Raw genomic sequence first — 40,839 nt, forward strand, 5'->3', positions numbered from 1 at the left:
GCACGGTGACACGGGCATCGGCGGAAATTAAGAGGACCCCGCGCACCCGGCAGAGCCCGTTGACCCTTGCTGCCTTCCGGCCCTGGGGGAGTTCACAGGATGCGCGCCGCGCGGGATCCATCGGCAAGTGTAGAGGAACGAGCGCCTCGGCGGCGAACCCGCCCCCGCAGCACCCCTGGAATCAGGGTGGGACGTGCCCGTTTGGCAAGTTGGGGTCTCCATTCGGTATGCTTCCCCACGGAGGATTCGCCTAGTGGCCTATGGCGCTCGCCTGGAACGCGGGTTGGGTTAACGCCCTCAGGGGTTCAAATCCCCTATCCTCCGCCACGGAACCCCGTGGGGCGCACAGCGTCCCACGGGGTTTCTGCTTTTCCGGTCCCCGTGTTCGCGTACCGGGCCGATCTCGGGCACGATGCGTCTCGTGACCGCGGACGACAATTTCCCGCTCGGCGGCGACGCCGACCACGAGCAGGCTTCGGTCTGGGTGGAGATGCTGGACCGGGAGATCGACGAGGTGTCCGCAGCCATCGAGAAGACCGAACAGAAGGCCCTCGCCGAACACCGGGTGGGGGCCGTGGACCGGGCGCGCCGGTTCGACGCCGAGGTCGAGCGGCTGGGCGCCCAGCTCCGCGAGCTGCACCGCATGCGCCGCAATCTCACCCACCGCTTCAGCTGACCGAGAGATCACGGCGGTGTGTGCTACTCGCAGGCGACGCCGTCCCCGTCACCGTCCATCTTCGGCCGGTAGCCGGGCTCTCCCACATACAGCGGTGCGGCTCCCGCGGCCCGGGCCGCCGCGCAGTTCTTGTAATACACCTCCGCCGGAGCAGGGGCCGGCTCGGCGGGGGCGGGTGCAGGTGCAGGTGCAGGAGCCGGCGAGGGTGCCGGCGCAGGTGCGGGCGCCTGGCGCGTCGTCGTGGTGGGCGCGGGTGCAGCTGCGGGAGCCCCACCTCCGCATTCGGTGAGGACCCGCGCCATCGCGTCGTGCTCGGCCTGCGTCACCCACAGGCCGTAGATCGCCTTGACCTCGATCTGCCGCGCGACATACGTGCAGCGGTACGCGCGGTTCGGCGGCAGCCAGGTGGCGGCGTCGCCGTCGCTCTTCTGCTGGTTGGTCGGCCCGTCCACGGCCTGGAGGTTGCGCGGGTCGTTGGCGAAATCGGCCCGGGTGCCCGCGTCGAGTTGCTGCGCGCCCTTCTGCCACGCGTCCGACAACGCGACGACGTGGTCGATCTGCACCGCGGTCGAGGTGTCCTGCCCGCGGGTGAACGCGATCGTCGTACCGGTGTACAAGTCGTTCAGGGTTCCCGACGCGACGACGCAGTCGCGGGTACCGGGCCGGTAGACGATATCGACGAGGTCGCGTCGCAGGATGTCGTTGCGGGTGTCGCAGCCGTTGCCCCCGAACTCCACCGACACGTCGTCGCTCCACGCCTGGCCGAACAGGTCGCGGCTGTACCCGGTCTTGGGCGCGCGCCCCTTGATCGGCAGGGTCGCCAGCCGGGCCAGGGCCTCCGACGAATCCGCCGACGCTGCCGGGTTCGGTGCGGTCGTCGAGGTGGAGCGCGTCGTGGTGGGGGACGGTGTCGTCGTGGGGGTTTCGGAGCTCGGCACCGGGGACTGTTCGGAAGTCGCCGCCGGAGCGACGGAAGTGTCCTCGGTGGTCGAATCACAACCGGTGAGGGTCAGACCCGCGACCGTCGCGACGACGAGCAGGGACAGCCGGGACGACAAGCGGGGCAAGGACATCGAGGGAACTCCTGAGAACGACGGCGCCGGACGGCTCCCCTTGTCCATCGCGCCCACAACGCCCGGTCGTTACACCGCGTAAGTATCCGCGAGCCGACGTCGTCGGCATCCGGCGGGAACGGTTCCTACTATCGTCTGGTGGTCGGTTACGGCAGGCAATTGCAGGGACTCGCGATCGCGTTGTCCTCTCTCGCAGGGTTCATCGATGCCCTCGGTTTCATCACCCTGGGCGGCGTCTTCGTGTCGTTCATGAGCGGCAACTCCACGCGCTTCGCGGTCGGGACGGCCGACGGTGCGTGGCAGACGGTCACCCTCATCGGCGGTGTGCTCGCGCTGTTCGTGCTCGGAGTGATTCTCGGCAGCGTGGTAGCGGAACTGACCGACCGAGACCGGCGGACCCGCAAGACCGCCGTCCTCGCGACGGTGACCGTGTTGCTGACGATCGCCGCCGCGGCCGTCTTCGTGGACTGGACGCCGGTCGCCGTGATCGCGATGACCTTGGCCATGGGAACGGAGAACTCGGTGTTCCGGCGGCTCGGGGAGACGACCGTCGCCCTGACCTACATGACGGGTGCGCTGGTCAAGATCGGGCAGCGGATCGCGGCGGCGTTCTTCGGTGGTCCGCGCTGGAGCTGGCTGCCCTATCTGGGCCTGTGGGGCGGCCTGGTGACGGGCGCCGTTCTCGGCGCGCTCGCCCACCGGGTGCTGGGGCTGCACGCCCTGTGGATCGCAGCGGCGTTCGCAGCCGCGCTGACGGTGTCGGTCCGTTTCCTCTCAGATCGCGAGCTCACCGACGGGGTGTGATTCCCGCCTCCCCGTACGTTCGTATGGTGGAGAGCTCGGCTACGGTGCTCCCCATGCGCACGCGCCCCTACATCACCACCAGCCCCACCAGGCTTGCTGCGGCCCTGCTCGACGTGGCCGCACGCAACGGTCTCGACGCGGCGAGTGTGCGGGAGGTGGCCAACGAGGCAGGGGTCTCGATCGGGGCGGTGCAGCACCATTTCCCAACCAAGGACGAGATGCTCGCGTACTCGTTCCGCACGCTCTCGGACCGGGTGCTGAACCGGCTGACGAACGTCGATCCCGACATCGATCCGGCGCGCACCCTGTTCTCCGCGCTCAGCCAGCTGCTCCCCCTCGACGAGGAACGTGGCAGCGAGGTGCACGTGATGTCGGCGTTCGCCGTGCGGGCGGTCACCTCCCCCACGCTGAGCGCCATCCGCACCGCCACCCTGTTCACGATCCGCACGGGCATAGCGCGCGTATTGATCCGCGCCGGTACACCCGACCCGGAGACCCGGGCCGCTCTGCTGCTCTCGGCCGCGAACGGGCTCGCACTCGACGCGGCGGCGAGCCCCGAGCTCTACCCGCGCGAGTATCTGACCCACGCTCTGCACGCCCAGGTCCAACTCGTCCTCGACGGCGCCGACGCGCACTGACCCGCGCCCCGGAATCCGGGACGCGGGTCGGTGATTGCAGTCGGACCGTCCTGTCAGTGGGCCGACCAGCCGCCGTCCATCGTGTACGACGCGCCGGTGACCATCCCGGCTTCGTCGGAGGCCAGCCACGACACGAGCGAGGCCACCTCCTCCGGCTCGACCAGCCGGGTCACCGCCTGATCGGTGAGCAACACATCCGAGAGCACGCGATCCTCCGGGATGTCGTGCGCGCGGGCCTGTTCCGAGATCTGCTTCTCCACCAGCGGGGTGCGGACGTAACCCGGATTGACGCAGTTGCTCGTCACGCCACGGGGACCGCCTTCGAGCGCGACGACCTTGGAGAACCCCTCGAGGCCGTGCTTGGCGGTGACGTACCCGGCCTTGAACGCCGACGCCCGCAGCCCATGGACCGACGAGATGTTCACGATCCGGCCGAAGCCCCGCTCGTACATGCCGGGCAGCGCGGCCTTCACGAGCAGGAAGGGCGCCTCGACCATGAGCGTCTGGATGCGGCGGAAGTCGGCGAGGGCGAAGTCCTCCACCGGCCGCACCACCTGGATGCCGGCGTTGTTGACGAGGATGTCGACGTCGAGGCGGAGACCGTCGAGGCCGTCGGTGTCGAGCAGGTCGACACCCCACGCCTCTCCCCCGATCTCGTGGGCGAGCGTCTTCGCGGCGACCTCGTCGACGTCGGCGACGGTCACGCGGACTCCCTGCCGGGCGAGGGCGCGGGCGCAGGCCGCCCCGATCCCGCCGACACCACCGGTCACGAGTGCGGTGCGGGCCCTCATGCCGAGATCCTGGCGTTCTCGGCGGCCTTCTTCTGGGCGACCGTTTCCGCGTCCGCGGCGTCGATGTCGCGCAGCGAGATGCCCTTCGTCTCCCGGGCCACGATCACCGCGACGATCGTGATCAGCGACGAGCCGAGCAGATAGAAGGAGATCGGGACCGACGACTCGAAGCGGCTGAGCAGACTCGCGGCGATGATCGGGGCGAGCGACCCTGCGACGATCGAGGTGACCTGGTAGCCGAGGGAGACGCCCGAGTAGCGCATGCGGGTCGGGAACATCTCCGCCATGATCGCCGGCTGCCCCGCATACATGAACGAGTGGAAGACGAGTCCGATGACGATCGCCGAGATGATCCACGCACTGTTGCCGGTGTCCATCATCGGGAAGGCGAGGAAGCCCCAGGCACCGGCGGTGACGGCACCGATCATGTAGACGGGACGGCGTCCCAGCGTGTCCGACAGTCGTCCGACCATCGGGATGATCACGAAGTGCACGGCGTGCGCGGCGAGCATCCACCACAGGATGTGGCTGGTGTCGGCACCGACGACGATCTTCAGATAGGTGATCGAGAAGGTGACGACGAGGTAGTACATGACGTTCTCGGCGAACCGCAGGCCCATGGCCGTGAACACGCCGCGCGGGTAGCGCTGGAGCACCTCGAAGACGTTGAACGACGTCTCCTTCAGCTTGTCGGCCTCCTGCTGCGCCTCGAGGAAGATCGGGGCGTCGGTGACCTTGGTGCGGATGTAGTAGCCGATCAGCACGATGACGGCCGAGAGCCAGAACGCGACTCGCCAGCCCCACGACAGGAAGGCCGATTCGGGCAACGTGGTGGTGAGGACGAGCAGGACGATCGTCGCGAGGAGATTGCCCATCGGCACACCGGCCTGCGGCCACGACGACCAGAATCCGCGCGAGCGATCGGGGCTGTGTTCGGCGACCAACAGTACCGCGCCGCCCCACTCGCCGCCGACCGCGAAGCCCTGGATGAACCGGAGCGTCACGAGCAGTGCCGGCGCCCAGTACCCGATGGCACCGAAGGTCGGCAGGCAGCCCATCAGGAAGGTCGCGACGCCGACCATGATGATGCTGGTCTGCAGCAGCTGCTTGCGTCCGAACCGGTCACCGAAGTGGCCGAAGACGATCCCACCGAGCGGCCGGGCGACGAAGCCCACGGCGTAGGTGACGAACGCCGCGATGATCGCGTCGAGTTCGTTGCCGCCGTCGGGGAAGAAGACTTTGGCGAAGACGAGGGTCGCGGCGGTGCCGTAGAGGAAGAACTCGTACCACTCGACGACGGTGCCCGCCATGGACGCACCGACGACCCTGCGCAATGCCGACGGTGAACTCTCCGGTCCATCCGTTCGTGCCTGTTCGACGCTCATGCCTGCACCCTCCCGGGACGCTGTGTGACGGGGAACACTTCCAAACACATATGCCGAGTATCGGTACGCACATTTGCATCCACAATGACGCGATTCGCAGATGCGATCTGCAAAACTGCACACATGAGCGTGCCCTCGGCCGATGACCTCCTCGTCCTGCTCGCCGTCGGGCGCAGTGGCAGGTTCACCAGCGCCGCCGACGACCTGGGCGTCAACCACACCACGATCTCCCGGCGGATCGCCGCGCTCGAGCGCAGCCTCGGCGGTCGCGTGCTCACGCGGTCGGCGGCGGGATGGGAACTGACCGACCGCGGTCGCGAGGCGCTCGAGGCCGCCGAACGCATCGAGGCCGCGGTCGGAAGTCTGCGGAACCCCCGGGGTGAGCGCCGCCTCGAGGGCGTCGTGCGTATCTCCGCCACCGACGGCTTCAGCGCCTACATCGCCGCCCCGGCCGGCGCGCTCGTGCGGCAACGCCATCCGGGTATCTCCGTCGAGATCGTCGCGACCACCCGTCGCGCCTCACAGCAGCGGTCCGGCATGGACATCGAGGTGGTCGTGGGACGCCCGCAGGTGCATCGGGCCGAAGCGCACCGTCTCGCCGACTACAACCTGGGCCTGTATGCCTCGCGCGATTATCTCGCCACGCACGGTTCCCCGTCGTCGGTCCGCGACCTGCGTGAGCACACCCTCGTGTACTTCATCGATTCGATGCTGCAGGTCGACGATCTCGACGTCGCGCGGCGCATCGCCCCCGACATGCAGGATTCGATCAGCTCGACGAACGTGTTCGTGCACGTCGAAGCGACCCGCGCCGCCGGAGGACTCGGTCTGCTGCCGTGCTTCATGGCCGATCGGCACCCCGATCTCGTCCGGGTCCTGCCCGGCGAGGTCGAGGCGCGTCTGGCCTACTGGCTCGTCGCACGCTCGGAGACGCTGCGGCAGCCGGAGGTCGCGGCCGCGGTCGCGGCGATCCGGGAGGTCGTGCACGCCCAGCGAGCGGTACTCCTGGGGGTCGCTCGATAGAGTGCACGGGTGTCACTTTCGGACGAGGACGAAGCAGGAGCGGGTCGCTTCGCACCGAGTCCCTCCGGCGACCTGCACTTGGGCAATCTGCGCACCGCCGTCCTGGCGTGGTTGTTCGCGCGGTCGACCAACCGTCGGTTCCTGGTCCGCGTCGAGGATCTCGACCGGGTGCGTCCCGGCGCGGAGCAACGCCAGCTCGCGGATCTCGCGGCGATCGGTCTCGACTGGGACGGCCGGGTGGTCCACCAGTCCCGCCGCCGGCGCCTGTACGACGAGGCGATCGCGCGGCTCGAGCAGGCCGGTCTGACCTACGAGTGCTACTGCACCCGACGCGAGATCCTCGAGGCCACCTCCGCACCCCACGCCCCTGCGGGCGCCTATCCGGGCACCTGCCGCAACCTCACCGACGAGCAGCGGGCCGAGCGCCGGGCCTCCGGCCGCGCCCCCGCGATCCGGTTGCGGGCGACCGAGGAGTGGTTCACCGTCCACGACCTGCTGCACGGAGATTTCACGGGCATCGTCGACGATCTCGTGTTGCGCCGCAACGACGGAACCCCCGCGTACAACCTCGCAGTGGTGGTGGACGACGCCGACCAGGGCATCGATCAGGTGGTACGCGGAGACGACCTGCTCACTTCCGCGCCCCGGCAGGCCTGTCTCGCACACCTTCTCGGACTGTCGGAACCCGTCTACGCGCACGTGCCGCTCGCGCTCGACAAGGAGGGTAAGCGACTGGCCAAACGGGACGGCGCGGTGACACTGGCCGATCAGCTCGCGCTCGGTCACACGGCCGCCGACGTGCTGGGCACGATCGCCGTGTCGCTGCGACTCGCCGACCCCGGCGAGCCCGTGTCGCCGGAACTGTTGCTGGACCGCTGGAATCCCGTGAGACTCCCCCGCGATCCGTGGGTGTTCACCCCGTCGGAGGAAGGCATCCGATAGGACACGATGCGGACATAGCGGATGCGGACCCGAGGTGATGTCCGTACTCTCTCGGAAGTGTCCGATCCCGGAGACGAGAGGCAGCCATGACCACCGGTGGTTACGACCCGAATCAGGATCCGAAGAACCCGGGTGGTTATCCGCCACCCGGAAGCTATCCGCCGCCCTCGGGCGGTGGCACTCCCCCGCCGGGTGGGAACTATCCGCCGCCCGGCAACTACCCCCCTCCGGGGAACTACCCCCCGCCCTCGGGTGGCAACTACCCGTCGCCGGGTGGGTCCTACCCGCCGCCGGGGAACTATCCGCCTCCCCCGTCGGGTGGTGACTACCCGCCCCCTCCGGGTGCGTACGGCGCCGGGAGCTTCGGTGGTCCGCCTCCGAATCAGCTGAGTGTCGGCGACGCGATCTCCTACGGCTGGTCGAAGTTCAGCGGTAACGCCGGCGTGTGGATCGTCTTCATGCTCGCCGCGTTCGTCATCCAGGGCCTGATCAGCGGCATCTTCAACGGGTTCGACTTCACCGGTGAGGCGACGGACTTCACCTTCCTGAGCGCCATCGGCAGCATCGTCTCGGCGATCGTCGGATACCTGATCCAGGCCGCCTTCGTGCGCGGTGCGCTGGCCGAAACCGACGGACAGCGCCCCGCTTTCGGGACGTTCCTCCAGATCGGCCCGATCGGTGCGGTCATCCTCGCAGGTCTGCTCGTGGGCATCGGCACGTCGATCGGTCTCGTGCTGTGCATCCTCCCGGGCCTGGTGTTCGCGTTCTTCGCGTGGTGGACGATGCAGTTCGTCATCGATCGCAATCAGGATGCCGTCACCGCGATCAAGTCGAGCTTCAATGCCGTCAAATCGAATGCGGGAACGCTGGTGTTGCTCGCCCTCGCACTGCTCGGCATCAATCTCCTCGGTGCCCTGTTGTGCCTGATCGGCCTGCTGGTCACCGTGCCGGTGTCGATCATCGCCGTCACGTACGCCTACCGGGTCACCACGGGTGGTCCCGTAGCGGCCTGACACAACCCCGGCGGGACCCTCCCGTCGCATCCGTAGGCATATCTACCGACGCGCCACGGCACGCTGTACCGTGGCGCGTTGCCATGCCGATCGCGACAAGGGAGACATAAGTGACCACTGGTGGCTATCCACCCCCTCAGCAGGATCCTCGGGCGACGGGCGGTCATCCCGGCGCCCCCTCGTACGGCGCCACCCCGCCCGATTACACCCAGCAGTTCCCGCAGTACGGCGCGCCCCAGAACGGTGGCCCCCAGTACGGCGCTCCTCAGTACGGAACCCCGCAGAACGGAACGCCCCAATTCGGTGCGCCCCAGTTCGGCGCTCCTCAGTACGGTGCACCCCCGTACGGGGCGCCGCAGGACGGTGGGTTCGGCGGCCCGGGATTCCCCGGCCCGGATCCGAATTTCGGTGCCGGCACCCCGGGGGAACTGCTCCCGCGTCTCGGCGCCCGCATCATCGACGGCCTCATCGTTGGTATCCCCATGGGGATCCTGAGCGCGATCATGATCCTCGCGAGCGGTGGAAGCGGTTTCGTGGACTTCTTCATGACGGTCGTCAGCGGTGTCGTCGCCTTCGGCTACTGGACGTACATGGAGTCCGCTCGGGGCGCGACGATCGGCAAGAAGCTCCTCGGCTTGTCGGTCGCCGGCCCTACCGGTGGTAACCCCACCCTCGAGCAGGCCGCCAAGCGCAACGCCTTCGTCGCGCTGCAGATTCTCACCGGCGTCCCGCTGCTGGGCTTCCTCGCCGGTCTGCTGTCGCTCGCCGCATACATCGGTATCGCGGTCACCATCGAGCAGGACGGCAACAAGCAGGGTTTCCACGACAAGTTCGCCGGCGGCACCCGGGTACGCAAGTCCTGATCTCCCGTGCGCTCCGGGTCCCGTCCTCGTCAGGACGGGACCCGTTCGTCGCATATGGGGTGTTCGCGCACGTACAGACGGTCCGCAACTTCGTGATCACCCCGCGGAGATGCTTGGATGTCCGGGTGACCGAGCACGGATCGAACACCTCCCCCGCCCTCTTCGACCACGCCGCCTTCGCGCGCGTGGGACGCAGCCCGTACACGGGGATCGTCGTGCTGTTCACCGCGGTGCTGATGATCTCCAACATCTCCGCGACGAAGGGCATCGCGTTCTTCACCGGCTCCGAACTCACCGTCGGGCCGCTGCAGATCCTGCCGATCATCACCGACGGCGGGTTCTTCCTGTTCCCCCTCGCCTACATCCTCGGCGACGTGCTCAGCGAGGTGTACGGCTTCGCGGCCACCCGCCGCGCCGTCTTCTACGGCTTCGGGGCGGTCGCGCTGTCCGCGCTGTGCTTCTGGATCACGCAGCAGCTGCCCCCGGCCGACTTCTACGCCGGTCAGGAGTCCTTCGAGAACGTGCTCGGTGTGGTGCCCCGGATGTTGATCGCCGGGCTCGCCGGGTACGCGGTCGGGCAGTTGCTCAACTCGTACGTGCTCGTCCGCATCAAGGAACGCACCCGGGAGAAGCACCTGTGGGCGCGGCTGATCGGGTCGACCGTCGTCGGCGAGTTCGCCGACACCCTCATCTTCTGCTCGATCGCCGCAGGGGCCATCGGCATCACGACCTGGGCTGACTTCGTCAACTTCGTGATCGTCGGGTTCCTGTGGAAGACGCTGGTCGAGATCGTCGTGCTCCCGGTGACCTACCGCGTGATCGCGTACGTCAAGAAGCGCGAACCCTCCTACGCCTGACGACTCACGCCCTGACGACTCAGGCCCGACACCGGCTCGCGTAGAACCGGCCGAGCGTCTCGGCCTTGAACTCGGCGAGCGTGCCGTTCTCCATGTTCGCCCGGATGTCGTCGACGAGGCGCACCGTGAACCGTTCGTTGTGGATCGTGCACAACGTCGAGGCGAGCATCTCCTTCGCCTTGAACAGGTGGTGGATGTACGCGCGCGTGTAGTTCCGGCAGGTGTAGCAGTCGCAGTTCTCGTCGATCGGCGTGAAGTCGCGCCGGTGACGGCTGGTGTTGATGTTGAACCGGCCGTCGGGGTGGTAGATCGCGGCGTTGCGCGCGACCCGCGACGGATTGACGCAGTCGAAGGTGTCGACGCCGTGCTCGACCGCGACGAAGATGTCGTCGGGTTCGCTGATGCCCAACAGGTGTCGCGGCTTGTGCTCGGGCAGCTCCTCGGTGCACCACCGCACGATCGTGCCGAGATTGTGCTTCTCGAGCGCACCGCCGATGCCGTACCCGTCGAATCCGCGGCCGGTCTCGCCGACGATGGACTCGAGGCCCCGGCATGCCTGTCGTCGCAGGTCCTCGTACTGCGCGCCCTGCACGACGCCGAACAACGCCTGGTAGGGGCGGCGAGCGCGTTCGGCGGTGAGCTTCTCGTGCTCGGCGATGCACCGCACCGCCCACGCCTGGGTCCGTTCGAGGGAGCGTTCCTGGTAGCCGCGGGTGTTCATGAGGGTCGTGAGCTCATCGAAGGCGAACATGATGTCGGCGCCGAGCTCGTGCTGGATACGCATCGACACCTCGGGGGTGAACCGGTGCCGCGACCCGTCGAGGTGCGATTTGAAGGTCACCCCGTCGTCGTCGACGTGGGCGAGCCGCTCCTTGCCCTTGGCGATGACGTCGTCGTTCTGGACACCGACGGACTCCATCGCGATGACCTTCTTGAACCCGGCTCCGAGCGACATGACCTGGAAGCCGCCGCTGTCGGTGAAGGTCGGACCGGGCCAGTTCATGAACTTCCCGAGCCCGCCGGCCTCGTCGACGATGTCGGAGCCGGGCTGCAGGTAGAGGTGGTAGGCGTTGGCGAGCAACGCCTGCGAGCCGAGCTCGGCCATCATCTCGGGCAGCACCGCCTTGACGGTCGCCTTCGTGCCCACCGGGACGAAGGCCGGGGTGCGGATGTCTCCGTGCGGGGTGTGGATCGTGCCCGTGCGGCCGAGTCCGTTGTCGAGACGCGCTCCGACCGTGAAGAAGGGATCGGGCGGGGTCGGAATGCTGGAATCGGTCACTTCCGTATCCAATCACGTCGGGAAGGTGCGGCCTTCTCGCGGCGGCGGACGGAGATCGCGAACACGGCGACACCGGCGAGCGCCAGCAGCACACCGACCGCGGCGGGAGCGGTGTAGCCGAACCCGGCCGCGATCACGACCCCGCCGATCCACGCACCGAACGCGTTGGCCAGGTTGAACGCGGCGTGGTGCAGCGACGCCGCGAGCGTCTGGGCGTCCTCGGCGACGTCCATCAACCGCACCTGCAGGGCCGGGCCCACCGCGGCGCATCCGACACCCAGGCCGAAGACCATCACGAAGGCGGTCCACGGGTTGTGGGCTGCGGCGACGAACAGCGCGAGCAGCACCGCGAGCGAGGTGATCGACGCGTAGACGCCGGGGATAACACCGCGGTCGGCGACGCGACCACCGATGGCATTGCCGACGACCATGCCCACGCCGAAGAGCATCAGCGCGACCGGCACCAGCGATCTCGACACTCCGGCGACGTCGGTCAGCGTGGTGCTGATGTAGGTGTACACCGCGAACACACCACCGAAGCCGATGACGGCCACGGCGAGCGTGAGCCAGACGGTGCTGCTCTTCAACGCCCCGAGTTCGACCCGCACGCTGGTCGTCGGTATCGACAGTGTCGGCACCCAGGCGGCGAGAGCGACGATGGTGGCCACTCCGATCACCGCGACCAGCACGAACGCCGCGCGCCAGCCCAGCGCCATGCCGAGCCACGAGGCAGCGGGCACCCCGACGACGTTCGCCACCGACAGCCCCATCATCACCAGCGACACCGCCCGCGCGCGGCGACCGGGTCCGGCGAGGTGCGCCGCGACCAGTGCGGCGACCCCGAAGTACGCGCCGTGCGGCAGGCCGGCGACGAAGCGGGAGACGACGAGCAGACCGTAGTTCGGGGCCAGCACCGTGGCGGCGTTCCCGAGGGTGAACGCGACCATCAGCGCGACCAGCAGTGTCTTGCGCGGCACGCGGGCGGCGATCGTCGCGATGAGCGGGGCACCGACGACGACACCGGCCGCGTAGGCGGAGACGACGTGGCCCGCGGTGGGTTCGGAGACCCCGATGCTCGTCGCGATCTCGGGGAGCAACCCCATGGCGACGAACTCGGTGGTTCCGATCCCGAACCCACCGAGGGCGAGCGCCCACATCACGAGCGTGCGCGCGGGATGTCCGGAGTCGGTGTGGGCAGGATCGTCGAGTGGGCGGCCGGAAGCCGTGGTGGTCATCGGTGAGGAAACCTTCGATCTGTCGAGGGTCCCGGAGCCGGAGGTCGTGCGGGCCGGGACGCGGGCGCGCTGGGGAGCGACGCGGGGGCAGCCTCCATTCTGGGGCAGCCCGGCCTCACACTTCTCCCCGCGGCGACGTGAGTTCCGCCATCTCCAGATCGTCAGGTGAGGAAGGTCGTATCCGCCCGCTCGGCCCTGCGCGCCTCGATCCTCCTGGCGACGAACTTGCCGATCTCGTCCACCCACAGCACGGATGAGCCGACGGCGACCGCGAGCAGCCACTGCTCGGAGGTGAGCGAGGTGGTGTCCATGAATCCCTGCAGGGCGCCGAGTTGCACGACGCAGATCTGAAGGACGACGACGGCGCCGATCGCGATCCAGATGGTGTGGTTGGTGAACGTCTGCGCCGAGAACACCGATCCGAGATCCGAGCGCACGTTGAACAGGTTGAACACCTGGTAGAAGACGAATGTCGTGAACGCGAGGGTGGTGGCGAACAACGGGTCGGATGCACTGTCGGGGAACAGTTCCGGCCCGAAGTGCAGGACCGCGATCGTGCCCACCGTCATCACGATGCCGAGGCCGAGGATGCGCTGGACCCGGGAGCGTTCGAGCAGCGCCTCGTTCGCGGGCCGCGGTCGTCGCCGCATCGCGTCGGGGGCGGTCTGGTCGACACCGAGCGCGAGCGCCGGCGGTCCGTCCATGATGATGTTCACCCACAGGATCTGCAGTGCGCTGAAGGGCGCGCCACCCGCGAGGCCGAGCACACCGGCCGTCAGGAAGATCAGGACGAAGCCCCACGCCGTGGTGAGCTGGAACTTCACGAATTTGATGATGTTGTCGTAGATTCCGCGTCCCTCGGCCACGGCGGCGACGATGGTCGCGAAGTTGTCGTCGGTGAGGATCATGTCCGCGGCGCCCTTGGAGACGTCGGTTCCCGTGATGCCCATGGCCACACCGATGTCGGATTGTTCGAGCGCGGGAGCGTCGTTGACGCCGTCGCCCGTCATCGCGACGATCTGCCCGTCGGCCTGCAGCGCTTCGACGAACCTGATCTTGTGTTGGGGCGCCACGCGGGCGAGGACACCGAATTCCTTTGCCCTCCGGCGCAGTTCGTCGTCGGTGAGTTTGTCGAGATCCGCACCGGAGGCAGCCGACCCGCGGATTCCGAGTTCCTCGGCGATCGCGGAGGCCGTCACCAGATGGTCGCCGGTGATCATGTGCACCGAGATGCCCGCCTCGTGGGCGACGGCGATCGCATCCTCGGCTTCGGTCCGCGGCGGGTCGACGATGCCGACGATCGCGTGGATCGTCAGGTCGGCCACCTTCTCCTGCAGGGCATCGGTGTCGCCGCGGGGAACGGCGTCGAGGTCGCGCCCGGCGATCATGAGAGTTCGCAGACCTTCCGACGCGAGCGCCTCCACGGCCCGGTGGATCCTCGCGCGACCGTCGTCGTCGAGTGGAATCGGACCGTCGGGACCGGTGATCGAGGTGGCACGGTCGAGGAGCACACCCGGTGCACCTTTCACGAAACAGCGGTATCCGCCGTTCGGCAGGGTGTGGAAGGTGGCCATGTACTTGTAGTCCGAGTCGAACGGCACCTCCGCGATGCGGTTCAGCGCGGCCCGCGCACCCTCGACGTCGATGCCGCCCTTCTCGGCGAGCACCACGAGGGCGCCCTCGGTGGGATCGCCGACCAGTATTCCGTTGCGCACGGTCGCGTCGTTGCACAGTCCCATCCCGAGCAGTGCGTCCGTGAAGTCCGGTGCGGGCAGGCCGTCGCCGACAAGGATCTTGCCGTCGGTTCCGTACCCGGTGCCGGTGACGCGGAAGGCACGACCCGCGACGAGCAGTCGCTGCACCGTCATCTCGTTGAGGGTGAGGGTGCCGGTCTTGTCGGTGCAGATGTGGGTGGTGCTGCCGAGTGTCTCGACCGCGGCGAGTCGTTTGACGATCGCGCCGCGGGCCGCGAGGCGTGAGGCTCCCATCGCGAGGGTGAAGGCGACGACGGCCGTGAGCCCTTCGGGGATCGTCGCGACCGCCAGCGACACCGCGGTGACGAGGAGATCCGACCAGGTCTGCCCCCGCAGCAGTCCGAGGACGAACACCAGCGCCACCGTCACGATCGCGATGATCGTCAGTGCCTGGGCGAGCTGGCCGATGCGTCGTTGCAGCGGCGTCTGTTCGACGCCTGCCGATCCGAGAAGGGTTGCGATGGCTCCCATCTCGGTGCGCATGCCCGTTCCGGTGACGATCATCGCGGCACGACCGCGTGTGACCTCGGTGTTCATGAACAGCATGTCGGTGCGGTCGCCGAGCGGTGCGTCGGGATCGTCGACGACGTCGACCTGTTTGTCGACGGGCTGGGATTCGCCGGTGAGGGCGGCCTCGGCGACCTGCAGCCGGACGGCGGTGACGAGTCGGCCGTCGGCCGGGACGGTGTCGCCGGCCTCGAGGAGCACCACGTCTCCGGGGACGAGTTCGGCGCGCGGCACCTCCGTCCCGCGACCATCGCGCAGCACCCGGCTGGTGGACACCGACATCTTCTTCAACGCAGCGAGGCTGCTCTCGGCCCGGGATTCCTGCACGTAGTTCAGCACGGTGTTGAGCGCGATCACCGCGAAGATGACGACGGGGGTCTCCCACTCACGGGAGACGGTGGCGCTGACCACCGCCGCGACGACCAGAACGAGGGTCATCCTGTCGGCCAGCAGCGACAGCACGCGTCGCCAGGTCGGCACCTTCTTCGCCTCGTCGAGCAGGTTCGGGCCGTACTCGCCGCGGCGTCGTTCGACCTCGTCCGCGCTCAGTCCTCGTTGCGGATCGACCTCGAACGCCTCGGCGACGTCGGTCGCGGCGCGGGTGTGCCAACTCGAGGTGGTCGCGGGAGCCTGTGCGGACATCGGCACTCCTCGTTCGGGCTGCTCTCGGCGGATCGGGCGAACACGGTCCTGACGGCCGGTTTCACCGTAACCGGCGGAGCGTTCCACTGCGCCGGAAGCCGGTTCGTGATGTGCTGGATACGGCAGCGGAACCGGAGGAGTGAACGCGATGCGCGACAACCCGAACACCGACGATCCTGTCGTCCCCCTCGACGAGGACCAGTGCTGGGACCTGCTCGCGACGGGCAAGGTGGGCCGCCTCGTCACCGTCGTCGGCGGACGACCGGAGATCTATCCCGTCAACTACGTCACCGACGATCGCACGGTGTACTTCCGCAGCGGTGAGGGCAGCAAGCTCTCCGAACTGGCGGTGCACCCGCAGGTGGCCTTCGAGGTGGACGAGATCCGCGAGGACTCCGCATGGAGCGTCGTGCTGCACGGACACGCCCGGATCCTGCGGAGCTTCGACGACGCGGCGCGGATCGACGCCCTCGGACTGTCGCCGTGGGTTCCCACCCCGAAGTACGACTACGTCGCGCTGACGGCCACCGACCTCACCGGGATGCAACTCACGCTCGTCAAGCGCTGACCGGTGGTGCCCTCTGCGCAGCAGCACCGCCTGTTGATGCGGTTCATGCTGCTGTCGGTGGCGACCGCGCTCGCGACGATGCTGCTGAAGGCATCGGCGGCGTGGATCACCGGATCCGTGGGTCTGTTGTCGGACGCACTCGAATCCGGGGTCAACCTCGTCGCGGCGCTCGTCGGTCTCGCGGCGCTACGTCTCGCCGCGAAGCCGGCCGATGCGAACCACGATTTCGGGCACGGGAAGGCCGAGTACCTCTCCGCCGCGGTCGAGGGCACCATGGTCTTCGCCGCCGCGACGGTGATCCTGTGGACCTCGGTCGAGCGCCTGATCTCACCGCAGCCGGTGACCGAGGTCGGACTCGGTCTCCTCCTGTCGGCCGGATCGTCGGCGCTCAATCTCGTGGTCGGTCTGCTGCTCATCCGGCAGGGTCGGGCACACCGGTCGATCACGCTGGTCGCCGACGGGAAACACCTGCTGACGGACGTGTGGACGTCGGCGGGCGTGCTCGTCGGCGTTGCGCTGGTCGCGCTGTCCGGGTGGGACGTGCTCGACCCGATCGTGGCGATCCTCGTCGCCCTGAACATCCTGCGGATCGGTTTCGGCCTCGTGCGGCAGGCGGTCGTCGGCATGCTCGACGCGGTTCTTCCCCCGGAGGACGTGACGGCGGTGAACGCCGTCCTCGACCGCTATCGGGAACCGGGGGTGGTGACGATCCTGCCGCCGCGCACCCGCGAGTCGGGACGTCAGCGCTTCGTCTACCTCGTCGTGCGGGTGCCGGGCGACTGGACGGTGCGGGCCGGGCACGACCTGCTCGACCGCATCGAGGCCGATCTCGCCGAGGCGCTGCCCGGTGTCGTGGTGTTCAGCCATCTCGAGCCCGACCGCGCCCCCACGGGACGCAGATGAGTGATCAGGACGAGGCGACGAGTCCGGCACCGAGGCCGAGCATCAGGACCGCGACGCCACCGTCGAGGATGCGCCACGAGGACGGCTTGGCGAACCAGGCGCGCAGATAGCGGGCCCCGTACCCGAGGGCGGCGAACCACACGACGCTCGCGGTGATCGCCCCGGCACCGAACCACCACCGGCCGGGGTTTCCGTAGTGGTTGGCCACCGAACCGAGCATGAGCACGGTGTCGAGATAGGTGTGCGGGTTGAGCCAGGTCAGCGCCAGACAGGTCAGCAGGGCCGCGCCGATGGTGACGGCACCGCCCGGGGCAGCGGACAGTGCCGACGGCTTCAGCGCGCGACGTGCCGCGAAGAGTCCGTAGCAGATGAGGAAAGCGGCACCCGCCCAACGGATCACGTCGATCGCGCCGGGAGCGCGGTCGAGGATCGTCGCGATCCCGGCGATGCCCGCGGTGATGAGCACGGCGTCGGAGATCACGCAGATCGCGATCACAGGCAGCACGAATCGTCGCGCGATCGCCATGCGCAGGACGAAGGCATTCTGCGCACCGATGGCGGCGATGAGGGACAGACCTGTGACGAATCCGGCGACGACGAGTGACATGGCATCGACGCTAGGAATCCTGTCGAGATAAGAACAGTTGATTTTGCTGTACCTGCATTAGAGTTTCTTGATGTGGATCTCGACTTCGCTCAACTTCGCACTTTTGCAACGGTATTGGACGAGGGCACTTTCGAGGGTGCGGCGGCTGTTCTTCGCGTCACACCGTCCGCGGTGAGCCAACGCATCAAGTCGCTCGAACAACACGTCGGTCAGGTACTGCTGCGACGGACCCGGCCCGTCAGCGCGACCGCGGCCGGCGAAGTGGTGATGCGGCTCGCCCGGCAGGTCGCGCGGCTGGAGCAGGACGCCTCCGAGGAACTCGGTCTCGGCGCCGACACCGGGAGTTACGCCACGATCCCGCTCGTCGTCAACGCCGACTCGATGTCCACCTGGATGCTGCGCGCCCTGGCCCGGATGCCCGTGCGCTACCGAGCCCTGTTCGAACTGCACCGCGAGGACGAGTTCCACTCCACGGATCTGTTGCGCGACGGAACCGCCATGGCAGCGGTCACCTCCGTCCCCGAACCCGTGCAGGGCTGCACGTCCGAGAAGCTCGGCGCCATGCGCTATCACGCGATGGCGAGCGTGGACTTCGCCGAACGCTGGTTCCCCGAGGGCATGACCCCCACCGAACTGCGGGAGGCCCCGATGCTCACCTTCGACCGCAAGGACGACATGCAGGATCGCTTCGTCCGCAAGCGGACCCGGCGGCGGCTGAATCCGCCGCGCAACTACGTTCCGGGCGCCCTCGAATTCGTCGAGGCCGCGCGGCTGGGGTTGGGCTGGGCCATGCTCCCCGACGCGATGGTCGCCGACACGACCGATCTCGTGAGCCTGGCCCCGGACGACCCGATCGCCGTGCCGCTGTACTGGCAGCGGTGGCGGCTGGACTCCCCCGTGCTCGACGCGCTGACCGATGCGGTCCGTCGCACCGCGCGCGAAGTGCTGCACTGACCTCCCGGAATCCGACCTTCCGAAACGGGAGCGGCCTGACGCCCCACCTCGGTCAGCGGCATGCGCCAGACCTTGTCGTCTCACCGCGCCTGCATCGCGCCGATCGGGTCGACATACATCACCCGCGACGCCGCACCGAGCGCCGCCGCCGACCGCAGATCGTCATCGGCTTCCGAGAACCGCAGTGGCACATCGTTGTACGACGACTGCTGCCGGTAACCGTCGGACACGTCCTCGCGCTCCCGTCCATGTCGGGTGAACAGCTCACCCCCGACGGTCACCACGTCGGGATTGACGACGTCGCGCACCAGCGCGACCGCACGGCCGAGGAGCACCGCCTGGTTCGGCGACGGGTCGGTGCCATCGGCACTCCCCGGTTCGAGTACAGCACAGAACGATTCGATGTCGTCGGCCGAGGACCGTGCGAGGCCGTCCACGAGCCACGCCATCGAGATCGATTCCTCCGCAAACAGATACAGCCAGCTCTCGGGTCGTCGCCGGAAGGCGCTCTCGCACCGGCGGTATTCGACCTCCGCGACCGCCTCCACGTACGGAACGACCGTGTACGGCGTGGGCACGATCGCCCGGAACAACACGTCCACGGGCGCTTCGCACCAGCCCAGTCGCGGGTGGTCGAGCGCCCCTCGGTGCTCGTCGTACAGACCACCCACCGCGAGCCCTGCCCACAGCGGCTGCCTGCCTCGCTGGTGGGACTCGTGCACCCGCAGCGCCGCACCGATCGCGGCGAAGACGTCGAACACCGACGCCGGTGTCGCGAAGGTCGTCCGGTGCAGTTCCCGTCCGAGCAGGTCGCCGGAAACCACCCGGGTCTCCCGCTCCCCCAGATGGATACCGGCGAGGAAACCCCGTTCGGTGTCCACCTCCACCGGCACGTGCGGCCGTCCCACCCGTCCCCGCGGAGCGAGATCGGGGCGGTCGCGCAGCAACCCGTGCTCGAGCAACGACGTCACCGCCCGGTTGACCGTCGACGCCGACAGGCCCGTGAAATCGGCGAGCATCGTGCGCGTCGCCGGTCCCCCACGTCGCAGGTGCTGCATGATCCGCCCCGCCGGTGTGGTCTCGTCGACCCGGAAGACCCCCGGTCGTCCAGATCGCACGGAGACCTCCGGTCGCGCAGAGCGCAGGAGATCGAGAGGTGACCGTACCGCTGTTGTCCGCACCTCCGTCATGGCCAGAAGTGTCCCGTCCCGCCCGCGAGGACGGAATGTTTTGTATCAGGCCGCGCCGAAGTCTCCCGCGTTCACTCCACGAGTGCCTTGAACTGCGCGTCGTACAGCCTCGCGTACGCACCGGCCGCCTCGAGCAGCCCCTCGTGGGTGCCCTGTTCGACGATCCGTCCGTCCTCCATCACCACGATGCGGTCGGCGTTCCGGATGGTCGACAGGCGGTGAGCGATGACGAAGCTGGTGCGGTCGTCGCGCAATCGCGCGGTGGCCTGCTGGACGAGCAGTTCGGTGCGGGTGTCGACCGAGCTCGTCGCCTCGTCGAGGATGAGGATCGACGGCTTGGACACGAACGCCCGCGCGATCGTGATGAGCTGACGCTCACCGGCGCTGAGGTTGCCGTCGTTCTCCTCGTCGATGATCGTGTCGTAGCCGTCGGGTAGGGCCCGCACGAAACGGTCGACGTAACTCATCCTGGCCGCGGACATGATCTGGTTCTCGGTGGCGTACGGATTGCCGTAGGCGATGTTCTCGCGGATGGTGCCGCCGAACAGCCAGGTGTCCTGCAGGACGATGCCGATGCGCGAGCGCAGTTCGTCGCGGGACATCGAACGGATGTCCACGCCGTCGACGAGGATCCGGCCCGCGTCGACCTCGTAGAAGCGCAGGATCAGGTTGATGAGGGTGGTCTTGCCGGCGCCCGTGGGTCCGACGATCGCGATCATCTGACCCGGTTCGGCCCGCAACGACAGGTTCTCGATGAGCGGCCGATCGGGGGTGTACGAGAAGGCGACGTTCTCGAACTCGACGAGTCCGTGCCGGCTCCACGGCATCGTCGGCGCCGCGACCTCCGGTTCCTCCTCCGGTTCGTCGAGCACCGCGAACACCCGCTCGGCCGACGCCGACGCCGACTGCAGGAGGTTGACCATCGCGCCGATCTGCGCGAGCGGCTGCACGAGCTGACGCGAGTACTGGATCATCGCCTGGATCTCACCGAGCGTCGCGGTGCCCGACGCGATCCGCAGACCACCGAGCACGGCGATGACGACATAGCCGACGTTGCCGAGGAAGGTCACGAACGGCATCACCAGTCCGGACACGAACTGCGCGCGGTAGGAGGCCTGGTACAGCGACTCGTTGGTGTCGGTGAAGCGTCGCTGCACCTCCGCGGTCCGGCTGTAGGCGGTGATGAGCTCGTGCCCGGTGAAGGCTTCCTCGATCTGCCCGTTGAGCTTGCCGGTCGTCTCCCACTGCGAGAGGAAGTACTTGCGCGAGCGACGCGCGATCACTGCCGTCGCCACGACCGACGCCGGGACGGTCAGGATCGCGACGAGCGCGAGCATCGGCGAGATGAACAGCATCATCACCACGAGACCGAGCAGCGTCAGCACCGCGAGGACGAGCTGGGAGATGGACTCCTGCATGCCCGCCGCGACGTTGTCGATGTCGTTGGTGACGCGGCTGAGCAGGTCGCCGCGCGAATGCGTGTCGAAGTACCGCAGCGGCAACCGGTGGATCTTGCGTTCGATCCGCGACCGCATGTCGCGCACGACGCGCTGCACGATCTCGTTGAGGCCGTAGGCGGCGACCCAGATCAGACCGGACGAGAGCAGGTACAGCGCCAGGACGATGACGAGGATCCGGCCGAGGGCCGAGAAGTCGATGCCGAGTCCGGGCACCACATCCATCCCCGAGACCATGTCGGCGAACTGGTCGCGGCCCTCGGCGCGCAGACCGGCGACGGCTTCTTCCTTGGTCTGTCCGGCGGGGAACTGCATGCCCACCACCCCGTCGAAGATGACGTCGGTGCCGCGGCCGAGCACGAAGGGCGCCACCGACATGCTCACGACGCCGAGGAAGGCGGAGAGCAGCACCGAGTAGACGGCGTAGCGGTGCGGGTGGAGCAGGCCGAGCACCCGGCGGACGGTGCGCAGACGCGACGGTGCCGCCGCTTCCGGAGTCGTCATATCGTGGCCATCCTCTGCGACTCGACGATCTCCGAGTACGTCCGGCACCGGCCGAGCAGACCGAGATGCGTCCCGGAATCGACCATGACGCCGTTGTCGAGGACGACGATGCGGTCGGCGTCCTGCACGGTGGAGACCCGCTGCGCGACGATGAGCACGCACGCGTCGCACGTCTCGGGTTCGAGCGCCGCGCGCAGGCGGGCGTCGGTCGCCGGGTCGAGTGCGGAGAAGGCGTCGTCGAACAGGTAGATGGCGGGCCGGCGGACGAGGGCGCGAGCGATCGCGAGGCGCTGCCGCTGCCCGCCGGAGACCGTGGTGCCGCCCTGGGAGAGGACCGTGTTCAGTCCGTCCTCGGTCTTGTGGACGAAGTCCGCCGCTTGCGCGACCTCGAGGGCGTGCCACAGTTCGTCGTCGGTGGCGTCGGCGCGTCCGTACCGGAGGTTGTCGGCGATGGTGCCGGAGAACAGGTAGGCCTTTTGCGGCACGACGGCGATGCGCGAGCGCAGCACGTCGGTGTCGAGCGCCCGGACGTCGACACCCGCGACGAGCACCTGCCCGGCGGTGACGTCGATGAGCCGCGGCACGAGGCGCATCATGGTGCTCTTGCCCGATCCGGTGCCGCCGATGATCGCGGTGGTGGAACCGGGGTCGGCGCGGAACGACACCCCGCTGAGCACGGGAGCGTCGGCACCGGGATACGAGAAACCGGCATTGCGGAGTTCGAGGGTGACGCGGGTCGGGAGTTCGCGGACCGGTTCGGCGGGCGAAGACACCGTCGGTTCGGTGTCGAGCACGTCGAGGATGCGCTCGGCGCAGACCGCGGCGCGCGGAGCCATGATCGCGACGAACGACGTCATGAGCACGGCCATGAGGATCTGGGCGATGTAGGTGATCATCGCGGTGATGGAGCCGACCTGCATCGCACCGGAGTCGATACGGTGGGCGCCCACCCACAGGACGCCGACGGTGCTCACATTCGAGATCAGCAGCACCGCCGGGTACAGCACGGAGTTCACGCGGCCGACGCGCAAGGCGGTGGCGGTGAGGTCGTCGTTGGCGCCGTCGAAGCGGGCTTTCTCGGTTTCGTCGCGCACGAATGCCCTGATCACGCGGATGCCGGTGATCTGCTCGCGCAACACCCGATTCACAGAGTCGATGCGCTTCTGCATGACCCGGAAGCCGGGCAGCATGAGCGCGATGAGCGCGACCATGGTGAAGATCAGCACCGGGACGGCGACGACCAGCACGAGCGAGGTGCCGGGGTCCTGGCGGATCGCCATGATGACGCCACCGATCCCCATGATCGGGGAGGTCACGACGATGGTGCAGGTCATCAGCACGAGCATCTGAACCTGCTGCACGTCGTTGGTGTTGCGGGTGATCAGCGACGGGGCACCGAACGTCCCGAACTCGCGCGCCGAGAACCGCCCCACATTCCGGACGAGCGCGAGCCGCACGTCGCGGCCGAAGCCCATCGCGGCGCGCGCCGCGAAGTAGACGGCACCGGTCGCGGCGCCGACCTCGACGGCGCTGATGACGAGCATCAGCAGACCGGTCCGGACGATGTAATCGATGTCCCCGGTCGCCACGCCGTTGTCGATGATGTCGGCGTTGAGACTCGGGAGCAGCAACATGCCCCCGGTCGCGACCAGCTGCAGGAGTACGACCCCCGCGAGGGCACCCCGATAGGGCGCCATGAAGCGGCGCAACAGCCGTAGCAACATGGGCATTACGCTACCTGCGACTCCCTGCAGCAATCTTCACGATCCATCCGGGCGGCCACGCACCGCGTCGGGTACGTGGCCGCCCGGGGGTTCGTCACACGCGTGCGGATTCCGGTGCGGGCTCGGTGGCACCGAGCTCGCGGGTGAGCTTCTCGCCCTCGACGTCGACGTTCGGAAGGATCCGGTCGAGCCACTTCGGCAGCCACCACGCCTTGTCGCCGAGTAGCGCCATCACCGACGGGATGATGACCATGCGGACGATGAAGGCGTCGAAGAAGACCGCCGCGGCGAGTGCGAAACCGATCGACTTGATCAGCGAGTCCGGTTCGGCGATGAACGCCGCGAACACCGAGATCATGATGATCGCCGCTGCGCTCACCACGCGCGCGCCGTGTGCGAAGCCGCTGCGGACGGCCTCGAGTGCGCTCGCGCCGTGGACGTAGTCCTCACGCATACGCGTCACCAGGAACACTTGGTAATCCATCGCAAGACCGAAGACGACGCCGATGAGGATGATCGGCATGAAGCTCACGATGGGCTGCGGGTTGGCGATCAGGCCGCCCCAGCCCTCCTGGAAGACCGCGACGGTGGCACCGAAGGTCGCCAGGACGCTGAGCAGGAAGCCGAGGGTTGCGGTGAGCGGCACCAGGATCGAGCGGAACACCAGCATCAGCAGGATGAAGGCGAGGCCGACGACGACCGCGAGGTACGGAGCCAGTGCGCTCTGGAGGCTGTCGGAGACGTCGCCCTCGAGCGCGGTCTGGCCGGTCACGCCGTAGGACAGGCCGAACTCCTCGTTCAGCTCGGTCTCGCCGTCGCGGATGCTCTGGACGAGGTCCATCGTCGCGGGATCGGTCGGGCCGCTGCGCGGAGTGACGAGGATCTGGGCGGTGTCTCCCGCCTCGTTCACCGCGACGATCTGGGCGTTGACGACCTCGTCGTTCTCGTACAGCTTGCCGACGACGGCACCGAACGCGACTGGGGCCTCCACGTCGGCGTTCTGGGTGTCGACGACGACGACCAGCGGGCCGTTGCGTCCGGGACCGAATCCCTCGTCGACCAGGTCGTAGGCCTTGCGGGCGCTGGTCGCCGGGTCGGCGGTGGCCTCCGACGGAAGGGCGAGGTTCAGTCCGGTGGCGGGCAGCGCGAGCGCACCGAGGAGGACCACACCGGCGATGAGCGGGATGGCCGGGCGTCGCGTGATCAGGCCGACGAACTTGGCGCCCGCCTTGGGGGTGTCGTCGTCGGAACCGCGCTTGTTCAGGAACGGGATGCGGCCGGCGAAGGCCTTCTCCCCGAACAGTCCGAGCACGGCGGGCAGCAGCGACACGGCGATGAGCACGGCCATGAGCACCGTGAACGCGGCAGCGTAACCCATGACCGACAGGAACGGGATGCCGACGACGCTCAGCGCCATGAGGGCGATGATGACCGTCAGGCCGGCGAAGACGACCGCGGAACCGGCGGTGCCCACGGCACGGCCGGCGGCCTCGGTGCGATCAGAGGTGATGGTGAGTTCGTGCCGGAAGCGCGAGACGATGAACAGCGAGTAGTCGATCGCCACGGCCAGACCGATCATGACCGCCAGCGTCGGGGTCATCGAGCTGAGGTCGGCGAAGCCGGAGGCGATGGTGATGCCGAGGCTGCCGATGCCGACGCCGACGAGTGCGGTGACCAGCGGAAGTCCGGCGGCGACGAGCGAGCCGAAGGTCAGGGTGAGCACGATCGCGGCGATGCCGATGCCGATGAGTTCGGCGGTGCCACCGGGCATGCCCATCTCGGCGGCAGCCGTACCGCTGACCTCGACGGTCAGGCCGGCGTCACGGCCGATCTCGGCGGCGTCGAAGATCTGGTCGCGCAGGGCCTGGTCGACGTCGGTGATCTCGCCCTCGAACGGGACGGTGACGAAGCCGACGGTGCGGTCGGCGCTCAGCGGCGACAGGGCCTGAGCGTCGGACAGCGCAGCCTCTTCGGGGGTGCCCTGCTGCGCGGCGACGGCCTTCATCTGCTCGACGAGACCGGCGTCGGCGAGGACCGGGTTGACCAGCGCGCCGGCCTGTTCCTCCGGCGAGGCGGTGGCGGGGTCGACCTTGGCGGGCGGCGAGACGCGGTCGATGCCGCGGACCGCGGCGAGGACCTCGTCGACGGCGGCCAGGTTCTCGGGGTCGTCGAGCGTCTGCCCGTCGGGCGCGGCGAAGACGTAACGCGCGCTGAGCCCGTTCATCGGATCTTCGGTCGACGGGAACCGCTCCGCCATGAGGTCCTGGGTCTTCTGCGCGGGGGTGCCCGGAAGCGTGAACGCGTCCGTGGTGGGCCCGGACAGGGTCGCTGCACCGACCCCGAAGAGCACGAGCAGCGCGATCCAGAAGGACAGCACTGCGCCCTTCCGTCTGTGGGCGAACTTGCCCAGCCGGTACAGGTAGGTCGCCACGGGGCACCCTTTCTATGTCGGAAGATCCTGGTGGGGTCGGATGGTCGGAACGGGCAGAGGTCCGGAATCAGGAGAATCCGCGTCGGAGCTGGTCGAACGCCTCGCGGATGAGCTCTTCGACCGACCGGTCCGTCGTCCCGGTCGCGTGTGTCTCCATGGCCGCGCGCACGGCGCCCATGGCGGCGTAGTTCAGCAGCGAGGGGTACAGGTCGGCATCGGGGTCGGTGCCGGTGCGTTCGGCGATGATCTCGACGAGCAACTGCGACGAACGCCGCTCGACCTCGATCTGCCGGGACAACAGCACGTTGCTCTCCTCGAGCAGGGTGATGCACGCGACGATCTCGCCGAACGGCCAGTCGGGGTTCTGCACGACGTCCAGGGCCACCGTGAGCAGCGAATCCATGATGTCCTCGTCGGCGGGACGATCGCGCAGCAGGTCGATCCACTCCTCGACCCGGGTCTCGAGATACGCGAGGACGGCGTCTTCCTTGCTCGCGAAGTAGTTGTGGAAGGTGCGGGTCGAGACACCCGCGCGCGCTGCGATCGCATCGGCCGTCACGGCGGCCAGACCGTGTTCACGAGCGAGTTCGGCCGCGGCGGTCGCGAGAGCCGCACGAGTGGCCGCCTTCTTGCGGTCGCGCAGGCCGGGAGTGATGGTCACTCCATCCAGGTTACTGATTTTGCAGAGTTCTGTAAGTTTGCAGAGTCATGCAAATTTATGACATCGCCCACAGGCGTTCCCGGCCTATCGCGGGCTTCACACCCGGCGACGCTCCCAGGCGCCCGGATCCTTCGTAAGATCCTCCACGAAACCGGGGAGGTCTCCCGTGACGACATCCGCGAGCGATACCTCTTCGAGCACGGCGCGCAGGTTCACACGCACCGCGATCCACACGTCCTGCAGTCGTTCGGCCGCCCCGCTGTAGACGACGTCCTCGGGCCGCTCGCCACGCACCGACGCCAGCGGGCCCTCGACCGTGCGGATGATGTCGGCAATGGAGATCTCGGCCGCGGGTCGTGCGAGCCAGTAACCGCCCTCCGGTCCCCGCCGGCTGTTCACCAACCCACCGCGACGCAGGTCGGCGAGAACGGCCTCGAGGAACTTGTGCGGGATGGTCTGCGCCGTCGCGAGGGTCTCCGCCTTCGTCAGGCGACCGTCCTCGATCGCCGCGAGTTCGAGCAGGGTCCGCACGGCGTAGTCGACCCTCGCGGTGATGTGCATGCCATGCCTCTCGCGCTGCCTGATGTCGTCGGCCGGCCCGTCTCGACGGGACGGGTCAATTCCTACCAGCAATACCGAACCACCCGGAATCGTGAGGACGCGAGTCGCCGCCCGGGTCCCGATTCGAGGGCCCTGGTGATCCAGGCCACACCAGCGGTAATGTGGACGGTTGTTCACAGCTATCGGAGGTCGTTGCGATGTGGGAAACCCTGCAGGAATCGTGGGGGTCGCTGCTCGACCCCCTCCACGATCCGGTGACCCTGGCGATCCCCGCCTTCCTCACCTTCCTGATCCTCGAATGGATCGCGGCCCGCACCCTCGAACACGTCGAGCCGGGCCCCGACGGACGCACCCGCCCCCCGCGCGGCGGCTACGAGAAGCGGGACGCACGCGCGAGCATCTCGATGGGTCTGGTCTCCATCGTCACGAGCGCCGCATGGAAGGTGCTGGCCCTCGTCGGATATTCGGCCCTGTGGGTCTACGTCGCGCCGTGGCACCTGCCCGCCGACGCCTGGTACACGTGGGTGATCCTGCTCGTCGGCATCGACGTCCTCTGGTACTGGTACCACCGGATGGCGCACCGCGTCCGCCTGGTCTGGGCGACCCACCAGGCGCACCACTCGAGCGAGTACTTCAACTACGCGACCGCGCTGCGCCAGAAGTGGAACAACAGCGGCGAGATCCTCATGTGGCTGCCGCTCCCCCTGATCGGCATCCCGCCCTGGATGGTTTTCGTCGGCTTCTCCGTCAGCCTCGTCTACCAGTTCTTCGTGCACACCGAGCGGGTCGGCACGCTCCCCCGCCCGATCGAATTCGTGTTCAACACGCCCTCGCACCATCGGGTGCACCACGGCTCCGATCCCGACTACCTCGACCGCAACTACGCGGGCATCCTCATCATCTGGGACCGGATGTTCGGCACCTTCAAGGCCGAGGACCACCGGCCCACCTACGGCCTCACCAAGCCCGTCGGCACGTACAACATCTGGGACCTGCAGACGCACGAGTACCGGGCGATCGCCCGCGACTGGCGTACGGCCGGGACGTTCCGCGACAAGCTCGGTTACGCCTTCGGCCCGCCCGGCTGGGCGCCGAAACAGACCCACGCGGAGGAGACCGAGAACGTCAGTTCTGCTCGAACGTGACGAGGAAGTCGACGCTGCCCGCGCCGTCGACCGTCACGAATCCGAGGTTCGGCGGCTCCACGCCGTAATCGGTCCAGGTGGTGGGGATGCTCCCCGACGCCACGAGACGCTCACCCGTGCGCAGGACGTCGACGTCGACGGTCACGGGCCGTTCGGCGCCGCGCAGGATGAGCGTGCCGGTCGCGGTGACGGAACCGATGCTGCCGTCGTCGGGCAGGGACGTCAGATCCACCGGCTCGGTGAGGGCGAACGTCGCCGTCGGGTGCGCCGCGGTGTCCATCACCCGAGTGCGAAACTGGCCGTCGCGCTGGCCACTGTCGGTGGTGATGCCCTCGACCTGCACGACGACCTCGGCGGCCTCGAGGGTGCCGTCGGTGATGGTCGCCGAACCGGAGACCTGATCGGTGCTGCCCACCACGGTGACGTCGGCCCCGCGCAGGATCTCGTGCACCGTGTAGCCGGCGGCGGTGCGGTTGGGTTCGGCACCCTCGACGACGGTCCACTCCCCGTCGAGCTCACCGGTCGCGGCTTCGGCACCTTCGGTCGAGACGGACGCGGCGGGCGCGTCGTCCTCGGCGATGAACGTCCCGTATACCCATGGGGCGACGAAGAAGCCGAGCAGCGCCACGACCACGACGGCGACGAGCGCCCACACCAGTTTCCGCATCCTGCAAATTTAAACGATGTCGGATTCCGTGTGGGGTGCTACGTCACTGCGGGGGCGCAACGTGAGCCACGCGATTCCGGCGGAGGCGATCATGAGGACCACCCCGATCCCGGAGGTGATCGTGACGCCGCTGTCGAACGCCGATCCTGCTGCGGCGAGCAACGCGTCGGCCCGGTCGGCGGGCAGGTTCCCGGCCACGGCGTGGGCGCCGCCGAGCGTCTCCCGAGCAACCTCCGACTGTTCCGTGCTCAGCCCGGCAGGGAGCAGGAGATGCGCAGTGTAGGACGCGGAGAGCACCGACCCGAGGATCGCCGTACCGAGCACGGCACCCATCTCGTAGGCCGTCTCCGACACCGCCGACGCGGCACCGGCCTTCGCGGGCGGGACACTCGACACGATGAGGTCGTTCGACAGCGTCTCCGCCGCACCGATACCCGCGCCGAGGACCGCGAACGCCACGATGATCGGGGTGAGCGCCGACGGTGAGGCGAGCAGGAACACCAGCGCGTAGCCGGTCGCCGAGAGCAGGAGCGCGCAGACGATGATCGACGACGGCTGCACCCACCGCACGACCGCGACGACCGACATCCCGGCCACGACCATCACCGCCAGTCCCGGGACCAGGCTCAGTCCGGCCTCCATCGGGCTCTGTCCGATCACGAGTTGCAGATGCTGGGACACGAAGAACAGGAAGCCCACGAGGGAGACGACGGACAGCAGGTTCACCGCGACGGCACCGGAGAAGGTGGGCACGCGGAACAGACGGACGTCGAGCATGGGGTTCGGGCGCTGCAACTGCCGGCGCACGAACGCGACGAGCGCGACCACACCGACCACGGCCGGAACGACGGCGACGGCACCGAGGCCACTGTCGGCGATCTTCTTGATCGCGAAGACGATCGGCGCAAGGGTCAGCAGTGACAGCGCGATGCTCACGATGTCGATGCGGCCCGGATTCGGGTCCTTCGACTCGGGGACGAACATCGGCGCGAGCACGAGCAGCGGGATCAGCACCGGCACGGCCAACAGGAAGACCGAGCCCCACCAGGCATGTTCGAGCAGGAATCCGCCCATGATCGGCCCGAGTGCAGCGCCCGCCGCGAAACACGAGGCCCAGATCGCGATGGCGAGACGGCGCTGGGTGGCATCGAGAAAGATGTTGCGCAGCAACGACAGCGTGGACGGCATGAGCATGGCCCCGAAGAAGCCGAGTGCACCGCGGGCGGTCACGAGCAGTTCCGCGGAAGGTGCGTAGGCCGCAGCGACCGAGACGGCGGCGAATCCGGTCGCGCCGATGAGCAACAGGCGGCGTCGCCCGATGCGGTCGCCGAGGCTGCCCATCGCCACCAGCAGACCTGCGAGCACCAGCGGGTAGATGTCGATGATCCACAACTGTTGCGCAGCGGTGGGCTGCAGCGCGGAGGAGATCCCGGGCAGCGCGAAGGCCAGGACGGTGTTGTCGACCGACACGAGCAGCACCGGAAGCATCAGTACCGCGAGCGCGACCCAGTCCCGAGGAGCCGCCTTCGTCACGGTGGGTTCCGAAACAGGCACAGATGTCGCCACGGATATCGAACTTTCGCGAGAGAGGAATCGAACCGTCGTTACTGTACCAGCTGGACGGTACAGTAACCACGTCGTACGATCGGGCCGTGCCACCTGCCCCTGCCGCCCGCGCCAAACTTCTCGACGCCTTCGTGACGATCCTGCTCGAGCAGGGCGAGCGCGCCGCGACACTCGAGTCCGTCGCCGCGGCGGCGAACGTGTCCAAAGGTGGTCTGCTCTATCACTTCCCGTCCAAGGACGCCCTCGTCGAGGCTCTCGCCGAACACCTCGAGACACTCGCAGCCGACGACGCCGAACTGATGCGCGCGGCTCCCGAAGGACCGGCGACCTACTACATCCGCACCTCGGTCTTCGCCGACACCCCGCTCGACCGGGCCATCGTCGCCCTGACCCGCCTGAGCCAGACCGCGAACCCGCGCGCCCAGCAGGCGCTGCGCCGCATCCATCAGGGCTGGTTCGAGGCACTGTCCGACGAGGTCACCGATCCCGCTGCGGCACGAGCGGTGATGCTCATCGGCGACGGGCTCTACTACGGCGCCGCCATGTCGGGCGAGACAAGCACGACGCCGCCCGAGGACGTCGACGAACTCCTGAAAGTCGTGCGGAAACTGATCGGCCCGAGCGACTGAGTTCGGGGAGGTTGCGTGCGTCCGTTCGCGAAAATACGCACACAACCTCCCCTTCGATCGCCCTCACCCGAGCCGATGCAGTTCGACGTCGCGGAGCACGCCGTCGTCGATGGTCGCGGTCATGTAGGTGCAGTACGGCTGCCGACGCCGGTCGGTGGGTGAACCCGGGTTGAGCAGGCGCAATCCGCTCGGCGCAGTCGTGTCCCAGGGGATGTGCGAGTGGCCGAAGACGAGGACGTCGGTGTCGGGATAGGCCGCGGCCATCCGATTGTCGCGCCCGGTCGACGCCCCGGTCTCGTGCACCACCGCGACGCGCACACCGTCGAGGGTCACCCGCGCGACCTCCGGCAGCCGTTCCCGCAGGAGCGGACCGTCGTTGTTGCCCCAACACGCGACCAGCTGCCGGGACCGCTCTTCCAGCGCGTCGAGCAGTGTCACGTCCATCCAGTCGCCCGCGTGGATCACCACGTCCGCGCGGGCCACCTCGTCCCACACCTGCGACGGCAGGTCGCGGGCGCGCGTCGGTACGTGGGTGTCGGCGAGCAGCAGCAGTCGCATGGCCCCAGTCTGCCGTGGGGTCACGGTCTGCCGTGGGTTCGCAGTGTGCCGCGGGCGCTCATGGGTAACCACGACGCATGACCACTCCAGCTCACGACAGACTCGCCATCGTCACCGGCGCCGACTCCGGCATGGGCAAGGCGACCGCCGAACTGCTCGCCACCGAGGGGTTCGACGTCGGCATCACCTTCCACACCGACGAGGCCGGGGCCGAGGACACCCGCGCCGGGGTCGAACAGCGCGGACAGCGGTGCTTCGTGGCCCGACAGGACCTGACCAGCCCGGACACCGCCGATGTGATCGACGAACTCACCGGAAAGCTCGGCGGTCTCGGGGTGCTGGTGAACAACGCCGGCACCGGACACCGCGACGAGGTGCTCGACCTGTCCTTCGAACGGTGGCGGGAGATGCTCTCCACCGACCTCGACGGCCCGTTCCTGTGCTCCCAACGCGCCGCGCGACACATGATCGACTCCGGGGGCGGCGGCCGCATCGTCAACTTCACGAGCGTCCACGAGCACATCCCCCGCTACGGCGCCTCCGCCTACTGCACGGCGAAGGCCGGCCTCGGCATGCTCACGCAGTGCCTCGCCCTCGAATGGGCTCGCTACGGCATCACGGTCAACTCGGTGGCTCCCGGTGAGATCTCCACGCCCATGACCGGTATGGACGAATCCGAGGCCTTCCACGAGGAGCGACCGGGCAACCCCACCGGACGTCCCGGGCACGTCAACGAGGTCGCCTCCGTCGTCGCCTTCCTCGCGTCCCCACGCTCGTCGTACCTGACGGGGCGCTCGATCCCCGTCGACGGCGGCCTCATGTTGATGGCCGCGCACGGACACGACATGAACGACGGGAGTTGGCGCGAACTCTGACGACGACCGGCCGCCCATCCGCTAGCGTCCACAGGCGGATCGGTGGTCGACTCGGAGTGGGGGAACTGGATGCGCACGACACCGCCTGCGGAGCGATTCGGGCCGGGAACGGCGAGGGGTTACCGAGCGACCCATCGTCCCGAGGTGTGGGGAGCGCTGATCGGCGCGGGTGGCGCGTCGGCCTTCATGCTCGTGAACGGTGCCGCTCTGGGATCACCGTGGACCTGGATCGTCATTGTCGGATGGTTCTGCGCCATCGCTTTTTTCGTCTGGGCCGTGCTCATACGACCGCGAAGTTTCGAGCAGTTGGAGCCGCCCTCGAAGCAGGCATCGACGATCCACCTCGTGTCGGTCGCGGCCATGATCGTGCTGATCGTCGGTGGCGCAAGGCTTCTCGCGTTGTTCGATCGTTCGGAACTGACGGTCGCGTGGGTGGTCTGCGTCGTCGGTGCGCACTTCGTTCCCTTCGCACGGGCCTTCGGCCGCGCGATGTTCCGGGTCATGGGCTGGGGAATGCTGGTGATCGGAATCGTCGGTCTGGCAGGCGGTCTCGCATCGCCTGCGGTGGCAGCCGTCGCCGGTGTCGCGGCGGGGCTGTGGATGTTCGCCGTGATGGTCGCCGACGCCGTCGGCCGACCTCTCGCCACCGGGCGTCGGCCCGACTCCACAGTTCCTCGAGCGCCTCGTTGACTCGTTCCGGCTGCTGGACGTGCGGGTAGAAACCGGGAACTTCGAGCAGTTCTCCCCCGATCCGGTCGGCGACGACCCGCGCCGTGACCGTCAGCGGATCTCCCGCCAGCCGCTTGTACTCGTCGGGTGCGCCCGCCCAGTCACCGACGACGACGAGCTTCGGCCACGGCGCCGCCGCGAGCGACTCGAGGGGGATGTCGGCGTCCCAGCACGGTCTCTCCCGCATCGACGTCGCCGCTGCGCGTAGTCGCTTCGGGGTGGGTTCCGCCGGCGGCATGCCGACGCTCTCCGTGATGAGACGCAGATAGTCCTCCGCAGTGAGCTCGGGCGGGAGCGTCACCTGGGACGCGCGAGCGCGGGCGAGGTTCTCGGCGACCACCGGTTCGCTCTCCGCAACCTTCAGGCACCCGGGCTGGATCAGGCACAGCGACCGCACCAGGTCCGGCCGTTCCACCGCCGCGAGCATCGCTGCGACCGCACCGTACGAATGTCCGACGAGATGGGCGCCGTCACCGAGCAGTTCGACGATGTCGGCGGCGTCCACCTCGTAGTCGGTGCGATGGGCCCCGTCGAGATCCGGCGAGTCGCCGTGCCCGCGGCGGTCCATCAGGATCAGCCGACGTGACGCCCCCAAGGGCCGCTGCCGACCGAATCCGTAGGTCTCGTCGTCTCCCCAGGCCAGCACCCCGTGCACGAGAACGGCCGGCGGGACGTCGGATTCGGCGGGTCCGACGATCGTCGAGCAGACGCGATTCACAGTTCCCCTTCCGATTGCGAGCATGCAGGCGCGAACCTATCGGAAGACCTGGGCGGATGCAGGTAGCCCGACCCACACTCCCTCGGGCGCTTCGTCGACTCCGCAGTCCACTCGCGATCAAGTTCGCTATCCGCCACAGCAATTGCCGCGGCGGATAGCAAAAGCCGTAGCGGATGCTTCGGACCCGGCCTTGGCGACCTGCAGACATGAGAAAAGCCCCTCACCTGCACTAACAGGTAAGGGGCTCTCTGGCGGTGGCGGTGGGATTTGAACCCACGGACGGGGGTTACCCGTCACGCGCTTTCGAGGCGCGCTCCTTCGGCCGCTCGGTCACGCCACCGCTGACGACTCTAGCGGATTGCAGGCCTCATCCTGAAATCGCCTGGTCACAGCTCCGAAGCCGGCCCTCGATGTTCCCGGAAGAACGCCTCGAGCACGGCCGCGCACTCGGCTTCGAGCACACCACCGCGCACTTCCGGACGGTGCGTGAGGCGCCGATCGCGCACCACGTCCCACAGCGACCCGACGGCGCCCGTCTTCGGCTCCCACGCCCCGAAGACCACCCGCGATACCCGGGAGAGCACCGACGCTCCCGCGCACATCGTGCAGGGTTCGAGGGTCACGGCGAGGGTTGCGCCCTCGAGACGCCATCCGTCGCCGTAGACCTGCGCTGCCGCGCGCAGAGCGAGCACCTCGGCGTGCGCTGTGGGGTCGCCGGTGGCCTCGCGGGAGTTCGCCGCTCGCGCGATCTCGGTGCCGTCCGGCCCGAACACCACCGCGCCCACCGGTACGTCACCGGCGGGCGCGGCAGCGGCGGCCTCCAGCGCGACCCGGATCAATGCCTCGTCGTCGCGCAGCCCCATCTAACGGAGCTTGTCCAGGGTGTTACCCAGGACGTCGTCGAAACCGAGTCGCTGGGCGATCTCGTCGAGTTGCTCGTCGGGATACAGGTCGGTCTCCGACAGGATCACCGAGAGCACCGGCTCGGGCAGACCCATGTCGGCCAGGATGCCGAGGTCGCCTTCCTCCCACGGCTCGATGTCGTCGAGCTCGTCGGGATCGATATCGGGGATCTCGATGTTCAGCGCATCGAGGACGTCGGCGGCGATGTCGTAGTCGACGGCCATCGTCGCGTCGGACAGCAGCAACCTCGTTCCCGCAGGTGCGGGACGCACGATGATGAAGAATTCGTCGTCCACATTCAGCAGACCGAAGACTGCGCCGGAACTTCTCAGCTCCCGCAACTCGGTCACTGCGGTATCGAGACTCGTCAGTGCGGCACCGGACAACACCCGGCACTTCCAGCGACCTTCCTCCCGCGTCACGGCGACGGCGAAGCCGTCGAGGTCGTCGCTCGAATTCCCGGCGGGGTTCCCGCTCTGGGTCACGGAAGGGCTCTTGTTCCCTACACGCTGTGCAGCCATGGGCGCAACGGTAGTCGGCCACGTCCGGTGAATGAAGCCCAGCACGGGATATGCCAACCTGATGAGGTGTCCTCAGCCGTCTCTTCCCCGCCCGTCTGTGTCCTCGGCCTCGGTCTGATCGGTGGTTCTCTGCTGCGCGCCGCCGCGGCCACCGGAAGGCAGGCGTGGGGTTACAACAGGTCGTCGCAGGCCGTGGAGGCCGCCGTCGCCGACGGCTTCGACGCGTCCACCGACCTCACGGCCACGCTGCGTCGCGCAGCCGACACCAGCGCCCTGGTGGTGATCGCGGTGCCGATGCCGGCAGTGGGCAGCATCCTCGAGGCGGTGGCCGAGCACGCCCCCGAGGTCGCGCTCACCGACGTGGTGAGCATCAAGGCGGAAGTGGCCGCTGCCGTCGCCGCTCACGGCCTGTCGCGGCGTTTCGTGGGTGGACACCCCATGGCAGGTACGGCGGAGTCCGGCTGGACCGCTGGGACCGCCGACCTGTTCCGCGACGCGGTGTGGGTGGTGACCGTCGACGACGGCACCGATCCCGAGGTGTGGCGGCAGGTCGCCGACCTCGCGCTCGACTGCGGCTCCGTCGTCGTGCCCGCCGAATCCCGGGAGCACGACGCGGCGGTCGCGCGAGTTTCCCATCTCCCCCATCTCCTCGCCGAAGCGCTGGCCCTCTCGGGCGCCGGAGGCGGCGATCTCGCACTCGGTCTCGCCGCCGGCTCCTTCCGGGACGGCACGCGGGTCGCCGCGACGGCCCCGGCCCTGGTCGACGCGATGTGCGAAGGCAACGCGGAAGCCCTGCTGGTCGCGCTGGACGAGACACTCGAGGTGCTGAGAACGGCCCGGGAGCAACTGGCCGACCGCAGCACCTCCGAACTCACCCGCGCCGGTCACGCGGCTCGGACCCGCTACGAACAGCGCCGTCGCGACCCCATCGTCGGCACGCAGCCCGGCGACGAGGGCTGGATCGCAGCGTTCCGCGAGGCCGGACGACGCGGTGGAGTGTGGACACGATGAACCTCCGCGACATCGCCTCGGCGCTGACCACCGGCAAGACGACCCCCACCGAACACGTCCGCTCGGTTCTCGCCGAACTCGACGCCCTCGTCGGGACCCCCTGGGGGAACACCGTCGCCGCCCGCAACGACGAGGCGGCGCTCGAAGCCGCAGCCCTCGCCGACGAGCAGATCGCCGCCGGGAGCTGGATCGGCCCGTTGCACGGCGTCGCGGTCGCGGTGAAGGACAACATCGACGTCGCCGGGTTCCCCACCCGCTGCGGCAGCGCGGTCCTCGCCGATGCGACTCCGGCCCGGCGCGATGCTCGCGTCATCGAGAAGCTCCGCGAAGCCGGAGCCATCGTGGTGGCGAAGACCCATCTCCACGAGTTCGCCTACGGGCCCACCGGGTTGATCAATGTGTCCGGCGCGGCCCCCCACCCCCACAACCCGGACCTGATCAGCGGTGGTTCGTCGTCGGGCTCCGCAGTGCTGGTCGCGAGGGGCGTCGTGCCCGTCGCGCTGGGAACCGACACCGGCTGCAGCGTCCGTACCCCGGCGGCGCTGTGCGGGATCGTCGGATTCAAGCCGGGCTTCGGTGCCCTGCCCGAGCAGGGCGTGTTCCCGCTGTCGACGACCTTCGACCACGTCGGTCTGCTCGCCGCCGACGCTCTGGACGCCTCACTCGCGTGGGGCGCCCTTCCGGGCATCGCGCACCTGCGCACCCCGGTCTCCGAACTGCGCATCGGACGCCTGCGGGGCGGCATCTGGGATCTGTCACCCGTCTTCGACGAGGCCGTCGAGACGGCGTGCCGCACCCTCACGGATCTGGGCGCCCGCGTCGTCGACGTGGAACTGCCCGAGACCGCCGAGATGCTCGAGCTGTATCCCGTGGTCACCGGCTCGGAAGCATACGAGACGCATCGCGCGTGGTTCGAAGCCGATCCCGACCGCTACCAGCCTCCGACGGCCGCTCTGCTCGCCGCGCAACGCGACCGGCCGGCCTACGAATACATCCACGCGGCCCGGGCGGTGGCGCGACTACGTCACGACGTCGTGCACCGCCTCCGCACCGTGGACAAGCTCGACGCGCTGATCACCGTCACTACCGGCGTGCGTTCGGCGCCGCTGACGAGCGATCCCGTCGAGCTGCGCGCACCGCTGCTGCAGATGTGTGTCCCGTTCAGCGTCCTCGGTGTCCCGGCCCTGTCGGTGCCGGCTCCGGACGGCGGGTCGTCGCCGGTCGGACTCCAGATCGTCGGCCTCACCGGCGGCACGCACGGGCACGGCAGCCACCCCGCCGAATCGGCCGCGTTCGCCGTGGCGATGGCGGTGGAGGCGTCGGGACAGCCCTAGATGCGGGAGGCGAGTCCTCGGTATTCGAGGACGAAGCCGTCCTCGTCGACGGTCACCGACGACGACGAGCGCGGCGACAGCACGTGGATGCCGTCGGACGCACTGCTGTAGACGACCGTGGCCTCCTCGATGCTGAGATCGATGAGGTTGACGTAGACGACGGGCACCTCCACGTCGTCGGCTCCGGCCTGCAGGTCGTGCCGGCGGATGGGCAGGGCGTTGAAGAACGGGCTGAACACCACGTCGACGTCGAGTGCCCCGCCGAAGGTGGACCGCTGATGGTCGATGCCGTTGTCGGACATCCAGATGCCCTCTTCGGACCGGGTGAGGGACATGTGCCGTTCGCCCGAAGCGAGGGTGGTGCGCACCGACAATCGGCGGGTGACACCGTTCTCGTCCGTCACCAGGTCGTACGACGCGCTGAAGGCCGGATGGTCGGTGCACTCCGCACCCACGATGCGACCGGACGCCTTGATGCGGCGGCCGGAGAGCTGTACTCGTACCGACTCCATCCGAGACGCATCGGCCGCACGCCACGTGAGTAGCGCGGGCCACGTCGACGCGGAACCGGTGGCGTCAGAGGCTGGGGTGCTCACGGTCTATACGGTATGCGACGAAGCGCACACGGTGGGCAGCGGTGCCGTGATTCGTCCACAACACGGTTGCGGCGGGCCCACCTGCTCACGCCGTGTCCGGCAACGCCTCGTGCCGGGACATCTGACGCAGGTGGTGTGAGAACACCGACAGCGCCGCGGCGCCCACGGCGACGTTGAGCAGCGCCCCGAACTCCTGGACGGCGAACTCCAGCACGTCGACGAAGAAGACGGTGATCAACGCGGCCGTCCGGAGCGCACGGATCGCCCACCTCCGCCTGCGCCACAAACCCACCGATCCCACCACGCACAGCAGGACGGTGACGCCGGAGCCGACGAGCTGGATCACGGTCACCACGTTGCTCGTCCGCGCGGCGAGATCCTCCTCCAAGGTCGCAGCGGCATTGAGGAGAATGCCGACGGAGAAAACGGTGAGCAGGGCTGCCGCGACGCGGACGCTGCGCTCACCTCGCAGTCGCTCCGGCAGCCGGAGCGACACCCACGAGAAGCGCGATGGTACCTCCCGGCACCGGGCGAGCAGGAGATCGATCTGTTCGACGACCTCGGGATCGACTCCACCCTCACGTGCGCGTGCGAGCTGCACTCGCGCCTGGTCGCGATCGGTCGGGGTCAGGCCGTGGGCGAGCCCGTCCGTCGCCGTGAGCGCGGCGTTGGCGAGATACTCGTCGGGTGACGGCCCGCGACGGAGGTGCACCGCTCGATTGACGACGAGCAGCAACACGACCACCACGTACATGATCGCCACCGAGGGTCGGTAGAAGTAGTCGTTGGTCTTCGTGACGAACTTGCCGACCTCGTCGAGGAAGAGACCGAACCCGATACCGCCGAGCAGCACCGCGATGCGGTCGGGCGCCCTGCCGATGAAGGTCAACGAGACCATCAGCGCGGCGACCATGAGCAGACCGCCCCACAGCACGTGAGCGATGTGCAGGACCGACCCGCCGACCTGCGGATAGCCCGTCAGATGCAGGTACAGACGAGTGACGAGGATGGTCGCGACCGTGATGATCAGAAGTGCTTCGACCTGCGCGGACGACGCGGTGTCCCGCAACAACCGAGAACGGGAACGGGTCCGCACCGCTGTCATGGCACGCGAGCTTATCCGGCTCGGGCTCTCCTCGGGTTCTTCCTCCGGATTCGGCGGCGCGGCGCCTGCGCGGAGCGACTCCCCAATCTTGTGTGTGGCCTAGAGTCGCTCTATGCGCACAGTGTGGACAGTTCCTCCGAACATTGCCCAAACTCTGTTGGAATCTCCCGAGATCCAGATGTTCCTGACCAGCAACGAGTTGCCGGATACAGCGGACGATCCACGCCAGAGACTTGCGGAGTTCACCCACGCGCTCGGCGCCCTCAGCCGTCACATCGGACGCACCTTCGGTTCCGTGGACGCAGCCAACCGCGAACTGTTCGGCGGCTCCGCCGGCAAGGTCCCCGTGGCACTGCGCCTGACCGTCCTGCGGGCTCTCGTGAACCATGTCGAAGACCGCGCCCCCAGCCCGAAACTGCTTCCGAAGAACATTTGCGACCAGCTCGGCGCCTACGTCTACGCCCTGCTCGACCCTCGCGACCGGAGCATCTTCTACGTCGGCGCCGGACGCGGAAATCGCATCTTCACCCTCGTCTGGACGGCGCTCGGAGAGACCTCGAAGCTGACCGAGGCCGGCGAGAAGACACCGCTGGCCACCCCCGAGACCGAGGCGGCTCTGCGGCGCATCCGAACCGTCTACGAGTCCGGCTACGCGGTGGAGCATTTCGTCGTGGCCGACGCGCTGAACCCGAAGACCGACGCCGACCACACCGCCGCAGTGACGGCCGAAGCGGTCATCGCGGCGCTCGGACTGACCGAACCGCACCGCGGCGAATGCGTACTCACCAACCTGGCGGGCGCAACCGAGGAGTCCGAAGCCGATCGCACGGCGATCCCGATCGCGGAGCTCGTCCGTCAGTACTCGGCCTCGCCTGCTCCCGAGCTGCCGACGCCATGCGTGGTGCTGCGGGTCAACGAAGCGAAGAAGGCGTCGCCGGCTGCGGTGCGCGAACTCGCGTCCAAGCCGTGGCCGGCAGGATCGGCGGCGCGTGGAATCGACGGACTGCCGATCATCGTCGTCGCCGACAACATCGTCCGCGCGGTCTACCGCGCTACCGGGTGGGAGGCAGCCGCTCGCACGGAGGAGAACGGCGGCACGATCCTCTACCGGTTCGTTGGGGAGGCCGACGAAGAGCTCGAGGGCAAGTTCGTGAACACTCGCGTCACGCCGGACCGGCTGGGTCTCAAGCGTTGGCCGTCGCACGGTTGGGCTCCGCGTCTGACGCGTGCACTGCCGCGGCCGGTCGCGCGTCCGAAGGCACCGCGCCCCTGATTCTCCGGCTGCTTCCCGGTTCGTCTGCGGACCGGGAAGCAGCTCGTGCCGGTTCTCGAAAACCGTTGGGCCGGCACATTTTCTGCATAAGAAAACACGAAAGGGGACCCACAGTGTGGGTCCCCTTTCGGAACGGGTGTTCGGCGGTGTCCTACTCTCCCACACCC

At 68.4% G+C, this 40,839-nt stretch carries 39 protein-coding genes, 2 tRNA genes and 1 other RNA gene; 18 read left to right on the forward strand and 24 right to left on the reverse strand.

Features of this window, described 5'->3' with window-relative positions; translation table 11 throughout:
• Nucleotides 1–27: 27 nt before the first annotated feature.
• An RNA gene (ffs, locus tag NVV99_RS20390) (signal recognition particle sRNA small type) lies at nt 28–122 on the reverse strand.
• A 117-nt stretch (nt 123–239) separates the two neighbouring features.
• Between ffs and NVV99_RS20395 the strand changes: the two genes are divergently transcribed.
• A tRNA-Ser gene (locus NVV99_RS20395) sits at nt 240–327 on the forward strand.
• 85 nt (nt 328–412) lie between these two features.
• Complete coding sequence (locus NVV99_RS20400; protein WP_006552507.1) at nt 413–676, forward strand: hypothetical protein; 264 nt, start codon at nt 413–415, stop codon at nt 674–676.
• A gap of 23 nt (nt 677–699) precedes the next feature.
• Here NVV99_RS20400 and NVV99_RS20405 read toward each other — a convergent pair whose 3' ends face one another.
• Nucleotides 700–1,749: a DUF1524 domain-containing protein gene (locus tag NVV99_RS20405; RefSeq protein ID WP_041803950.1), complete on the reverse strand. Its 1,050-nt coding sequence runs from the start codon at nt 1,747–1,749 to the stop codon at nt 700–702.
• A 138-nt stretch (nt 1,750–1,887) separates the two neighbouring features.
• Between NVV99_RS20405 and NVV99_RS20410 the strand changes: the two genes are divergently transcribed.
• Both NVV99_RS20410 and NVV99_RS20415 read left to right on the forward strand, forming a co-directional pair.
• Complete coding sequence (locus NVV99_RS20410; RefSeq protein WP_024102754.1) at nt 1,888–2,553, forward strand: YoaK family protein; 666 nt, start codon at nt 1,888–1,890, stop codon at nt 2,551–2,553.
• Nucleotides 2,554–2,606: 53 nt separating this feature from the next.
• A complete protein-coding gene (locus NVV99_RS20415) occupies nt 2,607–3,191 on the forward strand; it encodes a TetR/AcrR family transcriptional regulator (RefSeq protein ID WP_024102753.1) in 585 nt (194 codons plus the stop codon).
• Between the two features lie 53 nt (nt 3,192–3,244).
• Here NVV99_RS20415 and NVV99_RS20420 read toward each other — a convergent pair whose 3' ends face one another.
• Together NVV99_RS20420 and NVV99_RS20425 are read right to left on the reverse strand one after the other, a co-directional pair.
• Complete coding sequence (locus tag NVV99_RS20420) at nt 3,245–3,982, reverse strand: 3-hydroxybutyrate dehydrogenase (protein ID WP_006552511.1); 738 nt, start codon at nt 3,980–3,982, stop codon at nt 3,245–3,247.
• Nucleotides 3,979–5,367, reverse strand: a complete 1,389-nt coding sequence (locus NVV99_RS20425; RefSeq protein WP_024102752.1) for an MFS transporter — start codon at nt 5,365–5,367, stop codon at nt 3,979–3,981. The genes NVV99_RS20420 and NVV99_RS20425 overlap by 4 nt, the downstream gene beginning before the upstream one ends.
• A 123-nt stretch (nt 5,368–5,490) precedes the next feature.
• Here NVV99_RS20425 and NVV99_RS20430 point away from each other — a divergent pair, with 123 nt between their 5' ends.
• From NVV99_RS20430 to NVV99_RS20450, 5 genes are all read left to right on the forward strand, one after another.
• Nucleotides 5,491–6,390, forward strand: coding sequence for a LysR family transcriptional regulator (locus tag NVV99_RS20430; RefSeq protein ID WP_006552513.1), 900 nt, complete (start codon nt 5,491–5,493; stop codon nt 6,388–6,390).
• Between the two features lie 9 nt (nt 6,391–6,399).
• Nucleotides 6,400–7,332, forward strand: a complete 933-nt coding sequence (gene gluQRS / locus NVV99_RS20435) for a tRNA glutamyl-Q(34) synthetase GluQRS (protein ID WP_019290296.1) — start codon at nt 6,400–6,402, stop codon at nt 7,330–7,332.
• An 86-nt stretch (nt 7,333–7,418) separates the two neighbouring features.
• Entirely contained in the window at nt 7,419–8,345 is a 927-nt protein-coding gene (locus NVV99_RS20440; protein WP_024102751.1) for a membrane protein, read from the forward strand.
• Between the two features lie 110 nt (nt 8,346–8,455).
• Complete coding sequence (locus NVV99_RS20445; RefSeq protein WP_041803528.1) at nt 8,456–9,208, forward strand: RDD family protein; 753 nt, start codon at nt 8,456–8,458, stop codon at nt 9,206–9,208.
• 185 nt (nt 9,209–9,393) lie between these two features.
• Complete coding sequence (locus NVV99_RS20450; protein WP_228045077.1) at nt 9,394–10,065, forward strand: queuosine precursor transporter; 672 nt, start codon at nt 9,394–9,396, stop codon at nt 10,063–10,065.
• Between the two features lie 19 nt (nt 10,066–10,084).
• Here NVV99_RS20450 and tgt read toward each other — a convergent pair whose 3' ends face one another.
• The 3 genes from tgt to NVV99_RS20465 form a co-directional block, all read right to left on the reverse strand.
• Nucleotides 10,085–11,344 carry a tRNA guanosine(34) transglycosylase Tgt gene (gene tgt / locus NVV99_RS20455; RefSeq protein WP_024102749.1) on the reverse strand — a complete coding sequence of 420 codons (1,260 nt, stop codon included), beginning with the start codon at nt 11,342–11,344 and terminating at the stop codon, nt 10,085–10,087.
• Nucleotides 11,341–12,501 (reverse strand): MFS transporter, encoded by a 1,161-nt coding sequence (locus NVV99_RS20460; protein WP_228045075.1) that lies wholly within the window; start codon nt 12,499–12,501, stop codon nt 11,341–11,343. Before NVV99_RS20460 ends, tgt begins: the two co-directional genes overlap by 4 nt.
• 239 nt (nt 12,502–12,740) lie before the next feature.
• Nucleotides 12,741–15,482, reverse strand: a complete 2,742-nt coding sequence (locus NVV99_RS20465; protein WP_024102748.1) for a calcium-translocating P-type ATPase, PMCA-type — start codon at nt 15,480–15,482, stop codon at nt 12,741–12,743.
• Nucleotides 15,483–15,630: 148 nt separating this feature from the next.
• On the opposite strand from NVV99_RS20465, the gene NVV99_RS20470 reads away from it, so the two are divergent.
• Together NVV99_RS20470 and NVV99_RS20475 are read left to right on the forward strand one after the other, a co-directional pair.
• Nucleotides 15,631–16,050 (forward strand): pyridoxamine 5'-phosphate oxidase family protein, encoded by a 420-nt coding sequence (locus NVV99_RS20470; RefSeq protein WP_006552520.1) that lies wholly within the window; start codon nt 15,631–15,633, stop codon nt 16,048–16,050.
• A gap of 36 nt (nt 16,051–16,086) precedes the next feature.
• Nucleotides 16,087–16,953 carry a cation diffusion facilitator family transporter gene (locus tag NVV99_RS20475; protein ID WP_170318520.1) on the forward strand — a complete coding sequence of 289 codons (867 nt, stop codon included), beginning with the start codon at nt 16,087–16,089 and terminating at the stop codon, nt 16,951–16,953.
• 4 nt (nt 16,954–16,957) lie between these two features.
• Here the strand turns inward: NVV99_RS20475 and NVV99_RS20480 are convergent, their stop codons facing one another.
• Nucleotides 16,958–17,560: a LysE/ArgO family amino acid transporter gene (locus NVV99_RS20480; protein WP_006552522.1), complete on the reverse strand. Its 603-nt coding sequence runs from the start codon at nt 17,558–17,560 to the stop codon at nt 16,958–16,960.
• Between the two features lie 72 nt (nt 17,561–17,632).
• Here NVV99_RS20480 and NVV99_RS20485 point away from each other — a divergent pair, with 72 nt between their 5' ends.
• Entirely contained in the window at nt 17,633–18,514 is an 882-nt protein-coding gene (locus tag NVV99_RS20485) for a LysR family transcriptional regulator ArgP (RefSeq protein WP_024102747.1), read from the forward strand.
• Nucleotides 18,515–18,594: 80 nt separating this feature from the next.
• On the opposite strand, the gene NVV99_RS20490 is transcribed toward NVV99_RS20485, so the two are convergent.
• From NVV99_RS20490 to NVV99_RS20515, 6 genes are all read right to left on the reverse strand, one after another.
• Nucleotides 18,595–19,632, reverse strand: coding sequence for a helix-turn-helix domain-containing protein (locus NVV99_RS20490; RefSeq protein ID WP_024102746.1), 1,038 nt, complete (start codon nt 19,630–19,632; stop codon nt 18,595–18,597).
• 143 nt (nt 19,633–19,775) lie between these two features.
• Complete coding sequence (locus tag NVV99_RS20495; protein ID WP_024102745.1) at nt 19,776–21,665, reverse strand: ABC transporter ATP-binding protein; 1,890 nt, start codon at nt 21,663–21,665, stop codon at nt 19,776–19,778.
• Complete coding sequence (locus tag NVV99_RS20500; protein WP_024102744.1) at nt 21,662–23,389, reverse strand: ABC transporter ATP-binding protein; 1,728 nt, start codon at nt 23,387–23,389, stop codon at nt 21,662–21,664. The genes NVV99_RS20495 and NVV99_RS20500 overlap by 4 nt, the downstream gene beginning before the upstream one ends.
• Before the next feature lie 94 nt (nt 23,390–23,483).
• Entirely contained in the window at nt 23,484–25,820 is a 2,337-nt protein-coding gene (locus NVV99_RS20505) for an MMPL family transporter (protein WP_024102743.1), read from the reverse strand.
• 67 nt (nt 25,821–25,887) lie between these two features.
• Nucleotides 25,888–26,481 carry a TetR family transcriptional regulator gene (locus tag NVV99_RS20510; protein WP_006552528.1) on the reverse strand — a complete coding sequence of 198 codons (594 nt, stop codon included), beginning with the start codon at nt 26,479–26,481 and terminating at the stop codon, nt 25,888–25,890.
• 96 nt (nt 26,482–26,577) lie between these two features.
• A complete protein-coding gene (locus NVV99_RS20515) occupies nt 26,578–27,042 on the reverse strand; it encodes an Rrf2 family transcriptional regulator (protein ID WP_024102742.1) in 465 nt (154 codons plus the stop codon).
• Nucleotides 27,043–27,239: 197 nt separating this feature from the next.
• On the opposite strand from NVV99_RS20515, the gene NVV99_RS20520 reads away from it, so the two are divergent.
• Nucleotides 27,240–28,187 carry a sterol desaturase family protein gene (locus tag NVV99_RS20520; RefSeq protein ID WP_024102741.1) on the forward strand — a complete coding sequence of 316 codons (948 nt, stop codon included), beginning with the start codon at nt 27,240–27,242 and terminating at the stop codon, nt 28,185–28,187.
• Here the strand turns inward: NVV99_RS20520 and NVV99_RS20525 are convergent.
• On the reverse strand, nt 28,168–28,854 hold the full coding sequence (locus NVV99_RS20525) for a YceI family protein (protein ID WP_260783006.1): 687 nt from the start codon (nt 28,852–28,854) through the stop codon (nt 28,168–28,170). The genes NVV99_RS20520 and NVV99_RS20525 overlap by 20 nt on opposite strands.
• Before the next feature lie 9 nt (nt 28,855–28,863).
• Entirely contained in the window at nt 28,864–30,408 is a 1,545-nt protein-coding gene (locus NVV99_RS20530) for an MFS transporter (protein WP_138841389.1), read from the reverse strand.
• Nucleotides 30,409–30,506: 98 nt separating this feature from the next.
• Here NVV99_RS20530 and NVV99_RS20535 point away from each other — a divergent pair, with 98 nt between their 5' ends.
• On the forward strand, nt 30,507–31,049 hold the full coding sequence (locus tag NVV99_RS20535) for a TetR/AcrR family transcriptional regulator (protein WP_024102739.1): 543 nt from the start codon (nt 30,507–30,509) through the stop codon (nt 31,047–31,049).
• A 63-nt stretch (nt 31,050–31,112) separates the two neighbouring features.
• On the opposite strand, the gene NVV99_RS20540 is transcribed toward NVV99_RS20535, so the two are convergent.
• The gene (locus NVV99_RS20540) at nt 31,113–31,607 is read right to left on the reverse strand and encodes a metallophosphoesterase (protein WP_006552534.1); all 495 of its coding nucleotides are present in this window, start codon (nt 31,605–31,607) and stop codon (nt 31,113–31,115) included.
• A gap of 77 nt (nt 31,608–31,684) precedes the next feature.
• On the opposite strand from NVV99_RS20540, the gene NVV99_RS20545 reads away from it, so the two are divergent.
• Entirely contained in the window at nt 31,685–32,482 is a 798-nt protein-coding gene (locus tag NVV99_RS20545; RefSeq protein WP_024102738.1) for an SDR family oxidoreductase, read from the forward strand.
• A 119-nt stretch (nt 32,483–32,601) separates the two neighbouring features.
• Here the strand turns inward: NVV99_RS20545 and NVV99_RS20550 are convergent, their stop codons facing one another.
• The 5 genes from NVV99_RS20550 to NVV99_RS20570 form a co-directional block, all read right to left on the reverse strand.
• Nucleotides 32,602–32,985, reverse strand: coding sequence for a hypothetical protein (locus NVV99_RS20550; RefSeq protein WP_024102737.1), 384 nt, complete (start codon nt 32,983–32,985; stop codon nt 32,602–32,604).
• A complete protein-coding gene (locus tag NVV99_RS20555; RefSeq protein WP_024102736.1) occupies nt 32,982–33,929 on the reverse strand; it encodes an alpha/beta fold hydrolase in 948 nt (315 codons plus the stop codon). The genes NVV99_RS20550 and NVV99_RS20555 overlap by 4 nt, the downstream gene beginning before the upstream one ends.
• 249 nt (nt 33,930–34,178) lie before the next feature.
• Nucleotides 34,179–34,269: transfer RNA gene (locus NVV99_RS20560), tRNA-Ser, on the reverse strand.
• A gap of 46 nt (nt 34,270–34,315) precedes the next feature.
• Nucleotides 34,316–34,792, reverse strand: a complete 477-nt coding sequence (locus NVV99_RS20565; protein ID WP_019290311.1) for a nucleoside deaminase — start codon at nt 34,790–34,792, stop codon at nt 34,316–34,318.
• A complete protein-coding gene (locus tag NVV99_RS20570; RefSeq protein ID WP_024102735.1) occupies nt 34,793–35,353 on the reverse strand; it encodes a tRNA adenosine deaminase-associated protein in 561 nt (186 codons plus the stop codon).
• Nucleotides 35,354–35,419: 66 nt separating this feature from the next.
• On the opposite strand from NVV99_RS20570, the gene NVV99_RS20575 reads away from it, so the two are divergent.
• On the forward strand, nt 35,420–36,364 hold the full coding sequence (locus tag NVV99_RS20575) for a prephenate dehydrogenase (RefSeq protein WP_019290313.1): 945 nt from the start codon (nt 35,420–35,422) through the stop codon (nt 36,362–36,364).
• Entirely contained in the window at nt 36,352–37,698 is a 1,347-nt protein-coding gene (locus tag NVV99_RS20580; protein WP_024102733.1) for an amidase, read from the forward strand. The genes NVV99_RS20575 and NVV99_RS20580 overlap by 13 nt, the downstream gene beginning before the upstream one ends.
• Here NVV99_RS20580 and NVV99_RS20585 read toward each other — a convergent pair.
• Together NVV99_RS20585 and NVV99_RS20590 are read right to left on the reverse strand one after the other, a co-directional pair.
• Nucleotides 37,695–38,294, reverse strand: coding sequence for a putative glycolipid-binding domain-containing protein (locus NVV99_RS20585; RefSeq protein ID WP_072740572.1), 600 nt, complete (start codon nt 38,292–38,294; stop codon nt 37,695–37,697). The two genes, NVV99_RS20580 and NVV99_RS20585, sit on opposite strands and share 4 nt — an antisense overlap.
• Before the next feature lie 85 nt (nt 38,295–38,379).
• A complete protein-coding gene (locus tag NVV99_RS20590) occupies nt 38,380–39,399 on the reverse strand; it encodes a hypothetical protein (RefSeq protein ID WP_024102732.1) in 1,020 nt (339 codons plus the stop codon).
• A gap of 157 nt (nt 39,400–39,556) precedes the next feature.
• Between NVV99_RS20590 and NVV99_RS20595 the strand changes: the two genes are divergently transcribed.
• Nucleotides 39,557–40,672, forward strand: a complete 1,116-nt coding sequence (locus NVV99_RS20595) for a GIY-YIG nuclease family protein (protein ID WP_231413647.1) — start codon at nt 39,557–39,559, stop codon at nt 40,670–40,672.
• Nucleotides 40,673–40,839: the final 167 nt, after the last annotated feature.

This window comes from Rhodococcus sp. PAE-6 (assembly GCF_025290685.1).
Taxonomy (GTDB): domain Bacteria; phylum Actinomycetota; class Actinomycetes; order Mycobacteriales; family Mycobacteriaceae; genus Rhodococcus; species Rhodococcus pyridinivorans.

Coding starts and splice junctions, on each gene's coding strand:
- NVV99_RS20515 (WP_024102742.1), bottom strand. CDS start 27,042: ATGCACATCACCGCGAGGGTCGACTACGCCGTGCGGACCCTGCTCGAA.
- NVV99_RS20405 (WP_041803950.1), bottom strand. CDS start 1,749: ATGTCCTTGCCCCGCTTGTCGTCCCGGCTGTCCCTGCTCGTCGTCGCG.
- NVV99_RS20415 (WP_024102753.1), top strand. CDS start 2,607: ATGCGCACGCGCCCCTACATCACCACCAGCCCCACCAGGCTTGCTGCG.
- NVV99_RS20400 (WP_006552507.1), top strand. CDS start 413: ATGCGTCTCGTGACCGCGGACGACAATTTCCCGCTCGGCGGCGACGCC.
- NVV99_RS20525 (WP_260783006.1), bottom strand. CDS start 28,854: ATGCGGAAACTGGTGTGGGCGCTCGTCGCCGTCGTGGTCGTGGCGCTG.
- NVV99_RS20545 (WP_024102738.1), top strand. CDS start 31,685: ATGACCACTCCAGCTCACGACAGACTCGCCATCGTCACCGGCGCCGAC.
- NVV99_RS20475 (WP_170318520.1), top strand. CDS start 16,087: ATGCGGTTCATGCTGCTGTCGGTGGCGACCGCGCTCGCGACGATGCTG.
- NVV99_RS20465 (WP_024102748.1), bottom strand. CDS start 15,482: ATGTCCGCACAGGCTCCCGCGACCACCTCGAGTTGGCACACCCGCGCC.
- NVV99_RS20425 (WP_024102752.1), bottom strand. CDS start 5,367: ATGAGCGTCGAACAGGCACGAACGGATGGACCGGAGAGTTCACCGTCG.
- NVV99_RS20500 (WP_024102744.1), bottom strand. CDS start 23,389: ATGTTGCTACGGCTGTTGCGCCGCTTCATGGCGCCCTATCGGGGTGCC.
- NVV99_RS20520 (WP_024102741.1), top strand. CDS start 27,240: ATGTGGGAAACCCTGCAGGAATCGTGGGGGTCGCTGCTCGACCCCCTC.
- NVV99_RS20480 (WP_006552522.1), bottom strand. CDS start 17,560: ATGTCACTCGTCGTCGCCGGATTCGTCACAGGTCTGTCCCTCATCGCC.
- NVV99_RS20495 (WP_024102745.1), bottom strand. CDS start 21,665: ATGACGACTCCGGAAGCGGCGGCACCGTCGCGTCTGCGCACCGTCCGC.
- NVV99_RS20430 (WP_006552513.1), top strand. CDS start 5,491: ATGAGCGTGCCCTCGGCCGATGACCTCCTCGTCCTGCTCGCCGTCGGG.
- NVV99_RS20565 (WP_019290311.1), bottom strand. CDS start 34,792: ATGGGGCTGCGCGACGACGAGGCATTGATCCGGGTCGCGCTGGAGGCC.
- NVV99_RS20540 (WP_006552534.1), bottom strand. CDS start 31,607: ATGCGACTGCTGCTGCTCGCCGACACCCACGTACCGACGCGCGCCCGC.
- NVV99_RS20420 (WP_006552511.1), bottom strand. CDS start 3,982: ATGAGGGCCCGCACCGCACTCGTGACCGGTGGTGTCGGCGGGATCGGG.
- NVV99_RS20590 (WP_024102732.1), bottom strand. CDS start 39,399: ATGACAGCGGTGCGGACCCGTTCCCGTTCTCGGTTGTTGCGGGACACC.
- NVV99_RS20460 (WP_228045075.1), bottom strand. CDS start 12,501: ATGTGGGCGCTCGCCCTCGGTGGGTTCGGGATCGGAACCACCGAGTTC.
- NVV99_RS20470 (WP_006552520.1), top strand. CDS start 15,631: ATGCGCGACAACCCGAACACCGACGATCCTGTCGTCCCCCTCGACGAG.
- NVV99_RS20570 (WP_024102735.1), bottom strand. CDS start 35,353: ATGGCTGCACAGCGTGTAGGGAACAAGAGCCCTTCCGTGACCCAGAGC.
- NVV99_RS20550 (WP_024102737.1), bottom strand. CDS start 32,985: ATGACCCGGAACATCGCGCGGCCGAAGGCCCGTGCGAAGGGAACGAAG.
- NVV99_RS20440 (WP_024102751.1), top strand. CDS start 7,419: ATGACCACCGGTGGTTACGACCCGAATCAGGATCCGAAGAACCCGGGT.